Here is a 43653-nt window from a genome sequence, read left to right on the forward strand (position 1 = left end):
GCGGCTTCCCGATAGCCGTAAGGCGTGGCGTCAGCCATAGGGTAGCACCTGGCGTCCGTAGAGTTCTTAATTTTTAACTTTGAATTTTGAATTTTGAATTCCCCCGTTCGCGTAGCGTGCCCGAAGGGCTTAGGGGGTTGACGCTGTTGGAGGTAAAGTCACAACTAAAGGACGCAAGAAAAAGTTACGTAAACCTTTTCCTTGCGTCCTTTATCTTTTGTAATCTGTCTGGCGGCTTTTTGATAGAGGTATTATGACCTCATGCCTCAGAACACTTATTAGCCAAACAAACCTTGAATCAGACTGAGATTACTAGTTAAAAAGTAAGCGACTACTGCACCACCAATACCACCGATTAAGAAAGCACTGGCAAAGCCATTCCAACCTTCACCAGATTTAAAAGCATTTGGAGGATTGGGTGCAGTCACAGTCACGCTTGGTTCAGGGGGATTGCTAGCTGCATATAGAGATATGACTCCAGTCATAAGGACTACGAAGCCCAAGGTTGACAGTAATCCCGCTAAGTTGGCATTAGGCGTATCGCGCAGGGGACCGAGTTTGGCGAATGGACCAAAAACCCAGTAACCATGAGCCATCCCAACTTCTAGTCCTCTCCTGAAAGGAGTTAGCCCTGGACGATAGGCGGGCAAATTACTGATGAACCACTTGATTAAGGGAGAAGAATTAACCGGTGTTTCCAAGTTGCCCCGTTGTGGATCGCGCCATTCAGGGAAAACAACTTCGCGATTTCTAGGATCGCTGGCAAGATTTTTTGACGCATCTACTGCTTGCATATGTTCTGTGTGCCTCTCAATAAAGTATTGGCAGTTTTCTCCGTAATTTACGGCATGGGATGGAAAAGTAAATCAGGGAAAAACCGATTAAATTCAATCAAAATGCCAGCAGTGATGAACAACCATATGGTAGTGATCACTGGTGCTGTGGAAAGAAACTTCACAAAATGATTTTGGTTCATGAATCTATACTCCAAAATGTGTGAATGAGTGATGTTGAATTAACGCGGCGAAATAGGAACTTCTTCATCTTTGGCTGTGAGTTGACCAGACAGTAGTTGTTGTACTGCTGCTGCTGGCCAAGCAAAGCCTGATGCCATAATTGGAAGCGCTAGAGCAACATCAATCTGAATTTCTTTTTGTTCAACATCGCCCCCTTGTTTTTTAATGACCTGTAGGTAGGTACGACCTACCCAGCCAATCCAACCAGCGATGTAAAGAAAAAGAATGCTAGGAATCAGAAAGTCACCAGCGCGATCTAAGCGACCATCTACTATGAGATGAGGTAAACCTTCTGGTCCGCACAGCGCTTGAGAATAGCGCTCAAACCGCTTTTTCCCAGATTCGGGGTCAGCTGTTGTATTCCGGGCAGATGCTGCTCTCTCCTGAAAGCTTGGAGATTCAGCACATGGTACAAGATTCTCCCCAAGCGCTAAAGCTGGTGGGGAAAAGTTGAACCAAACACAAATAGCTAGAACTAAAGCAAACAAGCGACGCATGGAATTGTTTCCTTTTATTACGAAACAAAAAGTTTTTTGTACAAAACGAAGCGGCTTGTACAATCTTGATTTGTAGAACTAGGATGTCATGATACTCTTGCGCGTGAACCGAGTAAAGTTGAAGTAAATAAAAGTTAAAGCTTCTCAAACCAGTTCTTATGAAGTTCTGAGTTCACAAGTCAGTTATAAGTAAAATTTTTCTATAATTTTACTCACAACCGGGCACTCAGTAACCTGCTGCCTTTTGTGCAAGAGAAACACCTGTAGCTGAATAGCTCCTTTGTACTTACCATTTTATTGTAGCAATGGCAACTGTTTTAGCAATAGAAACGAGCTGTGATGAAACTGCCGTGGCAATTGTAAATAATCGTCAAGTTTGTAGTAGTATTATTGCTTCGCAAATTCCAGTTCATCAGCAGTATGGTGGAGTTGTACCGGAAGTCGCGTCCCGGCAGCATCTAGAAACGATAAATGGGGCGATAGCCCTTGCCCTGGAACAAGCAGAAGTAGATTGGGGCAAAATTGATGGTATCGCCGCAACTTGTGCTCCTGGGTTGGTTGGGGCGTTATTGGTCGGGTTAACTGCCGCCAAAACCTTAGCAATGGTACATAACAAGCCATTTTTGGGTGTTCATCATCTCGAAGGTCACATTTATGCAACTTATTTAAGTGAGCCAACCTTAGAGCCTCCTTTTCTTAGCTTACTAGTTTCTGGTGGTCATACAAGCTTGATTCACGTCAAAGATTGTGGTGTGTATGAAACCCTAGGAGAAACTCGTGATGATGCTGCGGGTGAAGCGTTTGATAAAGTAGCACGTTTGTTACATTTGGGATATCCTGGCGGACCCGTAATTGACAAGCTAGCAAAGCAGGGAAATCCGCAAGCTTTTACATTACCAGAGGGGAAAATTTCTCTACCAGAAGGTGGATATCATCGGTATGATGCGAGTTTTAGTGGGTTAAAAACAGCAGTGTTGCGGTTGGTACAGCAATTTGAGAAAGATGGACAGTCTTTACCAACAAAAGATGTGGCGGCTAGTTTTCAGGAAACTGTAGCACGCTCCCTCACCAAAAGGGCAATAACTTGTGCTACAGATTATGGTCTTTCCACCATTGCTGTTGGTGGAGGCGTAGCAGCCAACAGTGGGTTAAGACAACATTTACAACAAGCAGCACAAACTCATAACCTACGCGTGCTATTCCCTCCCCTAAAATTTTGTACTGATAATGCCGCTATGATTGGTTGTACTGCTGCTGACCACCTCAACAGAGGTCATACTTCGCCTCTGACCTTAGGCGTTCACTCTAGGTTAGCGCTGAGCCAAGTTATGGAGTTGTATCAAATTGGTACAGATAATCTTTAACTTGACCGAGACAATTTTAGATTTTAGATTTTGGATTCCCGAATTTTGGATTTTAGATTTTAAATTTTAGATTAGAAGATTGAGTTGAGCCGTGGGACTAGAGGCTTAAATTCTTCCAGATCTTGGTTTTCAATTCTTTAAATCGGCTTTTCTTTAATTGACGGATTTTGGATTAAAATCTAGATTCTAAAAAAGGGTTTCAAGCCGACGCAAAGTCAGCGGCAGCTTATCTCCTCCAAAGACGCTACGCGAACGGGTAAGAAGCAACAACCCGAAAGCTGCCTTGTCAATCTAAAATTTCAAATCCAAAATCCAAAATTCAGTGACTCTATTAACAATTGACGACTGACGATTGATTCTTGACAACAGAGCGAATATGAGTAGCAACTGCATCCGGCTGTTCCAACATTGCTAAGTGTCCGCAGTCAGGAATTTCGATCACATTGTCACCACAGTAAGAAAAAAGAGGGTGAAAGCTAGCTAAATGACGGACATACTTAGGTTCCATAACCTTGTCTTCCGCACCAGCTAAAAAATAAATTGGTTGCTTAAGTTGAGCAACCAACTGTGGCAAACAGTTAATTTCTTCCTCTGTTGTAGAATCTAGCAACGCTCCCAAAGCAGCTTCTGGGTCGGCAACAACAAAATCAATCACTCGCTGCCGTGCCCAATTACGCTCCAAAGGACGTGCTACACTCGCTCTAGTAAACAGTAAATCAATCAGGGGCAATTGCCCAAGCCATTTAGGGCGAACTTGTAAAAACCGCTGACCGGCTGAACGAAACTGCTCAAAAGCTTCCTTGAGGTAAATCCCACCACCAGAGTTAATACAAATAACTCCTTTGACACATTCCGGCATATGGGCAGCACCCCAAAGGGCGATCGTGCCTCCCAAAGAATGACCAATCAACCAAGCACTCTTGACATTTAGCTGTTTGAGAATATCTGCTAAATCTTGAGTGTAGGCAGCTGGAGTATACACAGAATCAAAGGAATCAACAACTGCACGACTAGATTTAGTACTTTGGCTGAAATAATTTTGTTCTTGACTAAAATCAGTTTTTAATTTCTGTTGCGACTCCCCAAAACCTCTTAAATCATAAGACAGACACTGAAAATCATCTGACAACCGAGAAATTACAGGTTGCCAGTATCCACGGCTATTGAGCCATCCGTGGATAAAAACTAAAGTGTCGGGGTAGTTCGTAGGAGCTGTGAGTTCGTATGCGTGTGGAACGCCCAAGATTTCGATGGTTGCCATATTTCTATCGTACCCCGTTCAGTTCGGGAGTTGGCAAGATAAGGAGATTGGAAAATGGAGGCACATGAATTCTGGTGTCATACACAATAATGTTTCCGTTTTAGCTAATTTCTTCTTAGCTCCACAACAAAATGCTAAAGTTGAAAAAGACTAGTGTAAGATGCACCCTTGATGACTACTGTCATCGGAAAATTCCGCCAACAGACAAAACAACTGTATGTGTTGCGGAATACAACGTAGATAGTTGAATCACAAGTGAATCAGCACTCTTATCTGTCAAAACCACCTCGTATATACTACCTGAACCACGTTGGCATGGGTTTTTGGAAAACTTGGTTTAGTACATCAGAAGCTAACTCAACAACTAGGACAACACCCTCAGAAGAGTATGCAGTTGAAACTGTAGGTAACTCAGACTTGAATGGTGTTGGCGAAGTTCATCAGCAGGAAACTCGCATAGTTTTTAGTACGGAGCGAGATCTCGACCTGTATGAACTAGAGGAACTATGCGATTCCGTCGGTTGGTCGCGTCGTCCTTTACGAAAGGTAAAAAAAGCTATAGAGCATAGTTTTCTTGTCGCTTCTATGTGGCAAGTGCGAGGAAACAAAAGGCGACTTATTGGTTTTGCCCGTGCGACGTCAGATCATGCCTTTAATGCCACAATTTGGGATGTGGTAGTTCACCCAGACTTTCAAGCAAAAGGACTGGGAAAGGCACTTATGAAATATGTACTCAAAAAACTCAGGAGCGAAGAAATTAGTAATGTGACTCTATTTGCTGACCCCCATGTCTTAGATTTTTATCGGGGTTTGGGGTTTATGTCCGATCCAGAAGGCATCAAAGGTATGTTTTGGTACCCTCATTAATTTTTAACAGAGACATTACTGTTATAAGTCTATGTATAGGGAACGCAACAGTTTACAAAAAGCAAAAAAGCATGGTATGATGTGGGTGAACATTTGGCAACATAATCAAGTAAAATCTAAAAGAAGCTATTGATTGTCGCCAAAAAGCAACAACTAAGTTAGAATAACAAATTAATCGGGATGTAGCGCAGCTTGGTAGCGCGCCTGCTTTGGGAGCAGGATGCCGCAGGTTCAAATCCTGTCATCCCGATCTTATAGATGAATAGTAAACCCTAGATCAGAATACAGGTCTAGGGTTTATTTATATAGTGCAACCAATTAGCGCAAGCAAACACGATATCAGTTCAAATTCTGTTATCTTAGGTTGAGCGTGCAAATGACTCAAGCATACATAAATGACTTACATTATTTTTTGGATATACCATCAAAAAATTAAATCAAAAAGTCAAAACTGGATTGTGCTACAACTATTTGTTTGATTTGTCAGACAATGTACACTGAAATTGCATATTTTCCCGGAAGCAATAGTCATGTTGCTTTGCTATTTCTTATTTTCTATTAGCCAAAATAAATTCCAAGCATTGAATAAACCCACAAGAAAGGAAATCTGTAAAGCTTGAGACATTTTGCGGCAAATCTAGAAGGAACGATCTTATATTTCTTGTCGTCAACCATAGCTGAAAAAGCCAATAGAATGGCAGAAGACACCCTTGAAGTAAAAAGCACATTTTTCGCCTTTGTTAATTACAGCAATCATCTACCGTTCGAGCGCAATTGTTTAGTAGGGCGAAATTGAAATACCGAAAACAGCACAGTTAATGAGCAAAGAAGGTAATATATCTAGAACTGGTTAATACTGTGCAAATCCAACTATATTGTCAGACTTGATTTTAGAGAAATTGATGCGAGGAGTAGTTATGAATTTATTAGTTCGCTGGGGCACAACATTGACTTTAGTTGGGAGTACTCTGCTAACAACTGTTTTTAGCGGAAATCTTCCAGTAATCGCATTGACAGAACAACAAATTAAAGAAAAATTAGATCCAGTACCAGTCTTTTTGATTACTAACAACCAGGGTGTGCCTCTCACTCGTACAGTGCCTAACAATGCCGCAAATGCGCAAAACGCTCAAAATAAACAAGCTACGGTGACAGACGTTTTTATGAGTGGGCAGGAAGCTCAGGCTTTTATTAACGAACTGCGGAATGTCAAAGGTAAAGATCCAAAAATGGCAGATATGTTAAAAAGCCTGCAAGTGACGCCAGTACCTTTGGGGATGATTTATCAGAAACTTCAAGAAAATGCCAAGAAACCAAACAACCTAGTGTTTGCTTTTAATCCTGGAAAACAAGATCTAGAAGGAGCAGTAACATTGCTGCGCCAAAGCGGTAAAGAAGTTAAGCAGTTCCCAAGTGTGCCTGTTTTTATTGTTAGATCTCCAGATAAAGGATATGTATCCGTCAAACGGAAGACTGACAATAAGGAAGTTATTCCTTTGTTCTTGAGTCAAAAAGACGCCCAAAATTTATTAAGCCAGGTCAAGCAACAAGTTCCCAAGGCTGATATTCAGGTTGTGGACATAGAGGGAGTCATAAAAACTTTGAAAGAGAAAAATGACACTTGGCTCAGCCAAGTCGCCATAGTACCATCTACCGAGAGCATGCAGTATGTCGTTAGCAAGCGAGGTGGTGGTGCAAGTCAAAACCCCCCTGCCAAAAAGAAATAAACTTATGCCTGATAGTATAAAGGCATGGCAGATAAGCAGTTATCAGTAACTGGTTTACAACTTTGGCAGTGGCGTAACGTGGCGATTCAAGCTGCCAACGCCACTGCTATTTTACCTACTGAAGTCGATTGGTTACTACAAGAAGTCGCTGGATTAGACCGCTTGGCATTACGCTTGGAATCATACAAAAACCAGGCTGAGATTCCTTTGAAATTATCTTTAGAGGATTTAGACAAACTCTGGCAGCAGCGCTTAAATGAACACTTGCCAGTACAATATGTTGCAGGAGCAACTCCTTGGCGAAAGTATAAAATCGCTGTGTCAAAAGCGGTTTTGATTCCCAGACCAGAAACAGAGTACTTGATAGATTTAGCTGTCGCTGCTGCTAGAAACAGTAAGGTGACACCGTCTTTAGAGCAAGGACACTGGGCTGATTTGGGAACTGGTAGTGGGGCGATCGCCATTGGATTAGCAGACGTTTTTACCACAGCAATCATTCACGCTGTTGACTACAGTCATGAGGCGCTAGTGGTTGCAAAGGCAAACGCTCAAAATTTAGGTTTTGGGGAGCGTATTCAATTTTACCAAGGTTCTTGGTGGCAACCTTTAGCATCGCTTAAAGGTCAATTCAGCGGAATGATATCTAACCCGCCCTATATTCCCACTAACATCATACCTACCCTACAGCTTGAAGTTGTTAAGCATGAACCACATCTAGCTTTAGACGGTGGCATAGATGGTTTAGATTGCATCCGCCATTTGGTAGAAATTTCTTCCACCTATTTACGCTCTGGTGGGGTTTGGTTGATTGAGATGATGAAAGGACAGGCAGATGCTGTGGGAGAAATGTTGCACAATCAAGGGAGTTACTGTAACATTCAGATTCATAAAGATTTAGCTGGCATTGAGCGCTTTGCTCTGGCATATAGAAAGAGCTAACATCACAAACAAAGAACTCAGAACTCACAACACTAAACAGTGAATCGATCACTGTCCACTGTCGTGAGTGCTCACTAAATTCTGAGTTCTGGGTTCGCAATTCTGAGTTTTGTTCATGCAAGTTTCTTTAGACACCCTTATCTTAGGCGCACGTGCTGGTAAATTGGTGAGCTTTCCTACAGATACTGTTCCGGCATTGGCAGCAATACCCGAACAAGGAGAGTTAATTTACGCAGCTAAGCAGCGCAGTCGAGATAAACCCTTAATCTTAATGGCAGCGACTGCTGAAGAAATCTGGTCTTTCACCACGGGTAGTGACCAAGAGTATGAAATTTGGCACGGAGTTGCCAAGAAATATTGGCCAGGAACACTGACTTTGGTGTTACCTGCCTCCAAGCGAGTACCACAAGAAATAATTTCTATTTCTGATGGAGATTGCGATCCTCACAAGGATAAGCTTACTCCTGACAGGACAATTGGAATTCGAGTGCCTAATTGTAGAATTGCCCAGACTATCTTGGCGCAAACAGGTCCTCTTGTAACCACCAGCGCCAATTTATCAGGTCAACCTCCTTTACAAACAATGGCAGAAATTTCGGCACAGTTTCCTGATGTTTTGACTTTGGCGGCGACAGAATTAAAAGACGAGGTACACGGAGATGGTGTTCCTTCGACTGTTGTGAAATGGACTGGAAACAATTGGCAAGTTTTACGACAAGGTGCTACGAAGATAGAAATCTTTAGTTGAACCCGACACCCCTACACCCTGAATTTTGCTCAATCAAACAGCCTTAACTGTTCCTTTGCTAGGAATTAACGTCTGACTGGTAAATTAAACTCGGGCTTTGCAACAGTTGATACCTTGAAGCAGCAGGAAAATTTGATCGTCTGGTGTTCTTTGAATTAACGTGAGTTCGACGGGTTGATTTAGGCACAAAAAAGGCGCTCGCTGTAAAAGAGTGTGACATCGACGATTGAAATACTGGTTTAGTGGTTTGTTAATTCTTACCCTGGATGCTTTGGATCATCTGTTCCTCTGCCTTGATTTGTGAGTTACTCAGGGGAAAAAGATGTTAGATGACCAGAATTTTGAGCGGTTTTTGTATAGCCGAATCAAGCGACGGAACTTAATTATTGGGGCTGGGGTATTGTCTGGTTTGGCGATCGCTAACCAATTCAATCAACGAGCCATCGCCCAAGTTCCATTTCCCAGTTATCCCTTCACGCTTGGTGTAGCGTCAGGTGAACCCTATCCTAATAGCGTGGTGCTTTGGACTCGTCTGGCTCCCAATCCTTTACAAGGCGGTGGAATGCCATCTGTGAATGTGCCAATTCGTTGGGAAGTCGCAACTGATCCCAACATGAGAAATATAGTAGCAAAAGGCACTGAGATTGCCATCCCAGAATTAGCTCACTCAGTCAGAGTGATTGTAAATAAGCTCAAACCCAATACGTGGTACTGGTATCGCTTCACTTCAGGTACAGAAGAAAGTCCAATTGGTCGCACTCGTACAGCACCTCAACCAGGTAGTGACTTAAGTAAATTTGCCTTTGCATTTGTTTCCTGTCAGCACTATGAGCAAGGGTACTTCACAGCATACAAAGATTTGGCGCAGGAAGATCTAAGCCTGATAGTGCATACAGGTGACTACATTTATGAGGGAGGAATCACACCAGATCGTCCTAGACAACACAATGGTCCGGAAATTTTCACTCTAGATGATTATCGTAACCGTCACGCCCTTTACAAAACTGATTCAAATTTGCAAGCAACTCATGCAGCATTTCCCTGGATTGTGACTTGGGATGACCACGAGGTGGAAAACAACTACGCTAATGCTACCTCAGAAGTCGATAATGAACCGGATCAAGACCCCCAAGTTTTCTTACAACGACGGGCAGCTGCTTATCAAGCTTACTACGAGCATATGCCATTACGACCCTTCTCAAAACCAGAAGGACCAGATATGCAAATTTTCCGTCGGCTTTCCTTCGGAAATTTGGCGACTTTCCATGTGCTAGATACCCGTCAATATCGCACAGACCAACCCTGTGGAGATGGTACCAAGGAACGTTGCCCAGAAAATTTCGATCCTAATGCAACGATTACTGGTAAACGTCAAGAAGAATGGCTATACAAAGGTTTAGATCGCTCTACGGCTCGTTGGAATGTTCTGGCACAGCAGGTTATCGTTGCTCAAAGAGACTTCACGCCTGGGGAAGGCGCAACCTTCAGTATGGATAAGTGGGATGGATATTTGGCTTCGCGCGATCGCCTAATGAGTTTCCTAGAACAGCGCAAACCTTCCAATCCTGTTGTCTTGACAGGCGATGTACATTCCAACTGGGCAATGGATCTCAAAGCTGACTTTAATAAACCAGAATCCGCTACGGTTGGCAGTGAATTTGTTTGTACCTCAATTACTTCTGGTGGAGATGGGGCAGACTCAAGTCCTACAGTTGAAGCGTATTTGCCAGATAACCCCCACATTAAATTTTATAACGGTCAACGGGGATATGTTCGCTGTGTGATAACTCCAGAAACCTGGCAAACTGATTTTTTAGTTTTATCAAACGTGACAACCCAATCTGGCACAATCAGTAAGCGTGCTTCATTTGTAGTTGAAAACGGTCGTCCAGGAATACAGAAAGTTTAGAAAAATAGTTGCTTCTCGTTGTAAATAGCCAGTATTACATCTGCTGAGGATGTGATACTGGCTTTTGTGCATTCTGGGAGTATGATACATATTTTTTGCAGTTTGGCAACCAAATTATCATCAGATAAGCAGCACGCACTGCTTCAACAGATAAATTTATTTAGTTGACAGGACTTACGCGAAAATAACGTAGTTGTGTCATTGCGACGTAAGGAAGCAATCTCACACTCTTGTTTTTTCGTAACTTGTGCGTAAGTCCTAATTGAATCATCTTTGGAACTCGGGCTAAAGTTCTGATTTCAAGTTTTTTTACAATCAAAGCACTCACCACTGATTGACTTTTTCTCCAAAAAGCTGGAATCTTAATAATATTCTTTTTTAAGAACAAGCTTGTTAAAACAGTTTTGCAAAATTATTAAGAAAGTTTTTTAAGGGAGAGTAGCAAATGAGTGTGAAAAAACAAGGTGTACTGAGTGCTGGTGCTGCATTTGTCGTGCTTACAGGTTTGGTTGCTGGTAGCTTTGGAGGTATGCAAGCAGTTGCTAACTCAACGCGAAATCAAAAAGATTCAACTTTAGTTGCTCAAGGACAGCAAAAAACTTTAACAGTTGTCTTTCCTACTCGTAAAGATGCACCAGACTTGCAAAGTAAAGCAGATAAAGTTGCAGAGTTCTTGTCAAAAGAACTAAAAATGCCAGTTCAGGCAAAAGTCGGTGATGATACAGCTGCAGTAGAAGCCTTGAGAGCAAATAGCGCTGACGTCGCTTTCTTAAGTAGTCGTCCAGCTTTGAAAGCTGAGGAACTCGCAAACGCACGCTTGTACTTAGCTGAGGTTCGTCCGAATTACTCTGGAAAATACACTTATAATTCAATCATAGTTGTCCCCAAAGATAGCTCGCTCAAAACTCTAGGCACATCTAAAGCGACCTTGGAACAGTTGCGGAGTAAAAAAATGGCATTTACTTCGCCAACTTCTGGTTCTGGATTTATCTTCCCTGTGGGTGAGTTGGTTAAACAGAAACTTGTGGAAAATCGCGATCGCCTAGACGGCTTCTTCAGTCAAGTTGTTTACGGTGGCGATTACAGTAAAGCCCTAAAAGCAGTTGTGCAAGGTCAAGCAGATGCGGCTGCTGTGTCAGAATATGCTTTTGGTAGCCCGTATATTTCCGACGCGGAAAAAAGTCGGTTACGAGTTCTGTATAAAATTCCTGGTGTTCCAGCACACGGTGTAGCCATTGATGATGACGTTCCTGCTCCCATGCGCGAACGAATTATCAACGCCTTGCTGAAATTAAATGAGCCACAAAACAACGAGATACTGCGCGGCTTGTATAACTCCACAGAATTGGTGAAAGTTGACCATGACAAACACTTAGGACCAGTTCGTGAAGCCCTCAAGAATGCAGGAATGGAACCGTAATAAACGAGAGAGGGCGTGAGGGATGAGTAATATGTACTTTGATATACTAAGCTATTCAATAATTTTACCCCCATCCCCTCTCCTTAATAAGGAGAGGGGTGCCCGTCAGGGCGGGGTGAGGTGTACTTCCCACTCTCCAACCAATAGCTTATGACTCAACCAGTGATTTTGTGTGAGGACGTAGAAACTGCTTATTCCGCAGCTTTGAATCGTCCTATTCTTAACCAGATTAATTGCCAGATTTATCGTGGTGAGTTTGTTGTATTGCTGGGACTCAATGGCGCGGGGAAGTCTACGCTTTTACGTTCTTTAGTTGGGTTAGTACCAATCTTGCGAGGAGCAATTCACATCAACGATACACCATTAACTCCACGTACGCTGCCTAGTCTTCGACGAGATGTTGCTATGTTATTTCAGGGTGGCGGATTGATTCGTCAGTTATCAGCAATTGAAAATGTGCTTTGTGGACGCCTGGGTACTAGGACAACTTGGCAAACGCTGTTTGGGTTTCCTAAAAATGACCGTCGTCAAGCATTGGAACTGTTGGAACAGTTGGGCTTAAGGGAGCAAGCTTATCAAAAAACAGGTCAACTTAGCGGTGGACAGCAACAACGGGTGGCGATCGCCCGCGCTTTAATCCAATCTCCCCAAATTCTGCTTGCAGATGAACCCATTACAGGATTGGATATCAAAGCATCTAAGCAGGTAATGGATACTTTGTCAATGCTGCACTCACAGCAAGGTATGACAATTGTCACAGTTTTACACGATTTGAGTATCGCAACTGAGTACGCCCAGCGAGCAATTGTCTTGAATGCTGGACGTGTTACTTACGATGGGTGTTGCGATAACTTGCAAGCTCAATTTGCTCAGGTATAGTCGAGTTGATCGCACATAGTAGGCGAACTCTGTTTTAGTAATGAAAAAATTTTCTCATGTTTGGAAACGCTTTTCTTGGGTGAGTCGCCTACTCATCCTGTGCGTTGTTGTTTTGGTTTATGGTTGGGCGTTGCAAGGTTTGAAAGTTGATTTTGGACTCCTAAAGCAGAGTTTGTTCAACATCATTGATTTTGTGTCACGCTTGTTTCCCCCAAATACCAGTTGGGATATTTTCAACAAAACAGTCAAAGCACTTGTAGAAACTGTGCAGATGTCTGTGATTGGAACAACTCTTGGGGCAATGCTTTCTCTACCGATTGCGATCGCTAGCGCCCGTAATGTCGCCCCTGTTTGGCTGCAATGGTTAGCAAATTTTTTGCAAAATGCTGTCCGTTCTGTCCCTTCGATTATTCTTGGATTATTATTTGTCGCTGCAACTGGACTCGGTCCTTTCGCAGGTACATTAGCTTTAAGTATTTACACAATTGGCTACCTAGGAAAATTCTATCAGCAAGCTATTGAAGCGGTTGACCCTCGTTCAATTGAATCTTTGCAAGTCGCAGGTGCATCTCGCATACAAATTGCTCAATATGGTATCTTGCCTCAAGTATTGCCCTTAGTATTGGGCTACACCTTGTGGATGTTTGAGTACAATATCCGTGCTGCCTCAGTTCTTGGTGCTGTTGGTGCTGGTGGCTTTGGTTTTGAACTAAAAAGTTATATAGATGGCTTTGAGTACACTAAGGCAACGACTATGATTCTGATACTGTCGGTAGTCGTGACTGTGATTGATGCCCTTAGTAGTAAATTACGTCAGCGTTTGGAATCAATGTAGTTATCTGCCAAATTGGATTGTTGCTTTTTGTTGAAAATAGCCTGTATGACATCCTGAGGAGATGTGATACGGGCTTTTCAGCATCCTACGCCTTTTTTGTCAAAATCTTGGCAATTTGGCAACCAACTGATTGTAACGAGTGTAAAAACTGAATATACCTAATTTGAATAGGTAATCTAAATTTCATGCCATAAAAAAATTTATTTTTGAAAATTGTAGGAGATTAAGTATGTCTCGGGTGCTGAAGCGTCGTCAATTCCTTCAGGGTTCGCTTGCGGCTGCGGCGAGTGTGGGTGTGTCTGCCGTTCGTGCTTCTGCTGTTCGTACTAAAGAAGATTATATTGAAGCAATAGTTATCGGTAGTGGTTTTGGTGGAGCTGTCGCATCACTGCGCCTTGGTCAGGCAGGAATTGAAACAATTGTACTGGAGCGGGGGCGACGATGGCAAATCACCGACGCTGGTGATACTTTCTCCACATACCAGAAACCAGATGGTCGTTCTACTTGGCTGAGTCCGACTACGGTAATATTTGACCAGGTTCCCATTGATGTGTATACTGGCGTCCTTGATATCAAAAGAGGTAATGGGATAATTGCCTATCGGGGAGCAGGTGTTGGAGGCGGTTCGCTTGTCTACAATGGGGTGACTTATCAGCCGACTCAAGAACTTTTCTATCAAGTCTTCCCACGCACCATCAACTACGAAGAACTTGATCGGGTTTATTATCCGCGAGTACGTTCTATCCTCAAGCCTTCTCAAATACCAGACGACGTTCTACAGACTAACTACTATTTGTCAAGCCGGATTTTTCTGGAGCAAGCAGCAAAAGCAGGTCTAAAAGCTCGCAAGCTTGACATGGCTGTTGATTGGGACATCGTGCGCCAGGAAATCGCAGGTCAAAAGGTTCCTTCCGCCATCACAGGTCAAGTGTACTACGGTATCAACAGTGGTGCGAAAAACAGCTTAGACCGCAACTACTTGAGCATGGCTGAGGCGACTGGAAAAGTGGAAATTCGACCCCTACATGTGGTCACTGCGATAGAGGAATCTGATAAAGAGCGTTTCCGAATAGTCTGCAATCAAATCAATGAACAAGGGACTGTGATTGCCCAAAAGTCTTTTGTTTGTCGTTATTTGTTTTTGGCAGCTGGTTCGATTGGAACCACTGAACTTCTGCTGCGTGCTCAAGCAAATGCTACATTGCGTCGCTTGAACAATCAGGTAGGGAAGTTCTGGGGGACTAATGGCGATGGAGTGGGCGCTGTCATTACGAATGGTCCGACTAATCCTACACAGGGAGGTCCAGCAGCGACAGTTATTGAGCACCTAGACAATCCAATTGCCCCGGTAGTCACTGAGCAACTCACCTTTCCCATTGTCCCAGAAGGTGTCATTACTTCTGTTGGTCTGGCAATTGCCAAACCGGAGGGGTATCTCACTTACAATACTTCTACCCAGTCAGCTGATTTGTTTTGGCCTAGCAACTCAGCTAATAATCAGAAAAATGCTCAAGCTCTTGAGTATACCTACCAACTGCTGAACCAAGCTAATAGTACGACTCTGGCTCAACCGCTTGACTTTAGTTCTACAGCTCACCCCCTTGGCGGTGCAACAATAGGTGCTGTATGCAACACTTATGGGCAGGTTCAGGGGTATCGTAACTTATTTGTTGTTGATGGCTCGCTCATCCCAGGCTCGACAGCCTGCACTAACCCCTCGTTCACCATCGCTGCTTTAGCGGAACGCTGCATGGATCGCTTTCTCAACCGGAGTACTTGAGATCAAAAAAACTGAAATGATTATTTATCAGTCATCAGTTGTTTGATAACTGATAAGTGTTGACTGCAAAAAATAACAAGTCAAAATTTGAACAAAAACAGTAATAAAATTCTTAGTAGATCTTCCCATTAAAAAATAGTGACACAAGTGCTATTACACCTCAGTCTTCTATAGACGTAGTAACTTCACTTCCGTTATCCCGCCTGCCATTGGTGCTGTTAGCAGCAAAATATTTATCCATAAGTGCAGGGACTTGTGCAGCTTTTATCCGGCTGTAGCGAGTTTTATCTGGCATGACTAAGTTTGGTCCTGCTTTGCAGTCTTTCATGCAGCCAGTTCCTTTTATTGTGACTTCTGATTCCAAACCACGAGCACTCAAAGCCGCTTCCAAAGCTTGACAAACCTCTTTGCCACCGCGTTTGATGCAATCAGACTTTTGACAGATCAATATAGTAGCTTTTTTGGGCTTGGCGTTATTAATGGCTGGGGTGATGGGCTGATTGGGTGATGCGGTGACTCCTTTGTCAGCATCTGCCAATCTCCCAATCTCCCCATCTTTATCAAGAGTACGAGCCGCGATCACTTGCTGTGCTTTTAATTTTACTTCTCCGGTTTTCGAGTCAAACTTTTTCTCGCCGGTAACTTGCAACCGTGTACCTGGTGGTAACCGTAAGTCAAAAGCAGCGCGTAAATGTTTAGCCAGTTTGATGTAGCATTCCCCCTCAGTAGTTTCCAGTCGTAAGCCTTTGAGCTTATAACCATCTTTGATGACGAAATCGAGAAACTTTCCCTCAAGGCAGAATTCTGAAACGTCGGTTTTGTAGGATTTACTCATTTTTTTGACCAATTATTAACTTGTGTTGTGGCAACACTAAGCATTAACTGCGATATTGCCAACATTTCTTGAGATTCCTAATTGAGTCTTCGCGGCAAATTGTAAATTGCTGCACAACACTCCAAAGTTGTATGGCTGCTGTAGGATTGCTAATTTCAACTGTTAACGGCTGGTTCGTTTGACACCAACAAGGAATGTCTAGTTCCTGCAAGCGTCGATATATTTGCCACCTATCTGCCCAGTTTAACTCAACAGTGTATTTTACTTGCGGTTCTACAATTGACGGTTTCAAAACAATCCCCCTAAAAGTGCAATAGCTTTGCAGTAAGTGTGCCCCTTGACTCCCATGATTTTTTTCAATCGGAACTGAGCACAACTCATCATTAATTAGGGTTCGGAAATCAAATGTATGCCAAAAGAGGGAAATTAATTGTCTTTTAACCCCATTCCGAACCCGTTTTATGGTGACGTGTGTTTAGCCTCTTACATAAGAATAACTTAAGTGCAAAGTTTTCTCAGTAATTTTGGAAAAAAAATTAGAGTAATAAAGATTTTTAAACTATATTATGTTCAAAAATTATAAATGCATATTTACTAAAGAGTGTCAATACTATTTATAACTTTTTGCAAGATTTGTGTGAAAATCTCTCAAAAGGAATGAAAGTTGTCGCTTTTTTTTCACAAAAAGGTCAAAAAATCGTGATATAGATCGAGCTTTTTATCATTTTTTCGATGCTAAGATGTAGAGATTAAGAAGTTAGCAACTATATCTACCAGAAGCTAGGAGAAGCACAATGTCTGAAACGCAAACTTTGTTACGAAATTTTGGTCAAGTATATGACAACCCTATCCTTTTGGACAAAAGTGTAACCGAGCCAGTCTGTGAAGGATTTAATGTTGTATTAGCTAGTTTCCAGGCACTTTACTTACAGTACCAAAAGCATCATTTTGTCGTTGAAGGTGCAGAGTTCTACTCTCTGCATGAGTTTTTTAACGAAGGTTATGATCAAGTCCAAGAACATGTTCATGACATTGGAGAACGCTTGGATGGACTAGGTGGAGTACCTGTTGCTAACTTACGCAAATTGGCAGAATTATGTTGCTTTGAGCAAGAACCTGATGGCGTATATTCTTCCCGTCAGATGGTAGAAAATGACCTGAAGGCAGAGCAAGCAATTCTTGGCGTGATTCGCCGCCAAGCCGCACAGGCAGAGAGTTTGGGCGACCGTGCTACCCGTTATTTATACGAAAAAATCCTGTTGAAAACAGAAGAAAGAGCTTATCACTTGGGTCACTTCCTTGCCAAGGATAGTTTAACTTTGGGATTTGTTCAACCTGCTTCAAACTAACAGACTCGACTCACACTCTCAGAAATAGAGAGTGGTTTAACTAGACTAGAAAAAAGCTGTAAGCACTGGTTCTTAAACAACTATAAGAAATGGCAGAGAGAAGGATTGTTTATCTCTCTGCCATTTTTCATGTAAGTCAACAAAAAAATATAATCTTTAACCTTTAGGGTTGTTAGAAAAAATAGTTAGTCATTCTTTTTTTTTAAAGCCTGAAGAAAAAACTAAATTTCTCGTTCAAATGTTGGTCAAAATTGATTATTGGATTGTTGAGAAATATATTTATCCTAAATGAAAAATAGTTGCAAACAATATTGAGATCCCTGATGATGAATAAAATAAAACTTCTAAAGAAAGGGGAATAAAAAACACCAGACACGGATAGGACCTAAAGAAAAACCTGTAACCTATAACCTGCCCTTTACCTCCCGGTCTATAAAAGAACTAACAAAAGTTGATAATAAACAAAGTAAGTCATGGGTGAAGACCCTTAAAATAATCAGGATTTATATTTTTTTACTCCAAACCAAGAACTATGCCCCGTCGTGACGATATCAGAAAGATTCTGCTACTCGGATCTGGTCCAATCGTGATTGGACAAGCCTGCGAGATTGACTATTCTGGCACCCAAGCTTGTAAGGCCCTGCGAGAAGAAGGTTATGAAGTGGTGCTGGTCAACTCGAATCCTGCCACAATTATGACTGACCCGGAAACAGCTAATCGTACCTACATCGAACCGCTGACACCGGAATTGGTTGAAAAAGTCATCGCAAAAGAACGTCCAGACGCCTTACTACCAACGATGGGCGGGCAAACTGCCTTGAATATTGCCGTAAGTTTGGCCAAAAGTGGAGTCCTGGAGAAATACAGTGTTGAGTTAATTGGCGCTAAACTACCAGCAATCGAGAAAGCCGAAGACAGGAAACTTTTTAACGAAGCAATGACAAAGATCGGAGTGAAGATGTGTCCTAGTGGGACAGCTTCATCTCTGGAAGAATCCAAGGCGATCGCCAAACAAATTGGCAGTTATCCCCTGATCATCCGTCCGGCTTTCACAATGGGTGGTACCGGAGGCGGTATTGCTTACAACGAAGAAGAATTTGCAGAAATGGCGCAAGCAGGTATAGACGCCAGTCCCGTTTCGCAAATTCTCATCGACCAATCTCTCCTCGGCTGGAAAGAATTTGAACTAGAGGTAATGCGCGACTTAGCAGATAACGTTGTGATTATCTGTTCCATCGAAAACCTTGACCCGATGGGTATCCACACCGGAGACTCTATCACCGTCGCCCCTGCTCAAACCCTTACCGATAAAGAGTACCAACGACTGCGGGATATGGCAATTAAAATTATCCGCGAGATTGGCGTGGAAACTGGAGGTTCCAACATCCAGTTTGCCGTTAATCCCGTCGATGGAGATGTGATTGTCATTGAAATGAACCCTCGTGTCTCTCGTTCTTCGGCTTTAGCTTCCAAAGCCACAGGTTTCCCCATCGCCAAGATGGCGGCGAAGCTTGCGGTTGGTTACACGCTCGATGAAATTAAAAATGATATCACCAAAAAAACTCCAGCATCTTTTGAGCCGACGATTGATTATGTAGTCACAAAAATTCCCCGCTTCGCTTTTGAAAAGTTCCCCGGTGCGGAAGAAGTGCTGACAACACAAATGAAGTCGGTAGGAGAAGCGATGGCGATCGGGCGGACTTTCAACGAGTCCTTCCAAAAGGCATTGCGTTCCCTAGAAACTGGACGCGCTGGATGGGGTTGTGACAAAAGAGAAAAATTACCCAGCGGTGACCAAATTCGCGCCCAACTGCGGACACCAAACCCTGAGCGTATATTTGCTGTGCGTCATGCCTTACTTACAGGAATGACGACTGAGGAAGTCTACGAGTTAACGGGTATTGACCCGTGGTTCTTGGATAAGATGCAGGAACTGCTGGAGGTGGAAAAGTTTTTGAAGCGGACACCATTGCAGCAATTGACCAAAGACCAACTGTATGCAGTCAAGCGGAAGGGATATAGCGATCGCCAAATTGCCTACGCCACCAAAACCACAGAAGATGAAGTCCGGCAATATCGCAAACAACTGGGTGTGATTCCAGTTTACAAAACGGTAGATACCTGTGCTGCGGAATTTGAGGCATTTACTCCTTATCACTATTCGACTTACGAAGAAGAAACGGAGATTCTGCCCACGGATAAACCCAAGGTGATGATTTTGGGAGGTGGCCCTAACCGGATTGGGCAAGGTATCGAGTTCGATTACTGTTGTTGTCACGCTGCTTTTGCTTTAAAAGACGCGGGATATGAGACAATTATGGTTAACTCCAACCCGGAGACAGTTTCGACTGATTATGATACGAGCGATCGCCTCTACTTTGAGCCGCTGACAAAAGAAGACGTCCTCAATATCATCGAAGCCGAAAACCCAGTTGGAATCATTGTCCAGTTTGGTGGGCAAACTCCGTTAAAACTGTCCGTTCCTCTCCAAAAAGCGATCAGCACTCATACTCGAATTTGGGGGACTCCTCCCGACTCCATCGACGCAGCAGAAGACCGAGAGCGGTTTGAGAAAATTCTTCAAGAATTGAATATTACCCAACCGCCGAATGGTATTGCTCGTACCTACGAAGATGCCTTGGTTGTTGCCCAACGCATTGGTTATCCAGTGGTGGTGCGTCCTAGTTATGTGTTGGGGGGAAGAGCCATGGAAATTGTCTACTCCGATCCTGAACTAGAACGTTACATGACTTATGCCGTGCAGGTGGAACCAGAACATCCAATTCTCATTGATAAGTTTTTGGAAAATGCGATTGAAGTGGATGTGGATGCGATCGCCGATCACACCGGACGCGTCGTGATTGGTGGTATAATGGAACACATCGAACAAGCAGGAATTCATTCTGGGGATTCTGCCTGCACGATACCTTCGATTTCTTTACCAGCGATCGTTTTAGAAAAAATCCGTAGTTGGACTGTGCAGTTGGCAAGGGCACTCAATGTTGTCGGGTTGATGAATATTCAGTTTGCTGTTGTTGGTACGCAAGGTTATTCACCCCAGGTTTATATTCTAGAAGCCAACCCTCGTGCTTCTCGCACGGTACCATTTGTGTCTAAAGCAACTGGTGTGCCACTGGCAAAACTCGCATCCTTAATTATGTCGGGTAAAACATTAGAGGAGCTAAACTTTACCCAAGAAGTTATTCCAGACCACATTGCCGTTAAAGAAGCCGTTTTACCATTTAATAAATTTCCTGGTACTGATATCATTTTAGGACCAGAGATGCGCTCTACTGGTGAGGTGATGGGTATTGACAACGATTTTGGACGCGCCTTTGCCAAAGCAGCATTGGGCGCTGGAGAGCGTTTTCCCTTAAGTGGTACAGTATTCTTCTCCATGAACGATCGCGATAAAGCGGCTGCAGTTCCACTTGTTAAAGAATTTATCAGTTTGGGCTTTGCTGTGATGGCCACAGATGGTACACGTCGTGTTCTCCAGGAGCATGGTTTAGATGTAGAGTTGGTGCTAAAACTGCATGAAGGTCGTCCTCACGTGTTAGATGCAATTAAGAACCATAGAGTTCAATTGATTATCAACACGCCCTCTGGGGAAGAAGCCCAAAGTGATGGTAGACTCATTCGTCGCACAGCCTTGGCTTACAAAATTCCCATTACTACCACAATTGCTGGAGCAAAAGCAATTGTCGCTGCTATCCGTTCTTTACAAAATACAACTTTAGATGTAAAAGTCATCCAAGAATACACAACGGCGAAACCGTAGCATCCTTGGGGAGTGAGGCGAAAAGCAGTGCTCGACCAGAGCATTGGTGTCAACTGAATGTTCAAACCTTTATAAAGACGTTTATTTGACCCCATCTCATCAACTCCCCCCCCTCGCTTGAAAATAGGGCGGAGTAGTTCACTTAAAGAAAGATGAATGCCTGGTCAAACCACTGCTTAATTCACCTATAATTCCGCTAAAATACGGTTTATCTAAAAAGATGCCGTAATTAAATTGGAGAATTTTAATGAGCAAGTGGCAATATACAAAAAAATCAGAGGCGTACTCGATTGAGAAAATTCAGACTTACGTTGTTCAAGTCTGGCAAGGAATTAAACAGTGGAGCAGTAGATCAATAAAAAGTTGGTCTAACGGGCATTCTCTGCAAGGCTTTGTGTGCCTTTTTTTGGTAGGGATCAGCTTGAGCTTGGCGATGACTGCTTATGCCGCAAGTAGTAGCAATACTTCAAGAGGGACTCATTCTGGAAATCATCCCAGCCTGGTTGCTCAACAGAAAAATATTGAACTTAACCTCGTTTCTTTTTCTGTCACGAAAGCTGCCCATGATAAGATTATTCCTAAATTTGTAGAAAACTGGAAAAAAGAGCATAACCAAAATGTCACCTTTAAGCAAAGTTATGGCGCTTCTAGCCCTCAAGCTCTTGCGGTGATTCAAGGAGGGATAGAAGCTGATGTGGTACATTTATCCCTTGCTCCAGATATTCAAAAGATTGAAACAGCAGGATTGATTCAACCAGGTTGGGAGAAAGAATTTTCTAACAACAGTATTGTCAGTAAGTCTGTAGCAGCAATTGTGACCCGTAAAGGCAATCCCAAAGGGATCAAAACATGGGCAGACTTAGCAAAAAATGGAGTCAGTGTGATTACCCCGAACCCGATAACTTCTGGTAGCGCACGCTGGAACTTCCTCGCATTATGGAATGCAGCAACCAAAGCCTCTGGCGATGAGTCTAAGGCAATAGAGTTTGTCACTAATGTCTATAAAAATGTTCCGATCTTGCCTGAAAGTGCTCGTGAGGCAACTGATGCTTTTTTCAAGGGGGGCAAAGGGGATGCTTTGATCAGTTACGAAAATGAAATTCAGCTAAAAGCCTTAAATGGCGACAAACCTTTATACGTTGTTCCCGATGTCAATTTCTCGATTGATAACCCAATTGCGATTGTCGATAAAAATGTGGACAAGCACAGCACCCGTGAAGTGGCAAAAGCGTTTATTCAATATTTGTACACCCCTGAAGCTCAACAAATATTTGCCCAAACTGGTTACCGACCAATTGATCCGGGTGTAGCGCAAGCAAAAGAGTTCGTTGATAAATACCCTCAGATCAAAACTTTGGCAACAACTAATGATTATGGCGGTTGGGCTGTGATTCAGAAAAAGTTTTTTAGTGACAACGCCATTTTTGCCAAGATTCTACGCAGTGTCAACAATTAGGCCCGAAGGGCGTTGACGGCTAACACCAGTCCCCTGGGTGTGGGAGACAATGAAGGAACCTGTTGATTCGCAATCCTCGGATCAAACAAAGTAATATTTTTTTAAACTTTATAAGTGGTTTGATTGAAGTGCTTCACAACAGGTTCAACGTCGCCCAATGTTATCGACGGCTTGCAGACTTTAACAAGTAGATCTGTGACGTATTATTCTCCAGAAGGAAGATGGACTTAAATGTTGTTTTTAATACTTAAATTTTCATAAGAGCCTCATATAGTCGTTACTGCAAAAACGTCAACGTTAAATAAACGAGGCTGTACAGCACAAAATGATTATAGTTATTGTTGATTTTTGTTAATAATTCTTAGAAAAATGTCTTTTTTAATATAAAATTATGAAATAGCTTTCTTAAAAATGTCCAAAAGTAAATTCAGCTAAAATCACATTCAGCCGTTATAAAATGAGTGCCTGAGAGCTAGTCAAATATTCCTCATAAATGTTACAATTTTTAATAAAAATAAATAAGAATAATGTTCCACTGGTTACCTTCTATCTAACCGTAGATACTTGAGAAAAGGGGAAAAAACCTGTAAGTTCTAGCAATTAGGAATAAAATTTCCAGACCATTAGCCGCCCTTGTTTATGGAGCGCGAAAGTCGTGAAATACAGCATGGGTTCCCAGTCTAACTGGGTGGACATCCAAAAAAGGCATCTATCAGCCCGCTTACCGTTCTGTCAAACCCGTCGATACCGAAGAGTAGTGCCATGAAGACCGCTCAGACAGCCACAGACCTCGTGCGGACTTACCTGCGTGAGATTGGCCGTGTGCCACTTTTATCCCATGAAGAGGAAATACATTATGGCAAACAGGTGCAACGTGCAAGCATTCTGCAGGAAGTAAGGGAGTCTCTTGCCATTCAGTTGAGTCGTCAACCGACTCTAGAAGAGTGGGCAAAAGCGACAGAGTTAGAACTAAAAGAGTTGAATGAAGCAATTGCAGAGGGTGAAATTGCCAAGCGCAAGATGGTAGAAGCTAATTTGCGACTGGTTGTGTCTGTTGCTAAAAAGTACATCAAGCGTAACGTAGATTTACTCGACTTGATTCAAGAAGGTAGCATAGGGATGCAGCGGGGTGTAGAAAAGTTTGACCCGACCAAAGGATATAGGTTTTCAACCTATGCTTATTGGTGGATTCGTCAAGCTATTACTCGGGCGATCGCCGAAAAAGGTCGCACTATCCGCTTGCCCATCCACATAACAGAAAAATTAAATAAAATCAAGAAAGCACAACGACAACTTTCCCAGAACCTAGGACGAGCACCCACAGCTTCTGAGTTAGCTCAAGAATTAGAATTGACTCCCAGACAAGTCCGAGAATATATGGAAAAGGCGCGTGTACCGCTGTCTTTGGATTTGCGGTTGGGAGATAACTACGATACAGAACTAGGGGAAATGTTGGAGGATCCAGGAGTTTCTCCAGAGGAATTTGTTGCCCAATCTTCCCTGTCATTTGATTTAGAGCGTCTCATGGGGGAACTGACTCCACAACAAAGGGAAGTCATATCTCTGCGCTTTGGTTTAAATGATGGGCAAGCACACACTCTGGCGAGTATCGGTCAACTCCTCAGTATTAGCCGTGAACGAGTGCGGCAAATTGAGCGGGAGGCCTTAACTAAACTGCGTAAAATCAAAGCCGATATAAATGAATATCTAGCTAGTTAGTTAGTGATTTGTCATTTGTCATTCACCAATGACAAATGACAAAAGATAGCTTCTGCTTGCTGTCATGTACGACAAATAAGCAGTTACCAGTTACCAGTATTTGTTCCCCATAACCCTGTTCACTGTTCACCCTTCGGGTATCTCTATAGCCCTGCCTTGCCCGCACTCGCGTTCGGAGACGACACGCACAAGGGACAAGGGACGCCAGATGCCGTGAGAGCGGAAACCCTCATCAAGCACGCTTACTCACTGTTAACTGTTAACTGTTCACTGTTAAGCGTTGCCTACTATAACAATCAGGTGAAACAATCCGTTGCTTTTGGTACGGTTACACCCACTCCCACACTGTAACCAAACTGTTAGATTAGTCAGTAGCAATATAAAAAAGCTAAAGTGTTGTCTTACAGACGAAACATATTTACAGGGCTAGTCATATCGACCGCAGTTATAGTAGTCAAGGAGATATAACGTGAGTAACCCATCCAATCGAGTTTCAGAATCAGAATTTTTTAACAGTGAGTCAGAAACTGGTGATTTGCTCTGGCAGTATGTAAAATCATTAAGTCCTGAAACGGTTAACCAGTTATCTAAACCCGCTTCGCCCGAAGTTTTTCAAGTCATGGAGCGCAATATTGTAGGGCTTCTGGGTAACCTACCTTCTGAACATTTTGGTATCAGCATCACCACCAACAGAGAAAGTTTGGGTCGTCTTCTTGCTTCTGCCATGATCAGCGGTTATTTTCTACGTAATGCTGAACAAAGAATGAATTTTGAAGTAGCACTGCAAGGTTCTGACATTAATCATACTGATGCTGGTTAGCGGCTTGTGCTGAAAAACGAAAAAATCTTGCTATTCATTATACAATACAAGCTCGGCAAACAATCTTAATGTTTGCCGAGTTTTGATATAAATAATAGATAAATTTTTTCCACTTCCACCTCTGGCACTCTCTTAAAAACAAACATGAGTGAAACTGCTGTTCTACCTCATAAAATTATTGGCGTTGCTGTCATTTGGAATGACTTGGGAGAAATTCTCATTGATCGCCGTCGTTCGGAAGGTTTGATGGGTGGTTTGTGGGAATTTCCTGGAGGTAAAGTTGAAGCGGGTGAAAGTATCGAAGAGTGTATCAAACGGGAAATTTCTGAAGAACTAGCAATAGAAATAGAAGTGGGAGAGCATTTAATCACTATCGACCACACCTATACGCACTTGCGCGTAACCCTCATAGTACATCATTGCCGCTATGTATCAGGTGTTCCTCAACCAATTGAATGTGAAGAAATTCGTTGGGTTAGTTTGGATGAACTAGAAAGCTACACTTTTCCTGAGGCAAATAGTCAAATTATTGCTGTTTTACAATCACCGTAAAGTTCTTCCAGTAAGATTCTCAACGACTGCAATCAACTCAGCAGGCTCAACAGGTTTTGGCAGGTATATCTCGAAACCTGCTAAAAGTGCTTGCTTACGATCCTCTGCTCGGGCATAAGCAGTAACAGCAGCAGTTGGAATGTGTTTGCCAATCTTAGTTTCTAAGTTTCTCAACTTCTGAACAAGCGAGTAACCATTTTCTTCTGGCATCCCGATGTCACTGACTATAACATCTGGTGGAAAAAGTTCAATCATATTGAGCGCCTCGCTCACCGAGCCAACTGCAGTGACACTCGCTCCAACCTCCTCCAATACGATGCTTAGCAAATCTCGGGCATCTGTCTCATCATCAACGACTAGGACTTGTATACCATCCAAGCAAGAGGAGTTTGAGGAGGAGCAAGTTTTCTTTGTGATTTGTGCCATTCCTGTGGTTTTCAAAAACGGCAGGTTGAGTGTAAACGTGCTACCTTTTCCTAATCCTAAACTTGTCGCATAGATAGTACCGCCGTGAAGTTCAACAAGATTACGGACAATTGCTAGTCCCAGTCCAAGTCCAGTTTGCTTGCGAGTATTGCTACTATCTGCTTGACGGAAGCGGTCAAATATGTGTGGTAAAAATTCTGGGCTGATGCCTTGACCATTATCACTTACGCTTAGCTCTAGGTGGGTGTCAACTTCCGCTAAGCAAATTTCAACCTGTCCACCATGAGGAGTGAACTTGATGGCGTTTGAAAGCAAGTTCCAAACAATTTGTTGCATCCTGCCTGGATCTCCAGAAATCACGTATTTGGAAGAATTCAGCACAGTCTTAAGTTGAATCGCTTTCGCCTCTGCTGCTGGACGAACCACATTGATAGTAGTCTCGATCAAACTGACTAAATTCACCGGGCAGCAGTGTAACTGGAGCTGACCACGAATGATTCGAGAAATATCAAAGATGTCATCAATCAGTTGGGCTTGAGCTTGTGCATTACGCTCGATAGTTTCTATGGCACGAGTTTTAGTCGCTTCGTCAAAAGAACGATTGCGGAGCAGTTTAGCCCATCCGAGCATCGAATTCAGTGGCGTTCGTAACTCGTGGGAGACAACAGCAAGAAACTCATCTTTGAGGCGGCTAGCATCTTCAGTTGCTTGATGAGCTTGCTGTTCTCGCTGTAAGAGTTGGGAGAGTGTTTCTTCTACTCGCTTGCGTTCAGTAATATCACGTTGGATTGAAATCCAGTGTGTGTACCATCCAGTCTCATCTGCAACAGGCACGACACTCATCTCTACCCAGAACTCAGAGCCATCCTTGCGGTAGTTAATCAGCTCGAAAACCCCTGCTTCCCATTGCTCTAAAGTTTTGCGGATTTTGTCCAATGTTGCTCGGTTAGTCTTTGGACCTTGTAGAATACGAGGAGTTTTACCTAAGACTTCTTCTAAACTGTAACCAGTCGTGCGGGTAAAGGCTTGGTTAATATAGAGTATGCGAGAACCTGGCAAATTAATAGGTTCAGCTTCAGTAATCACGATGCCATCGTTGGCATTAACAACTACAGATTCCAACAGCCGCAGACGTTCTTCAATTTGCTTGCGTTAATAACTTGTAAACGCTCTTGTAAAGAAAGTGGCAAGTTAATTGCCACGGATGCTTGTACGATCGCCCACAGTTGATTCGCATCTTGCCCAGAACTACACATTGCTTTCCAACCTCAACTAACTTGCTCACAATGGTTTATAGCTCGGTAAGTTCAACATAAACCCGATCTGAGAGGGTAAAGCGGGTGTGCTGCTTAACTACCAAGCGAATTCATTCAGTAAATATATTTAGCTTGTTTACATAACTTTGCAAAGTATGAATAATTATTAAAATTATCTTAAGTTTCGTGACTCAATCTATAATGTCTTTGAATTTGTCTGGTTACACATCTGCCGTGAGGAAGAGGCTCAGGGGGAAGCTAAAGCAGTAAAGTTATCGAAACTCAGGTGAGTAAGAAAGTCTGAAAGATTTAGTTAATTCGGATACACTGGTAAGGTAAAATGGAACCATGCTCCACCATGAGGGGCGGTTTCTACCCATATTTGACCGTAGTGCGCTAGAATAATGCGCTGGCATAAAGACAAACCAATACCGTAGCCTTCTTTACCTTGATCACGCTCTAGGCGGTAATGATTTTCAAAGATGCGATCGCGGTTTTCTTCAGGTATACCAGGACCAGTATCGCCAACACTGAATTGAATTTTCTGGCTAGTACGGTGAAGTCCACAAACACTGATATTCCCACCTTCCGGTGTGTATTTGATAGCGTTATCCAGCAAGTTTATTAGCACCTGCCGTATGCGTTCTGGATCTGCATAAACATTGGGTAAATCTTTAGGAATATCTTTGTTTACGTTGTGGGATTTGGCGGTGTAGCGATCGCGCAATTCCTCTAAAACTTCAAGACAAAGTTTACCGATGTCTGTCTTTTGTGGTTGAATAAAAAATTCCCTGTCTTTACCATGACCTACCCGTAAAAGGTCAGTAATCATACGATCTATTGTCTTTGTTTGGCTACGGGCTTGCTTGAACAAATGCAGCGTCATTTTTGGTGTCAGACGCTCAAATTCACCTTTTTCTATGTTGTAATTAGATTGTAAGGTGTCTATGGCCATAGAAGCTGCAGTTAGCGGATTGCGGAGGTCATGAGCTAACATAGCTATCACCCGGTCTTTAAACTGGATTTGCTCTTGGAGTTTCTCTGTTTCCTGTTTGAGGCGAAAGACTTCATCTGATAGTCTCATAAGTTCGGCTGAAACAGCAACAGAACCGATAGAGGACTTGGGTTCTTTGACACGATCGTTGTGATCATGTTCGTGGAAATCACTCTCTAATTGTAAGTAGGCATCTATAGCGGCTTGCCACCGGGGCCACCAAGTTTTTAATTGACCAGTTATATTACTACCAGCCAAAATTTCTCTTGGCTCTGGATGAACTTTTATTAAAGCTGGTGTTGCTACCAGTTTAAAATGTTCCGCTAAATAGGGTTGTTGACCAACATCAACAATCTGAAGTTCAAAATTGTAGTCGGCTTCCAACTCTTTTAAGTAAGAGCGAATTCGCTGTACTTGTTGTTTGGACTTTGGTCGTCCATCGACAAAAAGTAACAGCTGTAGTGGAGCCTCAGAAGAAATAGGCTGATCCTGGGAAACTTGCATGTAATCGTGTTTCAGCACTGGTAACAAACCGACGACGCTTTACAGAAAGTAAAAATTAACTGGCGGTTGTCGATGGGAAGGTCGTTGTGTTTTTTATTTAATATCTATTTTAGATTTTTCAGACTCCTAACTTATATAGGTTTTTGAAATGAGATCAATTGTTTTTATCGTTTTGGTTCCTTTGGAGATGGAAATTGCTCCTTTGAGAGGGACTTTCCATTGAAGCTAAGTTGCAATATTGCTGTTCATAAATCATTAGTCAAATTCAAATGAAAGTTTTTCTACGGCTGTTGCATGACGACCGAAAATTATTTCAAGCACCAGTACAACAGTCCGGAAGCTTCCTGTGATTCATCACCTTCTGCAAAAAGGATCTTCTTGAGTAAACCAGTCGAGGTGTAACACGGGTTGCTGCACCAACAAAAGCTTAGGCAACTGATAGCCAAAGCCACAACATCATTCCCTTTGTGAAACGAAATCTCAAGACTTGAAGGAAACCGCAGAGGCGTTACACCACTTTATCTATAACCTCGACACTTAAGAACAGCGTTATTTATGGCAACTCTGTTCAAAGTTCAACACTGAAGTTTTCCAAGTATTGCCATATTCGCTTATATTTATTCAATAGAGACTATCCAAATCTGGCAGCATAGGAAAGTTTGTAAGCCGTCTAGGACGGACACTTTACCCTGATGCCTTTTTGCGAGGCTGCCGTTTGCGCTATCTTTATTCTGTTGTTCTTGAGTGAGGTAAACAGAGGATTTACTTTCAGCTTAGCACTAATGGTAGTTGCTGATAACCACCTGATGTTGCTTGATGATAAAGTTCTCCAAGGTTTTCAGATGACTCCAAGATAACTCAGTGCCTGCAATTATCAGACATTTTTCGTTATAACTATCATGAATGCTGAGTTGGTGCGTTTTTCCCATAGTCTTTTGCTAGTGTAGGAATTGACACTCGAATTGTAATTGCTTGTGGTGCGCTCTAAACATCCAGTTGTATTAGTGAGTTTGGCTGTTTTACTCACCTGTTTGACAGGCTGTGCCAACAGTCGGGCTGCCAAAAATTTTGAGCAGTCCTTGGCGGCTGATCCCAAACTAAAGGATAACCCAGTGACCTTTAGCGCTCAAGAGGTGCGCAGTAGCCAACAACCACAAACCCCTCAGGCGACAGTTCAATTGCCAAGTGATTTTCCCAAAGAGATCCCGTTGTACCCTAATGCCACCTTACAAGAGGTGACACCATCAAGCAATAAAAATCCCACTGTATCGAGTCGCTGGCTGAGTTCTGACCCTAGCAATGTGATTGCTAGCTATTATCGCCAACAGTTTCAAGCAAACAACTGGCAGATTGCGCAAGGGACTTCCACAGATGAGCCGAAAAGCTCTTTTGAAGCGCGGCGCAATGATATACAACTAAAAGTTTCCGTTCAACCGAAAACAGTTACCAACGCTGCACCCAACCAACCACAAACGTCAACTGAAATAGACATTTCATACTCACCATCATCCAATCAAGCAGCACAAGCTAAGCCAACTCCAACTCCTCAAGCTACGGAGAATGCTGTGCAATCTGGGGAGTCACAGTTAGTTAGTCCGGTGCCATCACAAGACTCGACAACACAACCAAATGCTACGTTAGATAACAAAAACCCTACACCAACTCCCAGTTCTGAACCCAAATCTCAAGAATTCAGCGATTTGAACAAAGTACCTCAAGAATTCCGGCAATATATTCAAGATTTGGCAGGATTAGGAGTTTTCAATGTAGAATCAAATGCGCTTAAGGGCAATAGTACCACAACCAACCAGTTTGAACCAGCTAAAGTTGTGACTCATCGGCAATTTGCCCATTGGCTAGTTGCTGCTAACAATGCGATGTATGCCAATAACCAAGCATTGCAGATTCGCTTGGCATCAGAAAGCTCTCAACCAACATTTCGGGATGTACCAAAAACTGATCCTGATTTCCGGGCAATTCAGGGATTAGCTGAGGCCGGATTAATTCCCAGTTCTCTATCTGGAGATTCCACAGCTGTATTGTTTCAACCGGATGCACCTTTAATACGGGAGCAGTTGATTCTTTGGAAAGTTCCCCTTGACACGCGTCAAGCTTTACCCTCTGCTTCTTTAGAAGCCCTTAAGCAAACCTGGGGTTTTCAAGATGCTGGGAAAATTGATCCGAAAGCATTACGGGCAGTTCTGGCAGATTTCCAAAGTGGTGAAAAATCCAATATTCGTCGAGTCTTTGGCTATACAACGCTATTTCAACCGAAGAAACCAGTCACTGGTGTTGAGGCTGCTGTTAGTTTATGGTATTTCGGTACTCAAACCGAAGGAGTTTCAGCCAAGGAAGCTTTGAAGTTGGCAGGTTCGCCAAAGCAGTAGTTTTCTTTTGTCATCAGGTTCACTATAGTCAAATTCCCGACTTCGCAGAAGTCGGGAATCTTGCAGCATTTCAAAATTAATGCGGTAGATTACTAAGTGCAGAATGTGAAATACGATTGCACGTTAGCTAACTAACTCGCTACTTCAGCCATTTCAATAATGCGCCCTTCGTAGTCCTTAACCAGAAAATTCAATGGCTTCTCGCTGCGAATCTTGAATTTTAACCCCCGTGTTTCCACTCGCATTAAAATCATTTCTAGGCAATCGCGGTCAAAGCAAACGTGGCGTTGCTGATTTTTATTGCCTAAACTTGCTCCCATAATAATGTGCAGCTGAGTATTTTTCTTTAGCTGATACCAAAGCCCCTCGCTAGCATTGCTCATTCTGCTGCCGGAAAAGGAGGGAGTGCTAGACAGGTAAAGCGGATCAACTCCCGTAGCACCTAAAGTTTGCTCGTAGTTGTAATAGTAGTGTAAAGGCACTTCAGCCGCTGGCAAATCTAGCTGTCCTTCATACAACTGTCGTGCCACCTCCAAATCTGACACCATCACAGTATGTACTTTTGGGGCACTGGTAAGAAACATCCACATCGCACCAGCATAGGCTGCTAGTAGCATCACCATGATACCTTGGGTAGAGAAAAGGCTATCTAACGGCAGGGATGGCAAAAAAGAACCTAGGATGAAACGCTCGATCAGGAACTGTGACATGCTAACTGCTATAACCATGAATAATCAGCTAATGTATAAAGAGATTCGCAAACGCTCGCTTTTAAGTTTAAGTCTATGTTTATAGTGTATCAAGACCAATAAAATATGACTCCTAAATCTCAAATTCAACGAGCCAGCAAGTCTGATTAGTCTATTAATATGGGAAGCATAACAGAAGGTTGCTTTAAAATATACCTGTAAAAGTCACACAGCCAGTACCTTGTTCATACGTATGATGTAAAAATAAAAACAATCCTTCACAACCCAAATTATGTAGCAGATAATTGAATCATCAAAAAAGCGCGCAAATTTCTGCTCAAAGCGCGTTTGCACCTAGCAGCTCAAAAGTTCCAGTTTTTCAAAAAGCGTTCCTACCACTCATAATTAGTCATTCGGATGGTGCAAATTCCTTATTTCGCGGAAGCTCATCACCCATTAATAAAGTCACTCTTCTATCACACTGACAACGAACTGGTGACTCTTGTTCAGCAAAACCCCGATGCAGGTAGATACTTCACAGCGATTTTTTGTCGCTATAACCCGATAGTCTACACCTTGATTCGGCATTCTGCGCGATCGCCTGTGCAAGCTGATTATCTTTTTGCGCTCACCTGGCGACATATTTATTACGAACTGATTGGACTTGATTTAAACAATAGCCAATTTGCCAAAGATAATCTCACTATGCAAAATTGGCTGATTAATATGACAGCTTACTGTATAAACGATATTCAACTCCCTCCGACAGAAGCAATTCATTATTCTATCAAGACGACTTCTCCACCATTATTGTGTTATGTAGAACAAGCATTAGACCAATTGCCACCCATTTTGCGATTAATGGTTTTGATGGCTCAAACCTTTCGTTGGAGCGAAACTAGAATTGCTGCTTACCTGCAAGCTGAAGGAGAAACTATCAACCCAAACGAGATAGTACATTTTCTTCAAGAAGGTTATCGTATGATGGAAGAGAAATTGCCAACAGATATCCGCGCCATCTACCTAAGTGAAAATGTTCTTCAACCTGGAAGTGCCTAGAAACGTGGTTTAATATCTTTCATAAAAAGATATAGCAGCCATTTGCTAAGTAGGCAAATGGCTGCCTTAGAAAGTGAAAATTGTAGAAGCCTAATTCAAAAAGACCTTACCATCTTCTCGAATTCTCACTACACCCTGAGTATCATTAGCATTTCTTTGTTCACTTAAAGAAAGCTCTATCATTCCTGGCTTGGTAGATATTGGAGTAACTTTTACAAAACCGTTATCTTGACGAATGGTGCTGATACTCACAGGGAGTGGCAGGTTTTGCAGTACAACTTCTTGACGACCAGAAAGAGTCCGCTGCCCCGTGTACCCGATCGCTTGATAGCTGATTCGAGCATTGGTGTTATTTTTCAGCCTTACAGAAACTTTGCCATTGGTCGGAGTCACCAGAGCAATCGGGCTTTGGCCTTGTTGTGAAACACTGGGTACTACGACTGAATTTTGTCTTTGTTGATTGCTAGGGTTATTGCCAGATTGAGAGGATGTCCTGACGCTATAATTGCCTGTTGACCCATTACTGCTGTAAGTACGAATCTCCGATGATGAGCTATTCGTGTCTTGTCCAGTACTCGTTGTTGTTGACTGTGTCTGGCTGCTGTAACTTTCGGAGCTATTATCAGAACGGTTGTTGTATGGTGTTTCACCGCCCACACCCTGCCTCATTTGTTGTTGTGATGGTGTTGGTTCATTAGAAACACTCCCTGGAGTGAGACGCCCTTGCTGTTCTAGTTGTCGAGTGAGTGCGTTGGGTGGACATCCTTGGGGAACCAAGACTCTACTGTTGTGAGGTTCTTGGTAGAAAATGCTGGGACAGGGGTTAGTTTTGGAGTTAGTTTGTTGCGGGGGTTGCTGAAGTACAGATTGCTGAGCCATTGCTTGAGGAATTGCTGGCAAGCCAATCAATAATCCACCACAAATAGCTCCTAAAAATTTAGTAGATCGACTGAGTTTTTGGTATTGCTGGTTCATACTGATCTCCTATGTAAAAGATTGAAATCTTTGAATGATCTTAAAACTGTTGCAATTAGTTGCTTGTTTAAGGCAACATATACAAGACTGTTAACTTGTCGCTTGGCTATGCTTGCTTTTTTAAAGTTTTTTAATTTTAATAATAAAACTATAACAATTATTGATTATTTCGTACTCTAACTATAGACATGAAAGCTTTTACTCGGTGAGATAGAGTTTTATGCCACCAGTACTACATAAATAGATATATTAAGGCTCTGGTTCGAGTCATCCATGCCCGATCAGAGCCTACTAAATCAGGAAGATTTGTTAAGCTTCTTCCCAAAGTTGAAGAACTCTATCAGGCAACCAGCTCGCAATCTCTTGAATTCTTTCTGGAGATAATTCTTCTTTAGTAGCAGAAAATACAGCCTTAACAGCCTCTTCTCGGTCTACATTGCGTGACAATCCACCTTCATTAGCGACTCGGAATAAGAAGCGGTCAGAATCAATCTTAAAAATTCCAGGACCTTGCCAAGGTGGACGAACCCGACTCAAGAAGCCGACAATTGGATTTGTGTCTTTCCAAAGCTCTACAATATCATTTTGCAGCGCTTTTTCATCAGTGATTTCAGCTGGCTTACCTTGTAGTTCCTCAGCAACTCGGTCTGCGGCTTCGGTGGTCATGAGGTCACGCATCACACGGAAGACCACTTCCGTAAAATCCCTAGCGTCGTAAATGTCCTCTAGGCCCGCTTTAACCTTTATCTTCTCTAAAAAAGGGATATCTTTTGAATCGATAGGAGATGATTTTTTGGCATCTGAAGATTCTGGAACAGCAGATGGTTGTTTTTCATCTAAAGATTCTGGGGTATTTGTCATTTATCCTCCTGATAACATCAGTTTTTGTATAATTGCTGATGCGATAAGTGAATTGTTACACTAAAAATCTAGCAATTTCTAAAACTACTTATAAATGTTGTATAAGTAGTGATCTCAAACTGCTAGAACTTTTTGCTTAATTCCACAAGCATCACTTTTAACTTATTGAGTAAAGTGACTTCACTGCATCTGTCACAAGAAACATTTCTTAACCTTTGTCTATTAAGAATCAAAAGTAACGGGTAAAGTAACGGTGACAGTAGTCCCACTCCCTAGAGCACTTTCTACATAAATTTGCCCTTGGTGGTTCTCGACTATGGCTTGGGCGATCGCCAGCCCCAATCCTGAACCAGTCGCACTTTGTGTTGCGATACTTTTAGCCGTGTGAGTACGCGCTGGATCTACCCGGTAAAAACGGTCAAATAAACGGGGTAGCGCCTCAGCAGGGATACCAATACCAGTGTCGTTCACTTTAAAGAGCAAGTGGGTAGAGTTGGAACGTAGTCCAGAAACGCGATTTGTTGCCTCAACACGTGCTAGCTCTAGATTTACGCATCCTCCAGAAGGAGTGTATTGCAAAGCATTGCCAATCAAATTTGTGAATAACCGTACCAGTTGATCCCAGTTGCCAACAACTGTAAACCAATTGTCGAGTAATTCGGGATCTGTTTCGCAAACAGGAGGATCAATCAAGTCTAGAGAGAAAGTAATCTTTTTTTCTGTCGCTAACAGTTGCTGTTCTTCAACCACTTCCATTAACAAAGCATCAACAGGACAGGGAGAAAAACTTTCTTTGCTGATACCACTATCCTGTCTTGCGAGAAACAGTAAATCGTTGACTAACTTGCCCAAGCGTTGCGTGAGTCGTTCTACCACTTTCAATTGTTGCCGATAGTGCGATGGAATAGAACTGTCTGCTTCGGATAATTCCAACTCACTTAAAGCGACTTGCACATTAGTTTGAATCAACGTAATTGGACTTCTTAATTCATGAGAAGCATCCGCGGTAAACTGTTTAAGACGTTGATATGATTCATGTACTGGTTCCATCGCTTTACCTGAAAGAAACCAGCCACTTGCTGCAACAGAAAATAGCATCAATCCAAACGAGAGTGCTAAATCAACAATTAACTCACGACTAGGTTTTGTGACTTCAAACCACGGATGACTAACACGCAAATATCCTAAGACTTGCCGACCAACTTGCACCCGTTCTGTCACTTGTCTCAACAGGAGTGGGGGAGTGGAGGAATATTCAAAATTTTGAATTGATTTGTCTTGGTTCCTCAAAACTTTGACAGTCTCACCTGTACGGTTCGCATGCAATGGAATATTCAGAGGTTGTGACAAAGTAGACCAAAGTAATTCACCAGTGGGGCTAAACCATTCAAGATCGATGTGGTCATCTTCTGCAGTGTCCGTATTATCGCGAAAAGTGGCATCTATATTGATACGGGATTGACCAAAATCTGAGTTTACTGCTTCAATGATGAGCGATCGCTCTACCACTTCCACCACATGATTCAAAGTATCATCAATCCGCTCAATCAAGGTACTACGTACATACAAATATACCCCACTTGCAAACAGCAGCAGTAGCACAGCTGTCACAGCAGTGTACCATAGGGCAAGACGGCGACGAGTAGCTTGAAACATAGATGCTTGCGAGTTAAAAATAACAGTAAGATTTATAATTTCAACAATAACCTTGCTGTTGTGGCAAAAAATGTTTCGGAAATAAAGAGTTAGGTATATGGATACTGATGAGACGATTTTCAGTACCGATTGGGTTACTGTCAAGAATACATCTAAAGGATTTCATTATTTACAAAGAAAAGGGAAAGACTCAATTGCAGTATTTTTGTTGAGAAAAAATGAAACGAATCCCCAAAATTACGAAGTTTTAATTAGACAGCAACCTCTTTGTATTGATAATACAGAAATTGATGGGCTATTGAAACTTTTTCCCTGTCCCATTACAGGCGCGATCGATGAAGGTGAATTGCCAGAAGAAGCAGCAATCAGAGAAGTTTATGAAGAAGCAGGTTTTTCTGTTAAGGTTTTACCGCTAGGTAAGTACATCGTTGGGACTCAAACCAATGAAATTTGTTATATGTATTATGCTGATGTCACAGGTATAGAGCCTGATATTGCTCAGCAGGATGGTTCTTATTTAGAATCTATTAGTAAAAATGAATGGCATCCTTTCCAGTATTTAAGTGATTGCGATTATTCAGCTTGTCAGATAGGTTATTTCAGATTACGAGAGATTAGTTAACTTTGCTGTTTCAATAGTATTTATGCTATCAAGCGTTCCGTGTAATAAGGCAACAGGAATTGCTGAATTATTGATAGGGACGAACTCTTGAGTTGATAAATTTCGTAGAAAAGAACCGAAAAACGCTCGTAATAATTCAGGAGTCAGGAGGAGGCAGTGCGGGGGTGAGGCAGCACTGCAGGAGGGTTTCCCTCCGTAGGTGACTGCCGAAAGGGTTCCCCGGCATAAAGCAACTGCCGTTCAGAATTCAAAATAGAATTATCCCCGTTTTAACAGTTGATCTGTTATTTTTTTAGCACTGTGATCGCTTCAGCAGCACGGATGAAAATTGATTTTTCAGCGTAGGCGATCACACTCTCAAGACTAACGATACTGACTTCAGCTAATAATATAATTGTCAAGATGGTAGCTAGAAGACAGACACTTTTACTTAGAAAGGAAAAGCTGGGGAACATAACCTTATATAAATATCTCTTTGATCATCAACAAAAGCTCTTCTACCGTGAAGTATTCTTGTGTTATCAACCATGAGAACATCCCCTTTTTGCCACTTAATTTATGTGGTTATTTTTTCAGCTATTTCATTAAGTTCAGATACGACTTCATCAGGTATATCAGAATCATCCTCAAACTTAAGAATATTTGGATTTAACTGCTTCGTCGGCAACAGGCTATTAATAAACACCTGATACTTTCCACATCGGCTGGGAAGAATTGCTGAACAAATGTATTCCAGCAAAATTGAGTGATCATCGTACACTGTCAGACGTGTATTATTCTGTTGACACATTTCCTTAACCCTATTCAAGTTATCTGTTTGGTATTTATTCTGCCATGCCTCTTGAGGAATCCGAACAGTAAACTTTAGTTTCTTTTTGCTGAATAATTCTTTGATGAAACCACTCATTTCATTAAAAAACTGTCTGCCATCACATACCGTAGTTTCACCATCTTTAAGTGGCGGATTAGCACAGAAAAACCACAGCAGAAGTGGGATATTTTGCTGATAATACATTTCTCCATGCAACTTAATCTCAGACTTAAAATCATTTACACTCAAAAGAGTCTGATCTCCATTAATTACCTTTCTCGTGAATGCACCACCTGCATAATTTAGAAAATTAATACTTAATAAATTTGTAAAATTTATAAAATTATCAGTATCAGTGTTAAATCCTCTAAAAAGTAAGATTCCATAAGATTTAAACAAACTAATAATTTCTTCTTGGTCTAATTCTAGAATATTAATATGACCGATATTAATGATTTCTTGACCTATGCTATCAGAGATGGGCTGTAGTTTAATATCCATATAATTTAATAAGTTTTTAAAGAAGTTTTCACGCCTATAAAGTCACTATAGTGCAACGGTCACCCATTGCATTAGCAGAAGAGTTCAAGACTAGACAACCGTTGCGCTTTGGCGACTTAGTTATATAAATCTGACATCACTAACGCCTCCACAGTCGTTGACAAAATGCTATACTTCCTGTGAATGTCTATAGTATTCAATTTTGTGTAACTCAAGTCCAAAAAGGTCATCCTGCTTCTGACCTTAACCTGATTGCACTAATATTTTACCAAAGACTGCACCAGATGAGGGTTATGCCGCACTTGACTAATAATCGTGCATCACAGCAGAGCAATGTCAGATGTCGTTACGGTGCTGATAACACACAAGACACCAACAGTTGTAGAGTTTTTTCAGTAACGCCATTTTTTGGAAAATGCATCATTTTTTGATGATGCATTTCCATAAAAAAGCGATCGCTCTCCAGAATTTACACTAGTGTCGCAAAGTTTTCAACCAATTAAGTAAGTATCTCTACTTAGTGGAACGTCCGTCCGTCTAACCGGTTTGGACTTGGATGTTCCTATCGTGCAAGACAACTTTCCCAAAATGAATGGCATCCTTTCGAGTATTTAAGTCATTGGGATTATTCAGCTAGCCCTGCTTTGTTTGTCGTCAACTATCGGTGGTGACTTCGCTACTTGTCTTTATTGATAACCATTTTTTCAATCGCGATAACACACTCCAGGTACTTATTGCCATCACTCCCAATGTTAAGGGTGCTTCTGGAATAGGCTTTATTTGTTTGGTGACACTGACATTTGCATCTTTCATATCACCTGTAAAATAGACGTAATCAAAAGCGCTTTTGTCACCAAGAATGCTGGCACGTAAAAACAATCCACTCCAACGGGCTATAGTTTCAGTTGCTACATCTTGAGGTATAGTAGGTGTGTTTTTTTCATATCCAGACTTTGAAGGGTCATTGATATTCGTAATCCCGTAGTGGTTGGCACCATCAATGGTGACAAATAATTTGGGCGGCTCTTGAATTTGCTCGTAAGTTAACTTTGCTGTTTCAATAGTATTTATGCTATCAAGCGTTCCGTGTAATAAGGCAACAGAAATTCCTGAATTGTTGATAGGGACGAACTCTTGAGTTGATAGATTTCGTAGAAAAGAACCAAAAAACGCTCCTGCTTTCAGTTCTTGTGGTCGATTGAAAGAGTCTTCACAAAAAAAGGGAAGACAAGCGTTTGCGATCGCTGCTAATCCAGCATAGCCTCCCGCAGAATGACCAAGCAATCCTAATTTTTGCGTATCAACAATACCACTCACTGGCGTTGTAGGATTTTGCGAATCTACCTTCATCTGTGACAAAACAGCATTGATTTGTGAGAGTTCTGGTAATAGTCCTATCCTACCAGTTTGTGGTGAAGTTCTGAGGTGATTGGGTACAACTACCACAAATCCGTAGCGGGCTACTAAATTAGCGTAATTAGAGTAATTTGATTTATCAATATTTGCACCTTGCAATAAAAGTGCCACAGGGAATGAATAATTGCTAGTTTTTAAATTTGATGGATTGGGGTAGTAGATATCGGCTAAATCATTATTAGCTGTGATAGTTGTCGTGTAGCTAGCAACATCTTGAAACAATGGAGCATCACTGAAAGTTACAGCAGCAGCTTTCCTTATACTAAATACCATTAGAGCCGTGCTGAAACAAGCTACTAACAGGACTTGACATGTAGTCACAACAATCACTCCTTGATTTTAGTTCAGTTAATTCTTCAGTCTACTCTCTAGCAATGTTTAAGAGAGGTTCGGGTAATGAATAGTTTTTTGGTAAAGGTAAGGGTGAGGGAAAATGACTAGCAAAATTCTAAAAATCATTCCTCAATTCAGTAACAGCATTTTTTTGAATATGCATCATTTGATAATGAATTTTCAATAAAAAGCGATCGGTCTCTAGAATTTAGACTAGTGTCGCAAAGTTTTCAACTAATTCAGTAAGTATCTCTACTTAGTGCAACGTCCGTGTGTCTAACCGTTTGGACTTGGGTGTTTTTATCGTGCAACACAACTTTCCCAATCCGTCCGCAAATTTCCCTTTGTCTTTGCCTTGAGATCAAGTGATGGCTTTTTTCCTCTACTATGTTTAGTATACTATCCGAGTTGTGTTAAGCTACATCTCCCTTTCTGTGGTCATCATGCCAAAATCAAAGAAGGCCGCTCATCAAATCGATCTCAACGACCCTCAATACTATCTCAACCGAGAGTTAAGCTGGCTAGAGTTTAATAAAAGGGTGCTACATGAAGCCTGCGACTCACGAACACCCCTTCTAGAACGGCTTAAGTTTTTGGCAATATGGAGTTCTAACCTAGATGAATTCTTTATGGTGCGCGTTGCAGCACTGAAGCAGCAAGTAGAAGCTAACATTAGCATGTTAGCTTCTGATGCTCGCACGCCAGAACAACAGTTAGACGAAATTAGCTCTATGCTGCGTCCGTTAGTCGCCAAAGAGCATGAACAATTTGAGAAAGTCTTACGACCTCAACTTGCCGAGCATGGTATACACATCTTAGATTACATAGATTTAACTCAAAAGCAGAGAAGTTACTTAGACAAATACTACCAAGAGCAAATCTTCCCTGTCGTGACTCCTCTTGCTGTTGATCCTGGGCATCCTTTTCCCTACATTTCCAATCTCAGCTTGAATCTGGCTGTTGTTGTCAAAAACCCAGAAACACAAGAAGAATTGTTTGCCAGAGTCAAAGTTCCTACAGTTTTGCCACGATTTTTGGCTTTACCGCCAGATTTGGGAATTCAAAATAATGGCAAACCAGCAGTGTGGACAGGGGTTCCTTTGGAACAGGCGATCGCCCATAACTTAGAGTCCCTCTTTCCAGGAATGAGTATACAAGAATATCACACCTTCCGTATAACCCGTGATGCTGACTTGGGATTAAAAGAAGATGAAGCCGATGATTTGCTGTTGGCTATTGAGCAGGAACTGCGAAAACGGCGCGTTGGTGGAGATGCTTTGCGGTTAGAAATACATTCTCAAACTCCTGACTCAATCAAAAAACGACTGTTGGAGGATTTAGAATTAGAAGAAAATGATGTTTACCAAGTAGATGGTATTATCGGACTCAAGGATATGATGTACTTCATGTCTTTACCCGTCCCAGAACTCAAAGACGAACCGTGGCAAGCTGTTGTACATCCTCGCTTACAAAGGATTAGAAACCCAAATCTAAATCCAGAGATGCGGGAGATAGAAGAAGGAAAAGATTTTTTTACAGTTATTCGAGAAAAGGATTTATTTGTACACCATCCCTATCAATCCTTTTCAAGTTCTGTGGTGAACTTTATTGTCTATGCTGCCCATGATCCGAATGTGCTGGCAATTAAAATGACTCTTTATCGGACTTCTTCTGACTCACCGATAATAAATGCCTTAATTGCAGCTGCTGAAAATGGTAAGCAGGTTTCTGTACTGGTGGAACTCAAGGCACGGTTTGATGAAGAGAATAATATCTACTGGGCGAAGCGGTTGGAAAGGGTTGGAATTCACGTAGTTTACGGTTTAGTCGGTCTTAAAACTCACAGTAAAATTGTTATGGTCGTCCGGCGCGAACAAGACCGTATTGCTCGCTATGTACATATTGGGACTGGTAATTACAACCATAAAACGGCACGACTTTATACAGATTTGGGATTATTTAGTTGTAATGAAGAGTTGGGAGCGGATGTTACAGATGTTTTCAATTTCTTAACAGGATACTCGCGGCAAAAGTCATACCGAAAAGTTTTGGTTGCACCTGTCACGATGCGCGATCGCTTTCTTTCTCTGATTCAGCGAGAAATCGAAAATATTCATAATGGCTTGACTGGGCGGATTGTTGCCAAAATGAATTCATTGGTAGATCCGCAAATCATCTGCCATTTATACGAAGCTTCCCGCGCTGGCGTGCAAATTGACTTAATTGTGCGTGGAATTTGCTGTTTACGCCCTGGACTAAAAGATATTAGTGAAAATATTCGCGTGATTAGTATTGTTGGTCGCTTTTTGGAACACTCCCGCATTTTTTATTTTCATAACAATGGGCAGGAGGAAATTTACATCGGTAGTGCCGATTGGATGCGACGTAATTTAGATCGTCGGGTAGAAGTTATCACCCCAATCTTAGATGCAGACATTGCCAAAGATTTGCAAGAAATCTTAGGAATTATGCTGGCAGATAACCGCCAAGCTTGGGAATTACAACCAGATGGTAGTTATATTCAAAGACGCCCTGGTGAAGAAGTTCCAGAAGCAAGTTCACAAAAAATTCTCATGTCAATGGCTTTAAACTCAAACGCGAATTAATTAAGTATGTTGTGGCTGACTCTGCACTCCCTGCAGAGTTTCCCCAAACAAAGTCAGGGTTTGAGAGTCCGTCCGCTACCCTCCCATGTTTCCCGTGTAAGTTGCCATTCGATTTGACTCCATCCTCGCGTTTGCATCCAAGCTGAACCTGGGCGTGTCCCAACTGCTACAAACCCATATCGGCGCGCCAAGCGTTCCACCCGTGAATTCGCACTAACAGAAATTCCTCGAATCTCTTTCAACCCCAGATCGCGGAACCCAAACTCGATCAGCGCCCTAGCAACCTCAATTGCGTAGCCGTAACGGCCCCAGCACTGTGGTGCTAGTTCGATTCCTAGTTCCGCTTTGTCAGGACCATAGCCTTCGCGACGCAGACCGCAGCAGCCAAATATTTCCTGGGGGTTGTGGAGGTGAGCGATTGCAAACTGATAATTGGTACGTGGCTGTTCGACTGCCCATTGACCGAAAAGCCCCAGAAGCGATCGTGCATACTCAGGTGTTACCTCTTCTGGCGCACAAAACTCCGCATACTGCGGATCGGCATGGTAAGCAATAAATGCAGGCTCATCTTCCTCAACAAACTCGCGCAGCAAAAATCTTTTGGTAATGATCTCCATGCTCAACCCAATATACTATAGGAATCCGGTTTGATTTGGTGAGACCAGTGCTTGATGAGGGTTTCCAACGCCGTAAGGCGTGTCCTCTGCGCACACCCGATAGCCCTCCGGGTTCGCCAGTCGCCTGCGGAGGGAGACCCTCCCGCAGCGCTGGACTCACCGTAAGGCGTGGCGTTAGCCATAGGG

37 protein-coding genes, 1 tRNA gene and 1 pseudogene are annotated in these 43653 nt (G+C 42.3%); 21 read left to right on the plus strand and 18 right to left on the minus strand.

Annotated features, from left to right (window positions below):
- Positions 1-278: 278 nt before the first annotated feature.
- The 3 genes from AC5590_RS22880 to AC5590_RS22890 are packed head-to-tail and all read right to left on the minus strand — an operon-like array spanning position 279 to position 1513.
- Positions 279-794, minus strand: a complete 516-nt coding sequence (locus tag AC5590_RS22880; protein ID WP_169265700.1) for a photosystem I reaction center subunit XI — start codon at positions 792-794, stop codon at positions 279-281.
- A 47-nt stretch (positions 795-841) separates the two neighbouring features.
- Complete coding sequence (psaJ, locus tag AC5590_RS22885; RefSeq protein WP_169265701.1) at positions 842-976, minus strand: photosystem I reaction center subunit IX; 135 nt, start codon at positions 974-976, stop codon at positions 842-844.
- 39 nt (positions 977-1015) lie between these two features.
- Entirely contained in the window at positions 1016-1513 is a 498-nt protein-coding gene (locus AC5590_RS22890) for a Photosystem I reaction center subunit III (protein ID WP_169265702.1), read from the minus strand.
- 305 nt (positions 1514-1818) lie between these two features.
- On the opposite strand from AC5590_RS22890, the gene tsaD reads away from it, so the two are divergent.
- Complete coding sequence (tsaD, locus tag AC5590_RS22895; protein ID WP_169265703.1) at positions 1819-2877, plus strand: tRNA (adenosine(37)-N6)-threonylcarbamoyltransferase complex transferase subunit TsaD; 1059 nt, start codon at positions 1819-1821, stop codon at positions 2875-2877.
- A gap of 331 nt (positions 2878-3208) precedes the next feature.
- Here tsaD and AC5590_RS22900 read toward each other — a convergent pair whose 3' ends face one another.
- Positions 3209-4138, minus strand: a complete 930-nt coding sequence (locus AC5590_RS22900) for an alpha/beta fold hydrolase (RefSeq protein ID WP_169265704.1) — start codon at positions 4136-4138, stop codon at positions 3209-3211.
- Positions 4139-4453: 315 nt separating this feature from the next.
- Here AC5590_RS22900 and AC5590_RS22905 point away from each other — a divergent pair, with 315 nt between their 5' ends.
- The 10 genes from AC5590_RS22905 (at position 4454) to AC5590_RS22950 (ending at position 15242) form a co-directional block, all read left to right on the plus strand.
- Positions 4454-5005: a GNAT family N-acetyltransferase gene (locus AC5590_RS22905; protein ID WP_169265732.1), complete on the plus strand. Its 552-nt coding sequence runs from the start codon at positions 4454-4456 to the stop codon at positions 5003-5005.
- Between the two features lie 176 nt (positions 5006-5181).
- Positions 5182-5255, plus strand: a tRNA-Pro gene (locus AC5590_RS22910).
- 667 nt (positions 5256-5922) lie between these two features.
- Positions 5923-6732 (plus strand): Tic22 family protein, encoded by an 810-nt coding sequence (locus tag AC5590_RS22915; RefSeq protein ID WP_169265705.1) that lies wholly within the window; start codon positions 5923-5925, stop codon positions 6730-6732.
- A gap of 24 nt (positions 6733-6756) precedes the next feature.
- Positions 6757-7671, plus strand: coding sequence for a peptide chain release factor N(5)-glutamine methyltransferase (prmC, locus tag AC5590_RS22920; RefSeq protein ID WP_169265706.1), 915 nt, complete (start codon positions 6757-6759; stop codon positions 7669-7671).
- A 115-nt stretch (positions 7672-7786) separates the two neighbouring features.
- Complete coding sequence (locus tag AC5590_RS22925) at positions 7787-8419, plus strand: L-threonylcarbamoyladenylate synthase (protein ID WP_169265707.1); 633 nt, start codon at positions 7787-7789, stop codon at positions 8417-8419.
- A gap of 322 nt (positions 8420-8741) precedes the next feature.
- On the plus strand, positions 8742-10328 hold the full coding sequence (locus tag AC5590_RS22930) for an alkaline phosphatase D family protein (protein ID WP_169265708.1): 1587 nt from the start codon (positions 8742-8744) through the stop codon (positions 10326-10328).
- Between the two features lie 445 nt (positions 10329-10773).
- Positions 10774-11748: a phosphate/phosphite/phosphonate ABC transporter substrate-binding protein gene (locus AC5590_RS22935; RefSeq protein ID WP_169265709.1), complete on the plus strand. Its 975-nt coding sequence runs from the start codon at positions 10774-10776 to the stop codon at positions 11746-11748.
- 150 nt (positions 11749-11898) lie between these two features.
- Positions 11899-12627, plus strand: a complete 729-nt coding sequence (locus tag AC5590_RS22940; protein ID WP_169265710.1) for a phosphonate ABC transporter ATP-binding protein — start codon at positions 11899-11901, stop codon at positions 12625-12627.
- Between the two features lie 40 nt (positions 12628-12667).
- On the plus strand, positions 12668-13462 hold the full coding sequence (phnE, locus tag AC5590_RS22945; protein WP_169265711.1) for a phosphonate ABC transporter, permease protein PhnE: 795 nt from the start codon (positions 12668-12670) through the stop codon (positions 13460-13462).
- A 229-nt stretch (positions 13463-13691) separates the two neighbouring features.
- Complete coding sequence (locus AC5590_RS22950) at positions 13692-15242, plus strand: GMC oxidoreductase (RefSeq protein WP_169265712.1); 1551 nt, start codon at positions 13692-13694, stop codon at positions 15240-15242.
- 160 nt (positions 15243-15402) lie between these two features.
- On the opposite strand, the gene AC5590_RS22955 is transcribed toward AC5590_RS22950, so the two are convergent.
- Together AC5590_RS22955 and AC5590_RS22960 are read right to left on the minus strand one after the other, a co-directional pair.
- Positions 15403-16077, minus strand: a complete 675-nt coding sequence (locus AC5590_RS22955) for a (2Fe-2S) ferredoxin domain-containing protein (protein WP_169265713.1) — start codon at positions 16075-16077, stop codon at positions 15403-15405.
- Between the two features lie 43 nt (positions 16078-16120).
- The gene (locus AC5590_RS22960) at positions 16121-16369 is read right to left on the minus strand and encodes an Asr1405/Asl0597 family protein (RefSeq protein ID WP_169265714.1); all 249 of its coding nucleotides are present in this window, start codon (positions 16367-16369) and stop codon (positions 16121-16123) included.
- A 502-nt stretch (positions 16370-16871) separates the two neighbouring features.
- Here AC5590_RS22960 and dpsA point away from each other — a divergent pair.
- The 6 genes from dpsA to mutT all read left to right on the plus strand — a co-directional run bounded on the left by dpsA (position 16872) and on the right by mutT (position 25754).
- Positions 16872-17426, plus strand: coding sequence for a DNA starvation/stress protection protein DpsA (gene dpsA, locus AC5590_RS22965; protein WP_169265715.1), 555 nt, complete (start codon positions 16872-16874; stop codon positions 17424-17426).
- Positions 17427-17958: 532 nt separating this feature from the next.
- The gene (gene carB / locus AC5590_RS22970) at positions 17959-21207 is read left to right on the plus strand and encodes a carbamoyl-phosphate synthase large subunit (RefSeq protein ID WP_169265716.1); all 3249 of its coding nucleotides are present in this window, start codon (positions 17959-17961) and stop codon (positions 21205-21207) included.
- A 247-nt stretch (positions 21208-21454) separates the two neighbouring features.
- Positions 21455-22663 carry a sulfate ABC transporter substrate-binding protein gene (locus AC5590_RS22975; RefSeq protein ID WP_169265717.1) on the plus strand — a complete coding sequence of 403 codons (1209 nt, stop codon included), beginning with the start codon at positions 21455-21457 and terminating at the stop codon, positions 22661-22663.
- A gap of 762 nt (positions 22664-23425) precedes the next feature.
- Positions 23426-24382, plus strand: a complete 957-nt coding sequence (locus tag AC5590_RS22980) for an RNA polymerase sigma factor, RpoD/SigA family (RefSeq protein WP_169265718.1) — start codon at positions 23426-23428, stop codon at positions 24380-24382.
- 469 nt (positions 24383-24851) lie between these two features.
- Positions 24852-25202 carry a DUF760 domain-containing protein gene (locus tag AC5590_RS22985; RefSeq protein WP_169265719.1) on the plus strand — a complete coding sequence of 117 codons (351 nt, stop codon included), beginning with the start codon at positions 24852-24854 and terminating at the stop codon, positions 25200-25202.
- A gap of 144 nt (positions 25203-25346) precedes the next feature.
- Positions 25347-25754: an 8-oxo-dGTP diphosphatase MutT gene (mutT, locus tag AC5590_RS22990; protein WP_169265720.1), complete on the plus strand. Its 408-nt coding sequence runs from the start codon at positions 25347-25349 to the stop codon at positions 25752-25754.
- On the opposite strand, the gene AC5590_RS22995 is transcribed toward mutT, so the two are convergent.
- The 4 genes from AC5590_RS22995 to AC5590_RS23010 all read right to left on the minus strand — a co-directional run bounded on the left by AC5590_RS22995 (position 25746) and on the right by AC5590_RS23010 (position 29863).
- Complete coding sequence (locus AC5590_RS22995) at positions 25746-27302, minus strand: ATP-binding response regulator (RefSeq protein WP_169265721.1); 1557 nt, start codon at positions 27300-27302, stop codon at positions 25746-25748. The genes mutT and AC5590_RS22995 overlap by 9 nt on opposite strands.
- The gene (locus AC5590_RS23000) at positions 27290-27436 is read right to left on the minus strand and encodes a hypothetical protein (RefSeq protein WP_169265722.1); all 147 of its coding nucleotides are present in this window, start codon (positions 27434-27436) and stop codon (positions 27290-27292) included. Before AC5590_RS23000 ends, AC5590_RS22995 begins: the two co-directional genes overlap by 13 nt.
- 313 nt (positions 27437-27749) lie before the next feature.
- Positions 27750-28952 carry a histidine kinase gene (locus tag AC5590_RS23005; RefSeq protein WP_171975810.1) on the minus strand — a complete coding sequence of 401 codons (1203 nt, stop codon included), beginning with the start codon at positions 28950-28952 and terminating at the stop codon, positions 27750-27752.
- A gap of 761 nt (positions 28953-29713) precedes the next feature.
- Positions 29714-29863: a hypothetical protein gene (locus tag AC5590_RS23010; protein ID WP_169265723.1), complete on the minus strand. Its 150-nt coding sequence runs from the start codon at positions 29861-29863 to the stop codon at positions 29714-29716.
- Positions 29864-29908: 45 nt separating this feature from the next.
- Here AC5590_RS23010 and AC5590_RS23015 point away from each other — a divergent pair, with 45 nt between their 5' ends.
- Complete coding sequence (locus AC5590_RS23015; protein ID WP_169265724.1) at positions 29909-31321, plus strand: S-layer homology domain-containing protein; 1413 nt, start codon at positions 29909-29911, stop codon at positions 31319-31321.
- Positions 31322-31452: 131 nt separating this feature from the next.
- Here AC5590_RS23015 and AC5590_RS23020 read toward each other — a convergent pair whose 3' ends face one another.
- Complete coding sequence (locus AC5590_RS23020; protein WP_169265725.1) at positions 31453-32049, minus strand: glyoxalase-like domain protein; 597 nt, start codon at positions 32047-32049, stop codon at positions 31453-31455.
- Between the two features lie 381 nt (positions 32050-32430).
- Between AC5590_RS23020 and AC5590_RS23025 the strand changes: the two genes are divergently transcribed.
- Positions 32431-33069, plus strand: coding sequence for a sigma-70 family RNA polymerase sigma factor (locus AC5590_RS23025; protein ID WP_169265734.1), 639 nt, complete (start codon positions 32431-32433; stop codon positions 33067-33069).
- A 90-nt stretch (positions 33070-33159) separates the two neighbouring features.
- On the opposite strand, the gene AC5590_RS23030 is transcribed toward AC5590_RS23025, so the two are convergent.
- The 3 genes from AC5590_RS23030 to AC5590_RS23040 all read right to left on the minus strand — a co-directional run bounded on the left by AC5590_RS23030 (position 33160) and on the right by AC5590_RS23040 (position 36561).
- Complete coding sequence (locus tag AC5590_RS23030) at positions 33160-34044, minus strand: hypothetical protein (RefSeq protein ID WP_169265726.1); 885 nt, start codon at positions 34042-34044, stop codon at positions 33160-33162.
- 309 nt (positions 34045-34353) lie between these two features.
- The gene (locus AC5590_RS23035; protein ID WP_169265727.1) at positions 34354-34905 is read right to left on the minus strand and encodes a DUF2267 domain-containing protein; all 552 of its coding nucleotides are present in this window, start codon (positions 34903-34905) and stop codon (positions 34354-34356) included.
- 222 nt (positions 34906-35127) lie between these two features.
- Positions 35128-36561 carry a sensor histidine kinase gene (locus tag AC5590_RS23040; protein WP_169265728.1) on the minus strand — a complete coding sequence of 478 codons (1434 nt, stop codon included), beginning with the start codon at positions 36559-36561 and terminating at the stop codon, positions 35128-35130.
- Positions 36562-36658: 97 nt separating this feature from the next.
- On the opposite strand from AC5590_RS23040, the gene AC5590_RS23045 reads away from it, so the two are divergent.
- The gene (locus tag AC5590_RS23045) at positions 36659-37183 is read left to right on the plus strand and encodes an NUDIX hydrolase (protein WP_169265729.1); all 525 of its coding nucleotides are present in this window, start codon (positions 36659-36661) and stop codon (positions 37181-37183) included.
- Between the two features lie 430 nt (positions 37184-37613).
- Here the strand turns inward: AC5590_RS23045 and AC5590_RS23050 are convergent.
- Both AC5590_RS23050 and AC5590_RS23055 read right to left on the minus strand, forming a co-directional pair.
- A pseudogene (locus tag AC5590_RS23050) lies at positions 37614-38495 on the minus strand (TauD/TfdA family dioxygenase).
- A 654-nt stretch (positions 38496-39149) separates the two neighbouring features.
- Entirely contained in the window at positions 39150-40232 is a 1083-nt protein-coding gene (locus AC5590_RS23055) for an alpha/beta hydrolase family protein (RefSeq protein ID WP_348982716.1), read from the minus strand.
- A 455-nt stretch (positions 40233-40687) separates the two neighbouring features.
- Here AC5590_RS23055 and ppk1 point away from each other — a divergent pair, with 455 nt between their 5' ends.
- Entirely contained in the window at positions 40688-42850 is a 2163-nt protein-coding gene (gene ppk1 / locus AC5590_RS23060) for a polyphosphate kinase 1 (protein WP_169265730.1), read from the plus strand.
- A gap of 53 nt (positions 42851-42903) precedes the next feature.
- Here ppk1 and AC5590_RS23065 read toward each other — a convergent pair whose 3' ends face one another.
- Together AC5590_RS23065 and AC5590_RS23070 are read right to left on the minus strand one after the other, a co-directional pair.
- Positions 42904-43467 carry a GNAT family N-acetyltransferase gene (locus tag AC5590_RS23065; protein ID WP_169265731.1) on the minus strand — a complete coding sequence of 188 codons (564 nt, stop codon included), beginning with the start codon at positions 43465-43467 and terminating at the stop codon, positions 42904-42906.
- The coding region (locus AC5590_RS23070) for a hypothetical protein (RefSeq protein WP_211178487.1) at positions 43424-43653 on the minus strand (230 nt) is incomplete at its 5' end. The genes AC5590_RS23070 and AC5590_RS23065, both read right to left, overlap by 44 nt.

Source organism: Brasilonema octagenarum UFV-OR1 (assembly GCF_963888615.1).
Lineage (GTDB): Bacteria > Cyanobacteriota > Cyanobacteriia > Cyanobacteriales > Nostocaceae > Brasilonema > Brasilonema sennae.

Bases quoted from the DNA above. Each gene is read 5' to 3' on its own strand.
- AC5590_RS22935 (WP_169265709.1), top strand. From the start codon at position 10,774: ATGAGTGTGAAAAAACAAGGTGTACTGAGTGCTGGTGCTGCATTTGTC.
- AC5590_RS22925 (WP_169265707.1), top strand. From the start codon at position 7,787: ATGCAAGTTTCTTTAGACACCCTTATCTTAGGCGCACGTGCTGGTAAA.
- tsaD (WP_169265703.1), top strand. From the start codon at position 1,819: ATGGCAACTGTTTTAGCAATAGAAACGAGCTGTGATGAAACTGCCGTG.
- ppk1 (WP_169265730.1), top strand. From the start codon at position 40,688: ATGCCAAAATCAAAGAAGGCCGCTCATCAAATCGATCTCAACGACCCT.
- AC5590_RS22930 (WP_169265708.1), top strand. From the start codon at position 8,742: ATGTTAGATGACCAGAATTTTGAGCGGTTTTTGTATAGCCGAATCAAG.
- AC5590_RS22955 (WP_169265713.1), bottom strand. From the start codon at position 16,077: ATGAGTAAATCCTACAAAACCGACGTTTCAGAATTCTGCCTTGAGGGA.
- AC5590_RS23065 (WP_169265731.1), bottom strand. From the start codon at position 43,467: ATGGAGATCATTACCAAAAGATTTTTGCTGCGCGAGTTTGTTGAGGAA.
- AC5590_RS22905 (WP_169265732.1), top strand. From the start codon at position 4,454: ATGGGTTTTTGGAAAACTTGGTTTAGTACATCAGAAGCTAACTCAACA.
- phnE (WP_169265711.1), top strand. From the start codon at position 12,668: ATGAAAAAATTTTCTCATGTTTGGAAACGCTTTTCTTGGGTGAGTCGC.
- mutT (WP_169265720.1), top strand. From the start codon at position 25,347: ATGAGTGAAACTGCTGTTCTACCTCATAAAATTATTGGCGTTGCTGTC.
- AC5590_RS22980 (WP_169265718.1), top strand. From the start codon at position 23,426: ATGAAGACCGCTCAGACAGCCACAGACCTCGTGCGGACTTACCTGCGT.
- AC5590_RS23035 (WP_169265727.1), bottom strand. From the start codon at position 34,905: ATGACAAATACCCCAGAATCTTTAGATGAAAAACAACCATCTGCTGTT.
- prmC (WP_169265706.1), top strand. From the start codon at position 6,757: ATGGCAGATAAGCAGTTATCAGTAACTGGTTTACAACTTTGGCAGTGG.
- AC5590_RS23020 (WP_169265725.1), bottom strand. From the start codon at position 32,049: ATGGTTATAGCAGTTAGCATGTCACAGTTCCTGATCGAGCGTTTCATC.
- AC5590_RS23000 (WP_169265722.1), bottom strand. From the start codon at position 27,436: ATGTGTAGTTCTGGGCAAGATGCGAATCAACTGTGGGCGATCGTACAA.
- AC5590_RS23010 (WP_169265723.1), bottom strand. From the start codon at position 29,863: ATGGGAAAAACGCACCAACTCAGCATTCATGATAGTTATAACGAAAAA.
- AC5590_RS23040 (WP_169265728.1), bottom strand. From the start codon at position 36,561: ATGTTTCAAGCTACTCGTCGCCGTCTTGCCCTATGGTACACTGCTGTG.
- AC5590_RS22880 (WP_169265700.1), bottom strand. From the start codon at position 794: ATGCAAGCAGTAGATGCGTCAAAAAATCTTGCCAGCGATCCTAGAAAT.
- AC5590_RS22940 (WP_169265710.1), top strand. From the start codon at position 11,899: ATGACTCAACCAGTGATTTTGTGTGAGGACGTAGAAACTGCTTATTCC.
- AC5590_RS22890 (WP_169265702.1), bottom strand. From the start codon at position 1,513: ATGCGTCGCTTGTTTGCTTTAGTTCTAGCTATTTGTGTTTGGTTCAAC.
- AC5590_RS23030 (WP_169265726.1), bottom strand. From the start codon at position 34,044: ATGAACCAGCAATACCAAAAACTCAGTCGATCTACTAAATTTTTAGGA.
- AC5590_RS22900 (WP_169265704.1), bottom strand. From the start codon at position 4,138: ATGGCAACCATCGAAATCTTGGGCGTTCCACACGCATACGAACTCACA.
- AC5590_RS22975 (WP_169265717.1), top strand. From the start codon at position 21,455: ATGAGCAAGTGGCAATATACAAAAAAATCAGAGGCGTACTCGATTGAG.
- AC5590_RS23045 (WP_169265729.1), top strand. From the start codon at position 36,659: ATGGATACTGATGAGACGATTTTCAGTACCGATTGGGTTACTGTCAAG.
- AC5590_RS22915 (WP_169265705.1), top strand. From the start codon at position 5,923: ATGAATTTATTAGTTCGCTGGGGCACAACATTGACTTTAGTTGGGAGT.
- AC5590_RS22950 (WP_169265712.1), top strand. From the start codon at position 13,692: ATGTCTCGGGTGCTGAAGCGTCGTCAATTCCTTCAGGGTTCGCTTGCG.
- dpsA (WP_169265715.1), top strand. From the start codon at position 16,872: ATGTCTGAAACGCAAACTTTGTTACGAAATTTTGGTCAAGTATATGAC.
- psaJ (WP_169265701.1), bottom strand. From the start codon at position 976: ATGAACCAAAATCATTTTGTGAAGTTTCTTTCCACAGCACCAGTGATC.
- carB (WP_169265716.1), top strand. From the start codon at position 17,959: ATGCCCCGTCGTGACGATATCAGAAAGATTCTGCTACTCGGATCTGGT.